Annotated in this window: 52 protein-coding genes, 1 tRNA gene, 1 pseudogene and 1 other annotated feature (1 of these 55 running past the window's edge); of the genes and pseudogenes, 13 read left to right on the forward strand and 41 right to left on the reverse strand. The window is 28.1% G+C overall.

Features of this window, described 5'->3' with window-relative positions:
- Positions 1–184, reverse strand: a 184-nt coding sequence (locus Q1K13_RS05630) for a rubredoxin-like domain-containing protein (RefSeq protein ID WP_366522616.1), incomplete at its 3' end; no start/stop codon positions are given.
- A gap of 280 nt (positions 185–464) precedes the next feature.
- Complete coding sequence (locus Q1K13_RS05635; RefSeq protein ID WP_300348463.1) at positions 465–827, reverse strand: YccF domain-containing protein; 363 nt, start codon at positions 825–827, stop codon at positions 465–467.
- Positions 828–1,006: 179 nt separating this feature from the next.
- Between Q1K13_RS05635 and Q1K13_RS05640 the strand changes: the two genes are divergently transcribed.
- Positions 1,007–1,095: transfer RNA gene (locus Q1K13_RS05640), tRNA-Leu, on the forward strand.
- Positions 1,096–1,406: 311 nt separating this feature from the next.
- Here the strand turns inward: Q1K13_RS05640 and purD are convergent.
- From purD to Q1K13_RS05705, 13 genes are all read right to left on the reverse strand, one after another.
- Positions 1,407–2,657 (reverse strand): phosphoribosylamine--glycine ligase, encoded by a 1,251-nt coding sequence (gene purD, locus Q1K13_RS05645; RefSeq protein WP_300348364.1) that lies wholly within the window; start codon positions 2,655–2,657, stop codon positions 1,407–1,409.
- Positions 2,658–3,012: 355 nt separating this feature from the next.
- Entirely contained in the window at positions 3,013–4,518 is a 1,506-nt protein-coding gene (purH, locus tag Q1K13_RS05650) for a bifunctional phosphoribosylaminoimidazolecarboxamide formyltransferase/IMP cyclohydrolase (protein ID WP_300348366.1), read from the reverse strand.
- A gap of 12 nt (positions 4,519–4,530) precedes the next feature.
- Positions 4,531–5,145 (reverse strand): phosphoribosylglycinamide formyltransferase, encoded by a 615-nt coding sequence (purN, locus tag Q1K13_RS05655; RefSeq protein ID WP_300348368.1) that lies wholly within the window; start codon positions 5,143–5,145, stop codon positions 4,531–4,533.
- Positions 5,133–6,134: a phosphoribosylformylglycinamidine cyclo-ligase gene (gene purM, locus Q1K13_RS05660; RefSeq protein WP_300348370.1), complete on the reverse strand. Its 1,002-nt coding sequence runs from the start codon at positions 6,132–6,134 to the stop codon at positions 5,133–5,135. Before purM ends, purN begins: the two co-directional genes overlap by 13 nt.
- Positions 6,135–7,580 carry an amidophosphoribosyltransferase gene (gene purF / locus Q1K13_RS05665; protein WP_300348372.1) on the reverse strand — a complete coding sequence of 482 codons (1,446 nt, stop codon included), beginning with the start codon at positions 7,578–7,580 and terminating at the stop codon, positions 6,135–6,137.
- Between the two features lie 98 nt (positions 7,581–7,678).
- Positions 7,679–8,386 (reverse strand): phosphoribosylaminoimidazolesuccinocarboxamide synthase, encoded by a 708-nt coding sequence (gene purC, locus Q1K13_RS05670; protein ID WP_300348374.1) that lies wholly within the window; start codon positions 8,384–8,386, stop codon positions 7,679–7,681.
- Complete coding sequence (gene purE / locus Q1K13_RS05675) at positions 8,386–8,865, reverse strand: 5-(carboxyamino)imidazole ribonucleotide mutase (protein WP_300348375.1); 480 nt, start codon at positions 8,863–8,865, stop codon at positions 8,386–8,388. The genes purC and purE overlap by 1 nt, the downstream gene beginning before the upstream one ends.
- 238 nt (positions 8,866–9,103) lie before the next feature.
- A complete protein-coding gene (locus tag Q1K13_RS05680) occupies positions 9,104–12,889 on the reverse strand; it encodes a phosphoribosylformylglycinamidine synthase (RefSeq protein ID WP_300348377.1) in 3,786 nt (1,261 codons plus the stop codon).
- Positions 12,890–13,263: 374 nt separating this feature from the next.
- Complete coding sequence (locus Q1K13_RS05685; protein ID WP_300348379.1) at positions 13,264–13,572, reverse strand: hypothetical protein; 309 nt, start codon at positions 13,570–13,572, stop codon at positions 13,264–13,266.
- Positions 13,573–13,788: 216 nt separating this feature from the next.
- On the reverse strand, positions 13,789–14,529 hold the full coding sequence (locus Q1K13_RS05690) for a DUF4184 family protein (protein WP_300348381.1): 741 nt from the start codon (positions 14,527–14,529) through the stop codon (positions 13,789–13,791).
- A gap of 70 nt (positions 14,530–14,599) precedes the next feature.
- A complete protein-coding gene (locus Q1K13_RS05695; protein WP_300348383.1) occupies positions 14,600–14,764 on the reverse strand; it encodes a hypothetical protein in 165 nt (54 codons plus the stop codon).
- Positions 14,765–14,818: 54 nt separating this feature from the next.
- Positions 14,819–15,796: a biotin--[acetyl-CoA-carboxylase] ligase gene (locus Q1K13_RS05700; RefSeq protein ID WP_300348385.1), complete on the reverse strand. Its 978-nt coding sequence runs from the start codon at positions 15,794–15,796 to the stop codon at positions 14,819–14,821.
- A 328-nt stretch (positions 15,797–16,124) separates the two neighbouring features.
- Positions 16,125–16,484, reverse strand: a complete 360-nt coding sequence (locus Q1K13_RS05705; RefSeq protein WP_300348387.1) for a hypothetical protein — start codon at positions 16,482–16,484, stop codon at positions 16,125–16,127.
- Between the two features lie 288 nt (positions 16,485–16,772).
- On the opposite strand from Q1K13_RS05705, the gene Q1K13_RS05710 reads away from it, so the two are divergent.
- On the forward strand, positions 16,773–17,333 hold the full coding sequence (locus tag Q1K13_RS05710) for an NUDIX hydrolase (RefSeq protein WP_300348389.1): 561 nt from the start codon (positions 16,773–16,775) through the stop codon (positions 17,331–17,333).
- A gap of 178 nt (positions 17,334–17,511) precedes the next feature.
- Positions 17,512–17,719 (forward strand) — a binding site (T-box leader).
- Positions 17,720–17,809: 90 nt separating this feature from the next.
- Complete coding sequence (gene leuS / locus Q1K13_RS05715) at positions 17,810–20,260, forward strand: leucine--tRNA ligase (RefSeq protein ID WP_300348391.1); 2,451 nt, start codon at positions 17,810–17,812, stop codon at positions 20,258–20,260.
- Between the two features lie 146 nt (positions 20,261–20,406).
- Here leuS and Q1K13_RS05720 read toward each other — a convergent pair whose 3' ends face one another.
- Positions 20,407–21,411 carry a hypothetical protein gene (locus tag Q1K13_RS05720; RefSeq protein WP_300348393.1) on the reverse strand — a complete coding sequence of 335 codons (1,005 nt, stop codon included), beginning with the start codon at positions 21,409–21,411 and terminating at the stop codon, positions 20,407–20,409.
- A gap of 362 nt (positions 21,412–21,773) precedes the next feature.
- Positions 21,774–22,505: a polyamine aminopropyltransferase gene (locus Q1K13_RS05725; protein ID WP_300348394.1), complete on the reverse strand. Its 732-nt coding sequence runs from the start codon at positions 22,503–22,505 to the stop codon at positions 21,774–21,776.
- A gap of 393 nt (positions 22,506–22,898) precedes the next feature.
- Here Q1K13_RS05725 and Q1K13_RS05730 point away from each other — a divergent pair, with 393 nt between their 5' ends.
- The 4 genes from Q1K13_RS05730 (at position 22,899) to Q1K13_RS05745 (ending at position 26,256) form a co-directional block, all read left to right on the forward strand.
- On the forward strand, positions 22,899–23,243 hold the full coding sequence (locus tag Q1K13_RS05730) for a HesB-like protein (RefSeq protein WP_300348397.1): 345 nt from the start codon (positions 22,899–22,901) through the stop codon (positions 23,241–23,243).
- Positions 23,244–23,349: 106 nt separating this feature from the next.
- Positions 23,350–23,676 carry a HesB-like protein gene (locus Q1K13_RS05735; protein ID WP_300348399.1) on the forward strand — a complete coding sequence of 109 codons (327 nt, stop codon included), beginning with the start codon at positions 23,350–23,352 and terminating at the stop codon, positions 23,674–23,676.
- Positions 23,677–23,812: 136 nt separating this feature from the next.
- Complete coding sequence (locus Q1K13_RS05740) at positions 23,813–25,123, forward strand: alpha-L-fucosidase (protein ID WP_300348400.1); 1,311 nt, start codon at positions 23,813–23,815, stop codon at positions 25,121–25,123.
- Positions 25,124–25,455: 332 nt separating this feature from the next.
- Positions 25,456–26,256 carry a tetratricopeptide repeat protein gene (locus Q1K13_RS05745; protein ID WP_300348402.1) on the forward strand — a complete coding sequence of 267 codons (801 nt, stop codon included), beginning with the start codon at positions 25,456–25,458 and terminating at the stop codon, positions 26,254–26,256.
- 147 nt (positions 26,257–26,403) lie between these two features.
- On the opposite strand, the gene Q1K13_RS05750 is transcribed toward Q1K13_RS05745, so the two are convergent.
- The 7 genes and pseudogenes from Q1K13_RS05750 to ulaG all read right to left on the reverse strand — a co-directional run bounded on the left by Q1K13_RS05750 (position 26,404) and on the right by ulaG (position 32,809).
- Positions 26,404–27,252 carry an L-ribulose-5-phosphate 3-epimerase gene (locus Q1K13_RS05750; protein ID WP_300348404.1) on the reverse strand — a complete coding sequence of 283 codons (849 nt, stop codon included), beginning with the start codon at positions 27,250–27,252 and terminating at the stop codon, positions 26,404–26,406.
- Positions 27,253–27,272: 20 nt separating this feature from the next.
- Positions 27,273–27,971, reverse strand: coding sequence for an L-ribulose-5-phosphate 4-epimerase (gene araD / locus Q1K13_RS05755; protein ID WP_300348406.1), 699 nt, complete (start codon positions 27,969–27,971; stop codon positions 27,273–27,275).
- A gap of 136 nt (positions 27,972–28,107) precedes the next feature.
- On the reverse strand, positions 28,108–29,142 hold the full coding sequence (locus Q1K13_RS05760; RefSeq protein WP_300348408.1) for a hypothetical protein: 1,035 nt from the start codon (positions 29,140–29,142) through the stop codon (positions 28,108–28,110).
- A gap of 99 nt (positions 29,143–29,241) precedes the next feature.
- Complete coding sequence (locus Q1K13_RS05765; RefSeq protein WP_300348409.1) at positions 29,242–29,532, reverse strand: PTS sugar transporter subunit IIB; 291 nt, start codon at positions 29,530–29,532, stop codon at positions 29,242–29,244.
- A gap of 94 nt (positions 29,533–29,626) precedes the next feature.
- Positions 29,627–31,095 (reverse strand): annotated as a pseudogene (gene ulaA / locus Q1K13_RS05770) (PTS ascorbate transporter subunit IIC).
- A 189-nt stretch (positions 31,096–31,284) separates the two neighbouring features.
- Positions 31,285–31,719 (reverse strand): PTS sugar transporter subunit IIA, encoded by a 435-nt coding sequence (locus Q1K13_RS05775; RefSeq protein WP_300348410.1) that lies wholly within the window; start codon positions 31,717–31,719, stop codon positions 31,285–31,287.
- A 25-nt stretch (positions 31,720–31,744) separates the two neighbouring features.
- A complete protein-coding gene (ulaG, locus tag Q1K13_RS05780; protein WP_300348411.1) occupies positions 31,745–32,809 on the reverse strand; it encodes an L-ascorbate 6-phosphate lactonase in 1,065 nt (354 codons plus the stop codon).
- 366 nt (positions 32,810–33,175) lie between these two features.
- On the opposite strand from ulaG, the gene Q1K13_RS05785 reads away from it, so the two are divergent.
- Positions 33,176–33,952: a DeoR/GlpR family DNA-binding transcription regulator gene (locus tag Q1K13_RS05785; protein ID WP_300348413.1), complete on the forward strand. Its 777-nt coding sequence runs from the start codon at positions 33,176–33,178 to the stop codon at positions 33,950–33,952.
- A gap of 97 nt (positions 33,953–34,049) precedes the next feature.
- Here Q1K13_RS05785 and Q1K13_RS05790 read toward each other — a convergent pair whose 3' ends face one another.
- From Q1K13_RS05790 to Q1K13_RS05845, 12 genes are all read right to left on the reverse strand, one after another.
- On the reverse strand, positions 34,050–34,871 hold the full coding sequence (locus Q1K13_RS05790; protein WP_300348414.1) for a YjjW family glycine radical enzyme activase: 822 nt from the start codon (positions 34,869–34,871) through the stop codon (positions 34,050–34,052).
- A gap of 8 nt (positions 34,872–34,879) precedes the next feature.
- Positions 34,880–36,373: a YjjI family glycine radical enzyme gene (locus tag Q1K13_RS05795; protein ID WP_300348416.1), complete on the reverse strand. Its 1,494-nt coding sequence runs from the start codon at positions 36,371–36,373 to the stop codon at positions 34,880–34,882.
- 181 nt (positions 36,374–36,554) lie between these two features.
- Complete coding sequence (locus Q1K13_RS05800; protein ID WP_300348417.1) at positions 36,555–37,940, reverse strand: DUF2334 domain-containing protein; 1,386 nt, start codon at positions 37,938–37,940, stop codon at positions 36,555–36,557.
- 97 nt (positions 37,941–38,037) lie between these two features.
- Complete coding sequence (locus Q1K13_RS05805) at positions 38,038–39,375, reverse strand: vWA domain-containing protein (RefSeq protein WP_300348419.1); 1,338 nt, start codon at positions 39,373–39,375, stop codon at positions 38,038–38,040.
- Positions 39,376–39,390: 15 nt separating this feature from the next.
- Positions 39,391–40,506 carry an AAA family ATPase gene (locus tag Q1K13_RS05810; RefSeq protein ID WP_300348420.1) on the reverse strand — a complete coding sequence of 372 codons (1,116 nt, stop codon included), beginning with the start codon at positions 40,504–40,506 and terminating at the stop codon, positions 39,391–39,393.
- Between the two features lie 27 nt (positions 40,507–40,533).
- Positions 40,534–41,322 (reverse strand): hypothetical protein, encoded by a 789-nt coding sequence (locus tag Q1K13_RS05815; protein ID WP_300348421.1) that lies wholly within the window; start codon positions 41,320–41,322, stop codon positions 40,534–40,536.
- 238 nt (positions 41,323–41,560) lie between these two features.
- Complete coding sequence (yjbM, locus tag Q1K13_RS05820) at positions 41,561–42,352, reverse strand: GTP diphosphokinase (RefSeq protein WP_300348423.1); 792 nt, start codon at positions 42,350–42,352, stop codon at positions 41,561–41,563.
- 102 nt (positions 42,353–42,454) lie between these two features.
- Complete coding sequence (locus Q1K13_RS05825; protein ID WP_300348425.1) at positions 42,455–43,147, reverse strand: metallophosphoesterase; 693 nt, start codon at positions 43,145–43,147, stop codon at positions 42,455–42,457.
- A gap of 550 nt (positions 43,148–43,697) precedes the next feature.
- Complete coding sequence (gene tyrS, locus Q1K13_RS05830) at positions 43,698–44,918, reverse strand: tyrosine--tRNA ligase (protein ID WP_300348427.1); 1,221 nt, start codon at positions 44,916–44,918, stop codon at positions 43,698–43,700.
- A gap of 255 nt (positions 44,919–45,173) precedes the next feature.
- Positions 45,174–45,587, reverse strand: coding sequence for a hypothetical protein (locus tag Q1K13_RS05835; RefSeq protein WP_300348429.1), 414 nt, complete (start codon positions 45,585–45,587; stop codon positions 45,174–45,176).
- Between the two features lie 179 nt (positions 45,588–45,766).
- Positions 45,767–46,891, reverse strand: a complete 1,125-nt coding sequence (locus tag Q1K13_RS05840; protein ID WP_300348431.1) for a Ger(x)C family spore germination protein — start codon at positions 46,889–46,891, stop codon at positions 45,767–45,769.
- A complete protein-coding gene (locus Q1K13_RS05845) occupies positions 46,866–48,287 on the reverse strand; it encodes a spore germination protein (protein ID WP_300348432.1) in 1,422 nt (473 codons plus the stop codon). Before Q1K13_RS05845 ends, Q1K13_RS05840 begins: the two co-directional genes overlap by 26 nt.
- A gap of 94 nt (positions 48,288–48,381) precedes the next feature.
- Between Q1K13_RS05845 and Q1K13_RS05850 the strand changes: the two genes are divergently transcribed.
- The 5 genes from Q1K13_RS05850 (at position 48,382) to Q1K13_RS05870 (ending at position 53,097) form a co-directional block, all read left to right on the forward strand.
- Positions 48,382–49,473, forward strand: coding sequence for a GerAB/ArcD/ProY family transporter (locus Q1K13_RS05850; RefSeq protein ID WP_300348433.1), 1,092 nt, complete (start codon positions 48,382–48,384; stop codon positions 49,471–49,473).
- Positions 49,474–49,619: 146 nt separating this feature from the next.
- Positions 49,620–49,775 (forward strand): zinc-ribbon domain-containing protein, encoded by a 156-nt coding sequence (locus Q1K13_RS05855; RefSeq protein WP_300348435.1) that lies wholly within the window; start codon positions 49,620–49,622, stop codon positions 49,773–49,775.
- Between the two features lie 318 nt (positions 49,776–50,093).
- A complete protein-coding gene (locus tag Q1K13_RS05860) occupies positions 50,094–51,752 on the forward strand; it encodes a glutamine--tRNA ligase/YqeY domain fusion protein (RefSeq protein WP_300348436.1) in 1,659 nt (552 codons plus the stop codon).
- A 249-nt stretch (positions 51,753–52,001) separates the two neighbouring features.
- Positions 52,002–52,418 carry a flavodoxin gene (locus tag Q1K13_RS05865; protein WP_300348438.1) on the forward strand — a complete coding sequence of 139 codons (417 nt, stop codon included), beginning with the start codon at positions 52,002–52,004 and terminating at the stop codon, positions 52,416–52,418.
- Positions 52,419–52,473: 55 nt separating this feature from the next.
- Positions 52,474–53,097, forward strand: coding sequence for a DUF3793 family protein (locus Q1K13_RS05870; protein ID WP_300348439.1), 624 nt, complete (start codon positions 52,474–52,476; stop codon positions 53,095–53,097).
- Positions 53,098–53,492: 395 nt separating this feature from the next.
- Here the strand turns inward: Q1K13_RS05870 and Q1K13_RS05875 are convergent, their stop codons facing one another.
- The 5 genes from Q1K13_RS05875 to pstC form a co-directional block, all read right to left on the reverse strand.
- On the reverse strand, positions 53,493–54,185 hold the full coding sequence (locus Q1K13_RS05875) for a response regulator transcription factor (protein WP_300348440.1): 693 nt from the start codon (positions 54,183–54,185) through the stop codon (positions 53,493–53,495).
- Between the two features lie 200 nt (positions 54,186–54,385).
- Positions 54,386–55,039: a phosphate signaling complex protein PhoU gene (gene phoU / locus Q1K13_RS05880; RefSeq protein ID WP_300348442.1), complete on the reverse strand. Its 654-nt coding sequence runs from the start codon at positions 55,037–55,039 to the stop codon at positions 54,386–54,388.
- A gap of 145 nt (positions 55,040–55,184) precedes the next feature.
- A complete protein-coding gene (gene pstB / locus Q1K13_RS05885; protein ID WP_300348444.1) occupies positions 55,185–55,946 on the reverse strand; it encodes a phosphate ABC transporter ATP-binding protein PstB in 762 nt (253 codons plus the stop codon).
- Positions 55,947–55,963: 17 nt separating this feature from the next.
- On the reverse strand, positions 55,964–56,785 hold the full coding sequence (gene pstA / locus Q1K13_RS05890; protein ID WP_300348445.1) for a phosphate ABC transporter permease PstA: 822 nt from the start codon (positions 56,783–56,785) through the stop codon (positions 55,964–55,966).
- Between the two features lie 2 nt (positions 56,786–56,787).
- On the reverse strand, positions 56,788–57,671 hold the 3' portion of the coding sequence (pstC, locus tag Q1K13_RS05895) for a phosphate ABC transporter permease subunit PstC (RefSeq protein WP_300348447.1). The gene runs 4 nt beyond the window's last position; only the last 884 of its 888 coding nucleotides appear in the window; the start codon falls outside the window, past its right edge — the gene reads right to left on this strand; its stop codon occupies positions 56,788–56,790.

Consider the following 57,671-nt stretch of genomic DNA (forward strand, 5'->3'; position numbering starts at 1 on the left):
GTAATCCTTCGATTATTCTCTCATCAACACCTTTAGCTACTCCGATTCTGTGCTCATCAGCAAAGTTTAATTCTCCGCTTTGCTCTATGAATTTATCAGCTCCAACACCACATACTGGGCATTTTTCTGGTGCTTTTTCTCCTTCATAAACATATCCACATACTGTACAAACAAATTTTTTCATAATAAATCCTCCTAAAATTTTATAACCATATTATATTTTTTTCCTTAGATTATTAAAGAAATATACTTAAACAACTTTCTTTTCAATCTAAATCCAGGTTTTTTTGTTAATATTTTCTTTACCTTGGTCTAATTATATGCTAATTACTATTACTTATCAACAGTTTTAAACTATTTATTTTTCTAACAAAAACCTTATTCTTGTTATGTCTTATATATTTTTTTATAAATAATTTTAATATTTTTAATAAAATCAATTATATTTTGACACTTTAATTTTATTATCTAACTTCTTTTCCAAATGGCATAAGTGATAATTTAGCTAATTTTAATGATTGTATTGCAAATGGAATCCCTACAATAGTGATAGCAAATAAAGCTGCACTTATTAAATTACCTAGTGCTAAAGTAAATCCACCAAATATTATCCATAATAAATTAAGTATAAAGCTACAAGTACCATCCTTAACAGTAATCACTTCTTTTCCAAAGGGAGCTAATTGTAATCCTGCTAATTTAAAACATTGTTTTCCTACTGGAATACCTACTATTGTTATACACCAAAATATTCCCCATAATACCCATCCTAAGGCATTAATAAATCCACCTAATAACATCCAAATTATATTTCCTAAACAACTAATAAAAATCAACTCCTCATATCTTCTTTATTACATTATATTAATTATCAATTAAAATTCAACTTATTTTGTTAACTAATATAATTTTTTATTTACTCTTTAAAATAACATTAAAAAATTTTTAAAAAATATGTTGACAATATTCTTTTAAGACTATATAATAAATATTGTCAACAGGACATGCCGAAGTGGCGGAACTGGCAGACGCACAGGACTTAAAATCCTGCGGTGCTAACACACCGTACCGGTTCGATTCCGGTCTTCGGCACCAAAACTCTTAAACCTAGTTTAAGAGTTTTTTTATTATTTATAAAATATTGTTTATAAAACTAATATGAGTCCAAACACGCTCTATATTAGAATTATTAATGTATTAGCTAAAGATTTAAAATAAATTACACTGCATTTATTTTCTTTCCCTAGCTAATACTTTTTTTATCATATATAAAAATTTTCTATTAAATAACTCCACAGTAATTTAAATATTAATTTCAAATTTTTTCACCATAAAAAAGTTAACTACTAAATAAAATTTACCTTATTCTACTTAACATAATAATTCTTTAAGAGTTATTATATATTTTACTTCGCACTTCCTATATCACTTCTAAAATACATACCTTCAAAATTAACTTTTTCAATATTTTTGTAAGCATTATTCTTAGCGGCCTCTAAGCTTTTTCCCTTACCTAAAATAGATAAAACTCTTCCTCCACTTGTTACTAAGTTTTCATTTTGAATTTTTGCTCCAGCTATAAAACAATTTCCATTTAAATCTTCAGATAAAGTTATTTCTTTTCCTTTTTCATAAGTATCTGGATATCCTTTTGATGATAATACAACATTAACACAATATCCATCTTCCCACTTAATATTAGTTTCATTTAAACTTTCATCTAAGGCAGCTTCTATTATATCAACTAAATCGCTCTCCATTAAAGCTAAAACACTCTGAGTTTCTGGATCCCCCATCCTAACATTATACTCTAAAAGCTTTGCTCCATCCTCTGTTATCATTATTCCAAAGAAAATTATTCCCTTAAAATCAAATCCTTCTTTTTTTATTCCTTCTAGAGTTTTATTTAATATATTCTCATAAAAATCCTTTTCTACCTTTTCAGTGACATAAGGATTAGGGCAAACTACCCCCATTCCTCCTGTATTCTTCCCTTTATTTCCATCAAATATTTGTTTATGATCCTTTGCTGATAAAAATGGCAATATTACCTTTCCATCAGTTATAGAAAGTATTGAAGCTTCAACACCCTTTAAAAACTCTTCCACCACAATTTTTTTTCCTGCCCCCTTAAAAACATCATGAATCATAAATAAATCTAAGGTTTTTAAGGCTTCTTCTTTGTTTTCACAAATAACAACCCCTTTTCCAGCCGCAAGTCCATCAGCTTTAATAACCCTAGGATAAGTACATCCTTCAATATATTTTTTAGCTTTCTCATAATCATAAAAAACTTCATAATCAGCAGTCTTAACCCCATACTTTTTCATGAAATTCTTAGAAAAAGACTTACTTCCTTCAAGCATGGCCCCCCTTTTATCTGGTCCAAAAATTTTTAAACCTTCTTTTTTAAAAGCATCAACAATTCCATTTATAAGAGGTTCTTCAGGCCCAACAAAAGTTAAATCCACCTCATTATTCTTAGCAAACTCCAATAATTCCTCTATATCCTTAATATCTATATTTTCACACTTACTTTCTTTATATGTTCCCCCATTACCAGGTGCAACAAATATCTTGCTAACCCTAGAACTTTTGCTAAGTTTCCACGCTAAAGCATGCTCTCTACCACCAGATCCAATCAAAAGTATCTTCATATATAAAAAGGTTATAAAGCTTACAAACTCTCTATTTAATCCATATAAGTTTCTAGACTAAATAAAACCCTTTAAACTCTACAACCTAATTCACCTCCCCAAATTCTATAATTAACTCTATTTCCTATTTTTTTATACAGTTAAATATAAACTTTAAAACACAATTATAAAAATCACTAAATAATTCAAACTAAATTTTTAATAACATAATAAAACTTATAAATAAATCACTCAAATGTAACTAAAGTTCCACTTGATAAGTTTAGGAATCAAAATTTAAAATTTAGACTTCCGCTTAAAATCCAATAATTCTTAGAATATAATTTATAAGTTTTATGTTTTTAATATTTAAAACCTAATGCTTAAAGTGTCTTATTCCTGTGAATACCATACTTATTCCATGTTCATCACAAGCCTTTATTGATTCTTCATCTCTTATTGAGCCTCCTGGTTGGATTATTGCCTTTATTCCATTTTTAAAAGCCTCATCAACACAATCTCTAAATGGGAAAAAAGCATCTGAAGCAAGTACAGATCCTCCCTGTCCTCTTTCTAAAGCCTCTTTAGTGGCCCAAATTCTATTAACTTGTCCACCACCAATTCCAGTGGCAACTCCATCTTTCACAACAACTATTGCATTGGATTTAACATATTTAACAACCTTCATTCCAAATATCATATCATCTAACTCTTTTTCTGTTGGTTGTTTTTTAGTTACAATACTATATTCACAGGAAAGTTTATTATCTTCTCCTTGAACTAATATTCCCCCATCTACTGTTACCATTCCCTTTTTGTCTTTAGGAGTATTATTACATTTTATTACCCTTAAATGCTTTTTACTTCTTAAAACTTCTAATGCCTCTTCATCAAATTCAGGTGCAGCCACAACTTCTAGGAATATTTTAACCATTTCCTCAGCTGTTTCCTTGTCAACCTTTCTATTTAATGCAACTATTCCTCCAAATATTGAAATTGGATCTGCCTCATAAGCTTTCATATAAACTTCCTTAGAATTTTCTCCAACAGCCACTCCACATGGTGTATTATGTTTCAAGGCACAACATGCTGTTTTTTCAAACTCACAAGCTACTTTCCAAGCTATATCTAAATCCTTTATGTTGTTATAAGATAAGGCTTTTCCATTTAATATTTCAAAACTGTTCATAGCTCCATGAAATTCTGTAGAACCATAATAAGCTGCTCCTTGATGTGGGTTTTCTCCATATCTAAGATCTTGTATCTTTTTATATGATACTGAAAGATATTCTGGATATTCTTCCTCTCCTTCTAATAAGAAATTAGAAATTGCAGCATCATAGGCACTCATTAAATTAAATACTTTTCCAGCTAAGATTTTTTTTAATTTAAAGGAAACTTCTCCCTCTTCCTTAATTTCATTTATTACTTTTTCATAATCTTTTTTATCTGAAAGAACTACCACATCTCTAAAATTCTTAGCTGCTGCTCTAAGCATTGTTGGGCCACCAATATCAATAAATTCAATCTTTTCTTCAAAACTTAAATCTTCTTTTACCTTCTCAAAAAAAGGATATAAATTAACAACCACATAATCTATAGTATTAATATCCCTTTCTTTTAAAGTTTTCATATGTTCCTCATTATCTCTTTTTGCCAATATTCCAGCATGAACTAAAGGATGCAAGGTTTTTACTCTTCCATCTAAGATCTCTTTAAAGTTTGTTATTTCACTAATTTCTTTAACTTCTATGTTATTTTCCCTTAAATATCTATACGTTCCACCACTAGATATTATTTCAATATCCATACTTATTAAAAATTCTGCAAGTTCTAAAATTCCATCTTTATCAAAAACACTTATTAAAGCTCTCTTTTTCATGAAAAACACTCCCTATTTTAATATTTTTACTCTTCCATTATGAAATTTTATCCTATCTTCACATAAGTACTTAACCACTCTTGGTAATAACACATGCTCTTTTTCTAAAATCTTTTTTTGAAGACTATAAGCTGTATCTTCAAAATCAACTTCAACAATTTCTTGGTCGATAATTGCTCCTCCATCAACCTCATCATTAACAAAGTGAACTGTACAACCTGAATATTTAACACCCTTTTCTATTGCAGCTTTATGTACATTGATTCCATACATTTTATTTCCACAGAATGAAGGAATAAGAGAAGGATGAATGTTTATTATCCTATCTCTATACTCCTCTAAAATCTTTCCACTTAATATGGAAAGATATCCTGCTAAAACTATAAAATCAATACTATTTTCCTTAGCTAATCTTAATATCTCATATGAGGTATTTTCTCCAAATTCTTTTTTTGAAACTACTACTGATTTAATTTTGTGATTTTTTGCTCTTTCTAAGGCATATATTCCCTCTTTGCTTCCTATTATTAAAGAAACTTCTCCCTTAATATTTCCATTTTCAATATTATCTAAAATAGATTGAAGATTAGAACCACTTCCAGAAGCTAATACTGCTATTTTATACAAACACCCTCACCTCCAGCCTCTATATATCCTATTTCAAAGGCTTTCTCTCCAAGATTTGAAAGTTCATTTAAAACATTAGAAACAATACTCTCTTCTACACATAAAACAAATCCAATTCCCATATTGAAGGTATTGTACATTTCTTCTTCTTTAACCCCAAGCTCCATAACCGTCTTAAATATATCTGGAATTTCATAACTTTCTTTATTTATAACAATGCTAAGCTCTTTTCCACTTAACATTCTTGGTAGGTTCTCATAGAATCCTCCCCCTGTTATATGAGCCATTCCTTTTATAGGGAATTTTTCTAAAAGCTTTAATACTGGTTTTACATATATTTTTGTTGGAGTTAATAATTCTTTCCAAACTTCTTCTCCATTAAATTCTTTTTCTAAGTCTTGAAAAACTTTTCTTATTAAAGAATATCCATTTGAATGTACTCCAGAAGAAGCAATTCCTATTATCTTGTCTCCAGATTTAATATCTTTTCCATTTATGATTTTATCCTTATCAACTATTCCAACAGCAAATCCTGCAATATCATAGTCTCCATCTTTATACATCCCTGGCATTTCAGCTGTTTCTCCTCCAACTAAAGAACATCCAGATTGTAGACATCCCTCTGCTACTCCCTTTACTAAATCAGAAGAAACATAAGATTCAAGCTTTCCACATGCTATATAATCTAAGAAAAATAGAGGCTTAGCTCCATGACATAAAATATCATTAACACACATTGCCACGCAGTCTATTCCAACAGTATCAAACTTTCTTTTTTTACAAGCTATATTAAGTTTTGTTCCCACTCCATCAGTCCCAGAAACTAAAACTGGTTTATTATATCCCTCTGGAAGTTCCACCATCCCAGCAAAAGAACCTAATCCATTTAAAACATATTCACTCATTGTTTTTTTAGCATATTCTTTTATAAGCTTTACTGATCTATATCCCTCTTCAATATTTACTCCTGATTCTTTGTAAGTTAACATCTAATTTTCCACCCTTTCAAGATTATCTTCTAAAGCTTCCATAGGAGCTGCCACTGGATATACTCCATTGAAACATCCTACACAGAAATTTCTTCTTCCTTCAAAACTTTCATACATTCCTTCTAAACTTAAATATCCTAAAAAATCGCATCCTATTATCTCTCTAATCTCCTCAACACTTCTTGAGGCTCCAATTAATTGACTTCTATATGGAGTATCAATTCCAAAATAACATGGATACTTAACAATTGGTGAAGCAACTAAAAAATGTACCTCCTTAGCCCCCGCTCTTCTTAAGGATTCAACTAAATGTTTAGATGTTGTTCCTCTTACAATAGAATCATCTATTAAAATTACTCTTTTCCCCTTTACATTGGCCTTAAGTGGATTAAGTTTTACAGCCACTGCCCTCTCTCTAATTTCTTGTGATGGTGATATGAAAGTTCTTCCTATGTATCTATTTTTAACAAATCCCACTTCATAAGGAATTCCTGAAGCCTTAGAATATCCCATGGCTGCTGGTATCCCAGAATCAGGAACTGCAATCACAATATCAGCCTCTACTTTATATTCCTTAAATAAAATTTCTCCTTGTTTTACTCTTGTTTTTTGAACATCTAAACCATCAATAACTGAATCTGGCCTTGCAAAATATATATATTCAAAGGAACATGTTTGACAAACTGTATTTTCTGAATACCTATAACTTTTAATTCCATCATCATCAATAACCACAATTTCTCCAGGTTTTATATCTCTCACAAGTTCTGCCCCGATTGTATCTAATGCACAACTTTCTGAAGTTAATATATATCCTTCTTCAAATTTTCCTAAACACAAAGGTCTAATTCCATTAGGATCTCTTATTCCAATTAACTTATCCTTACTCATTATTACCATAGCAAAAGAACCCTTCACGGCTGATATAGCATCTATCACTGCCCTCTCTATTCCAAAATCTGCCCTCTTTGCAATTAAACTTATTAAAACTTCAGAATCTACACTTGTGTGAAAGACTTGTCCTCCATCTTCTAAAAGACTTCTTATAACATCTGCATTTACTAAATTTCCATTATGAGCAGTAGATATAGGTCCAAGTTTAGTATTTCTAACTAAAGGTTGAGCATTTTCAACAGTTTTCGCACCCGCTGTAGAATATCTAACATGTCCTATTGATATATGACCATTTAACTCTCTTAAACCTTCTAAATCATCCTCATTAAAAGCCTCTGTTAAAACACCTAATCCTTTATGAACTTTTATATATTTTCCATTAGAAACTGAAATACCAGCACTTTCCTGACCTCTATGTTGAAGTGCAAAAAGTCCATAATAATTTATAGAAGCAACATCTATTTCTTTATTTGCAAAAACTCCAAAAACACCGCATTCATCCTTAAATTTATCATTCTGTGGATCCATAATATCAAAGTTTGGCTTAACCATATTTTCTACTCCTCTTACTAATTTACTTTAAGAAATTAATGCTTAATATATATTTTTTAGGTAGTTCTTGGAGTCTATCTAAAAAATATTTATATGCATTAAGCTCTTAATCTACTTAGAACCTCTCTATATCCCTTCATTACATTACCCATATCTCTTCTAAATCTATCTTTGTCCATTTTTTCTCCAGTTTTAGCATCCCAAAATCTACAAGTATCTGGTGAAATTTCATCTGCTAATAATATTTCTCCATCACATCTACCAAACTCTATTTTAAAATCTATCAAATCTATATTTTGTTTCTTAAATAATTCTTTCAAAATATCATTTATCTTAGCAGTCATTTCATAAATTTCATTTAATTCTTCAAAAGTTGTGGCCCCTATTGCAACTGCATGATAGTCATTTATTAATGGATCTCCTAATTCATCATTTTTGTATGATAATTCAAAAACAGTTGTTTTTAACTCTGTTCCCTCTTCTAATCCTAATCTTTTAGCCATACTACCTGCTGCCATATTTCTAACTATTACTTCTAATGGAACTATTTCAACCTTTTTGCATAACTGATCTCTATCATTTAACTTCTCAACAAAGTGAGTTTTGATACCTTCTTTATTTAGCATTTCAAAAATAAGACTAGTAATTTCATTGTTTAATATTCCTTTGCTTTCTAATTGAGCCTTCTTCTCTCCATTGAAAGCTGTCGCATCATCTTTGTAATGAATAATTACCATATCCTCTTTATCTGTTCTATAAATTTGTTTTGCTTTTCCTTCATATAACATTTCTAATTGATTAACCATTATAACTCAACTCCTTCTCCATTTTCCTCTATAAATTTGTATTTCATGTCAATTCTAAATTTAACTAACTTTTCTCTTAACTCTGGATATTTTAATGAAAGAATTTGAACAGCTAACATGCCTGCATTATAACTATTATTTATTCCAACAGTTGCTACTGGAATTGATTTAGGCATTTGTACAATTGATAATAATGCATCAATTCCTTCAACAGCCACTTTAACTGGAACTCCTATAACAGGAAGTATTGTGTGAGATGCTATGACTCCTGGAAGATGAGCTGCTAATCCAGCTCCAGCTATAATAACTTCACATCCTTCATTCTCTATATTTTCTAAAGTTTCAATAAGTTTTTCTGGGACTCTGTGTGCAGACAAAACATATGCCCTATAATCAATCCCAAAATCCTTCAAGGCATTGGCAGACCCTTTCATAACTTCTTTATCTGACTTACTTCCAAAGAATATTGCTACTTTCATTAAAATCTCCTCCTATATTTTTATTAAGTTAGTATTTATCTAGCTTTAAACACCTACCTTAATTTTTTTGCAAAGTATTTTCATAATATATCCTAAAACAATATCTAAAGCTTCAAAATTTTCTTTACTTAAACTATATAAGCTTCTTAACTGTATTTTTCCATGTATTGAAAATACTAATTGTTACTTAAGATTATCTTTCAAGTCTATTAAAAAATTAATTTAAAACCTAATAAATCTACTTTTTAAAATAATCTACACCTGCTTTGAAAAGTTTCTGATCGAATTGTCCTGGTATATTTTTATATAAGTTTTCTCCAACTCTTTCTGAATGCCCCATTTTTCCTAAAATTCTTCCATCTTTACTTATTATCCCCTCTATACCCATAGCTGAACCATTTGGATTATATGGCATATTCATAGATGCCTTCCCTTCTAAATCCACATATTTAGTTGCCACCTGATTATTTTTTATTAATTCTTTTAATAAACTTTCTGATGCAACAAATCTTCCCTCTCCGTGAGAAATTGGAATGTTATGAATTTCTCCAAGTTTAACTTCATTAAACCAAGGTGAATTTTTAGATGTTATTTTCGTTCTAATAATTGATGACATATGTCTGTTTATATTGTTATAAGTTAATGTTGCCATATCCTCTTCAATATCTAATATCTCTCCATATGGTAAAAGCCCTAATTTAATTAAGGCTTGGAAGCCATTACAAATTCCTAATATTAATCCATCCCTCTTATTTAAAAATTCCATAACTGAATTCTTTATTTTAGGATTTCTAAATATTGTTGCTATGAATTTTGCTGATCCATCTGGTTCATCTCCTGCTGAGAATCCCCCTGGCAACATTATAATTTGTGCCTTATCAATAGCTTTCTTTAATTCATCTATTGATTCAATTAATGCTTTCTTATTTAAATTCCTAATAACAACTTCATGAACATATGCACCTTCTTTTTCAAAGGCTTTTCTACAATCATATTCGCAATTTGTTCCTGGAAATACAGGAATAACCACTCTTGGTTTCTCAACTCTAGTTATTTTAGATTTTAATTTTTCTTCACATGTATAAGCTTCTTCTTTATTAGCCCCATTATTGCTTATTAAATCTAAAACGCATTCTTTTACTTTTTCTGTTTTTGACTTAAATATTTCCTCTAACTTTTCTTCATAAGCTTCTCTTACTTCTTCCAAAGAAAGTTTAAAGTTATATTCGTCACATTTTATAACCCTATCTTCTAAGGTTTTTCCTATAACTTTGTAATTAGTTCCAAAAAGCTCCTTTTGAATATTAACCCCATCTTTAATCTCCAAAATTAAACTTCCATAATTAAAGCCAAAAAGTTCTTCTTTAGAAAGTGATTTTATTTCTGCCCCTATTCCATTTCCTAAAGCCATCTTAGTAATTCCTTCTGAAACACCTCCAAACTTAAGTGAATAAGCTGAAATTACCTTTTCTTCTCCTATTAATTCATAAAGTCTTTCTAAATTTTTCTTAAATCCTTCTATTTCTAAGGTTCCATCTTCTAATTTTTCCCCTTTTAAAAGAACTAAATTTGAATTAACTTCCTTAAATTCTGGTGAAATTATTCTTGAAGCCTTCTCTAATCCTACTGCAAAAGAAATTAAAGTTGGTGGAACATTTAACTCACCAAAACTTCCTGACATTGAATCCTTACCCCCAATTGCAGGTAATCCTAAGTCCATTTGAGCCTTGTAGGCACCTAATAAAGCCGAGAAAGACTTGCCCCATTTTTCCTTATCCTTTGATAATTTCTCAAAATACTCTTGAAATGTTAATCTTACTTTTTTATAATCTCCACCCATGGCTGCAATCTTAGTTACAGACTCAATTACTGAATAAAATGCCATATGAAATGGACTCCATGTTCCTAAATAAGGATTAAACCCATAAGTCATTAAGGAAGCATCCTTACTCTCTCCCCCTAATACAGGAATTTTAGCTGCCATTCCTTCAGATGGAGTAAGTTGATACCTTCCTCCTAAAGGCATTAATACTGATCCACACCCTATTGTTGAATCAAATCTTTCTATTAAACCCTTTTGACTACAAACATTTAGATTTTTCAAAGAATTTATCCATGCATCTTTAACATTGCAATCTTCTATTTCATATGGATAAAATGATGGTGATTTAACTTTTAAAGAAACTTCTTGCTTAGCCCCATTTGTATCTAAAAAACTTCTTTTTATATTTACTATCTCCTCATTTTTCCAAATCATTCTTAATCTATCTTTAGTGGTAACCCTTGCTACAATTGAAGCTTCTAAATTTTCTTCTTCTGATAATTTAATAAACCTCTCTACATTCTCTTTTGAAATAACAACTGCCATTCTTTCTTGAGATTCTGAAATTGCAATTTCAGTTCCATCTAAACCCTCATATTTTTTAGGAACCTTATCTAAATCTATATCAATACCTCTGCATAATTCTCCAATTGCAACTGACACTCCCCCTGCACCAAAGTCATTACATCTTTTTATCATTTTAGCTACTTCTTTATTTCTAAATAATCTTTGAATCTTTCTCTCAGTTGGTGCATTTCCTTTTTGAACCTCAGCACCACATTTATTTATAGATTCTTCTGTATGTTCCTTTGATGAACCAGTGGCTCCTCCAATACCATCTCTTCCTGTTTTACCTCCAAGAAGAATTACTAAATCTCCTTCTGAAGGTTCTAATCTAACCACATTTTCTTTAGGTGTTGCCCCAATTACTGCCCCAACTTCCATTCTTTTAGCCACATAATTTGGATGATAAATCTCAGCTACTTGTCCTGTAGCTAGTCCTATCTGATTTCCATATGAACTATACCCATGAGCTGCCCCCAATGTTATTTTTCTTTGAGGAAGTTTTCCTTTTAAAGTTTCTTCAATACTTAATGTTGGATCTGATGCCCCTGTTACTCTCATTGCTTGATATACATAACTTCTTCCCGAAAGTGGATCTCTAATTGCACCCCCTAAACAAGTAGCAGCCCCTCCAAAAGGTTCTATTTCAGTTGGATGATTATGTGTTTCATTTTTAAACATTAAAAGGTATTCTTCTTCTCCATTTTCAGTTTCTATTTTAATATTTATTGAACAAGCATTTATTTCTTCAGAAACATCTAAATCATCAAGCTTTCCTCTTTTTCTAAATTCTTTCATCCCAATAGTTGCTAAATCCATAAGCTTAATATCTTTATTTTTTAAGTTTTCCCCATAAACATATTCTCTTGATTTTTTATAATTTTCATAAGCTTTCTTTATTGGTTCTGAATACTTCCCATCTTCAATTTCAACATCTTTTATTATTGTTTCAAAAGTAGTATGTCTACAGTGATCTGACCAATAAGTATCAATAACTTTAATTTCTGTTATTGTTGGATTCCTACCTTCCTCTTTAAAATAATTTCTTATCATAATAAGATCTTCTAAACTCATAGCTAATGAATTTTCCAAATGAAACTCTTTTAATTTCAAATTAGAAAAACCTATAAATCCATTTAAAACTTGAACTTTATTTGGTTCTTCTAATTTTTCTTCTAAAAGCTTTGAATACGGATTTACCTCTCTTGAATCCACTGGATTTATATAATAAGTTTTTATTTTTTCAATTTCATATTCACTTAAATTTCCTTTAAGGACTATTACCTTTGATGATTTAACAAGAACTCTTTCTCCCGTTAAAAGCATTATGCACTCTGAAGCTGAATCAGCTCTTTGATCATATTGCCCTGGTAAATATTCAACACAAAAAACATTCTCATCTTTTGATATTTCAAAACTCTCTTCATAAATCTTATCTACTGGAGCCTCTGATAATATTGTTTTTAAAGTATTTTTATATTGTTCCTCTTTTATATTTCCAAGTATATATTTATTTAATATTCTTACTTTTTCTAAATTCTCAATTCTTAGATTATCTTTTAAATCCTTAAATAATATCTGACTTTCTATATTAAAACCATCTTTTTTTTCAATAAATACCATTCTAATACCAGACATTTTTATCCCCCATTCAAACACGAATATTTATATATTAAAAATGTTAATAATTCGTTATAAACAGATTACTACTTTAAACACGAATTGTCAATAGTTAAAATTGTTTAATCATTCGTATTTCCTCTTATATATCTTAAAAACAAATGGTTAAACAATAAATATTTCGTGTTTTTAACTGTTATCTACTTTATTAGTTTTTAAGTAACCAATTTTTTCTAAATTATATACTATTTAAATTTATACATATTTTTTAAACTCTAAACTTCATAAAAAAAGCTTTAGAATAAGCAAAAATACTTATTCTAAAGCTTTTTCAATATACTAATATTAATAAAATTCATTCTTAATGAAAGTCATAAATCTTAGCTCTTAATTTATAAAATATTATGTCTATTAGAATTATACATACATATGCCAGCTACAAGGCCTATTAACACATTAATCAATAAATTTGGTATGGTAAAAACATAGGTTCCTAAATAATGAATTATTGCAATTAAAATCAATGCTATTATTATGTGAATAATCCATTCCCACTTATAAATTCCATTAAACACACTAAATATTTCCTTAGTAAAATGATATTTTTTATCTAATCCACCATATAAAAGAGCAAAAATTATAGATGATAAAACAAAAATAAATGCATCAAATATATTTTGTATTAATAAAACATTATCCATATTTATATTCCTCTCTATTCATGTCTATTGTTATAATTATATATCTCTTCCACTTATTTTTACAAGGAAATATTAAATTAATACTCCTATAAAATGATCTATTTTAAGTAAGTGTTAATTATATATCCATTAAAATAAACTTATTAAGCAATTTAAAATATAACAAAAAAGATGTAGTCAATAAATTTGAACTACACCTTAAAATTCTTTATATTTTTATCTCTCTTTAAAGAAACCTAAAATTAATACTCCTATGAAAAATCCATTTATGATTGATATAACTAATGTACCTATTCCATAAGTTATATTTAATTTTAGAAAAAGAAAATAACTTATTGCTATAGTGAAACCTATTACACCTAAAACTATTAAATCATAAATAAGTTTTTCATAAAACTTCTTGTGTCCCCATAGAATTCTCTTTCTCTTATCCCTAAGCATATATAATGCTATTAAAACTATAATTCCACCTATTATTGTACTTCCATGTTGTATAATCTTATAAACATACACTTCATGATTTCCCATAAGAAAAACTTTCCTACTTAAATAACTAATATTACTCACAAAAAATCCACTACTATGTGTAAATCCATCCCATAATATATGTGTAATCATTCCAAATAATGATGAATAAGTAAAAACCCAAACATCATTCCATGAATGAATCATAAATTTTTCTGTTCTTAAATAGCCATACCAACTATCAAAAGGTCTAGGTAGATGACTTATTAAATTACTCTTAATCACATTATGAAATAAGTATGCTAACAAAAAACATAAAGGTAAATTTAATAAAAACATTCCTAAAAATTCATGTCCAAAATGTCCATAAGGTCTAAAATTTATAAAATATAGAAAATCTGGTGCCATACTCCCTAAAATCAAAGCAGTAAAATTAAAACGTTTATTCTTTAAGTAGATAACAGCTGCTGGGTGTGCCAAAGTAAACGGCATACCTAATCCCCCTTCATTTATTATTATGACTTATTATAACATAGAATTTAAACTAAACCACAAAAATAAACTACTTTACTTCTCCTCTTTCATTATCTTTAAGTCTTAATTTTTTCCATAATAAACTTACAATTATAGCTAATATTAAAGCTCCTATTTTAACGAAAAAGTTTTCAAAAGAAATAATTATAATAAAAAGTACTACATCTAATGCCATGTAAATATAATTTTTCATTTCACCCTCCCAAAATCGTTCTCATTACATTCTACCATATTTGTCAATATTTTGTTAATATTTTTTTAATGATATTTCTCCGGAATTTAAATAATCAACTTCTCCATTTTCAAGCATTATAACTAAAGATCCATCATCTTTTATATCAACTGCTTTTCCCTTGTTTAATCTATTATTCTTTACATAACTAACATCTTTTCCAATAACAAAAGATAATTCTTTATATTCTTTCATTATATTTTCATCTTCTAAGTTCTCGCACATATCCAATAATTCATTTAATATTTCTCCAACTAATTGATTTCTTGTTATAGATATATTTTCATCTTTAAATAAAGCCCCTGCAATAGATTTTAATTCATCTGGAAAATCCCCATGTTTTTTAAAATTTATTCCTATTCCAACCACTACATTTTCAACATTTCCACTCTCAAAATTACCTGTGGCTTCTGTTAATATGCCACATATTTTTTTACCATCTAAAAATATATCATTAACCCATTTTATTTTAGGATATTTTTTAATTAATTTTTCTATTGCTCTGCAAACTGATACTGCTGATGCAGTTGTTATGTGTATTGCTTTTGAAAGTTCTATATTAGGTCTTAAAATTACACTCATATATATTCCTTTATTATTTGGAGAATAAAATTTTCTATTAAATCTTCCTTTTCCTTCTGTTTGTTCCTCAGAAATTAATACTGTTCCATGAGGAATATCATCATCCATAAGAACTTTTTTAGCCTCTTTATTTGTTGAATCTATTGTTTTATAAACTTTTATAATATTTTCTTTATATTCTTTTCTTAAATATAACCTTATTCCTTCTTGTGATAATAAATCATTATCATTAGTTAATTTGTATCCCTTATTAGTCCCTGAATTTATGTTATACCCTTCTTCTCTTAAGGATTTTATAGCCTTCCATACAGCAGCTCTAGAAACTCCTAATCCCTTAGCAATTTCTTCTCCTGATAAACTTACCTCTCTATTTTTTTCTAAAATTTTTAAAACCGACTCTTTTACAGTCATATTTATCCACTCCTTAAATATATATAATACGCTCTTAAAAAATCATGAAAATTTTTAATCTTTATTAAAACTTCTATTTATATAAACCAAACTTTATAAACCTAATAAAAAGAAAATTATCATTATATATAAATTTTAATAAATTCCCACTTATCAACTTGATTATATTTTTAATCCCATCCATTAGCAACCTTTTTATAACTTATAGTATACAATTTATCAATTAGACTGTAATTTAATTAGATTAATATTAAAACAGAGCCTAAAATAAAAAAAGCCAGAGCCTTTAAGACTCTGACCTCATTATAAAACGATTTAAATTTACTTGTTAAAATTCTATTGAAAGTATTAATTTAAGAGATTTATGTATATCGTCACTAGCAAAAATTGAAGCCTCTTCTAATACTGAATAAACATCTGATGCTTTGTTTATAACCTTTTCAATTTCTTCATTGCTTTCATACTTTCTATAAACTGCTATAAAATCAAATATTAATGCTGATGATCTTTTTAAATTGTCTTTTAAATTATCTTTATATCCTGGCATTTCTATTTCATATCCATTTGGAAATACCTTTGGTTCTTCTAAGTATATTGATAATTTCTCTTTTACTAATCCCATTGTATTTGAAAAATCATCTTTACAAGCATTTATTATACCTTCATTTACTATTATGTTTTGTTCCATAGAAATCCTCTCCTTATAACTTTTTTTCTTATAAACATTACTACTTATAAAGTTTTACTCTTTTTTTATAAATTTATTTTAAAATTCATTAATATTACTGTTAGTAATATGATTATATCTTACCAAAGGATAAAAGGAAATATTTATTTAAATTTTATTTAATTTTTCGTTAATTTATACAAAAAATTTTAAAATCAAATTCTCCCTAAAATTATTATATTTCTTGAATACATATATACTTATTCTAAGATATAATTTAGTTAATAATATTTTAATGAGGTGTTTTAAATGAATTATATTTATGATATAAAAAATTACCATCCATTTAATGAACAAGAAGAAAAAGACAAAGCATTATTTTTAAAATCTCTAGATAATTTTCATGAAATATTAACTAGAAAAAATACCATAGCTCACTTAACCAGCTCAGCCTTTGCAGTAAATAAAGAAAAAACTAAATTTTTAATGGTGTACCATAATATTTATGATTCTTGGGCTTGGAGTGGTGGCCATTCAGATGGAGATAAAGACCAACTAAAAGTCGCATTAAAAGAATTAAAAGAAGAAACTGGAGTCAAAAATCCTATTCCACTTTTAGAAGAAGCTTTTGCAATAGATGTTTTAACTGTAAATGGACATATGAAAAAAGGAGAATATGTATCCTCTCATCTTCACCTTAACCTTACATACTTAATAGAATGTTCTGAAGATGAAATTCTAAAGATTAAAGAAGATGAAAATAGTGGTGTTAAATGGATTCCTTTTGATGAAATAAAAGATTATTGCAGTGAACCACATATGATTTCAATTTATAATAAATTAATAAAAAAGCTAAAAACTTTATACTAATATTTATTTTTAAATTGGCTCAGTTTTAAACTAGTGTTAATTTTAAATAAAACTATAATTCCCTATTAATAGTCAGTTTAAAGTTTCATTAAATTAATATAGGATATATCAAAACTAATATTAAAATTTATTTGACTTATTTTAAAATTTTGATATATAATAGATAAAAACTGAATTATGAAAAGCATTGATTAGGAGTAGTAATATTACCTTATATCTTTCAGAGAATTGTGGGTTGCTGTGACACAATGATATAAAAATATGAACTTGCCTATGAGCATATGTGTGAAAAAAAGCACATACGGGAATTCCCCGTTATAAACCTGAGTGAGGAAAAGAAATTTTCCTAATAAGAGTGGTACCGCGAATATCCTTTCGTCTCTTAATTTTTAAGAGATGAAAGGTTTTTTTATTTGTTTTTTATTAAGATTCAGAAAATAATATTTAAATATATAAACTTAGAGGAGGATTAGTTAATGGGTAACTACAGTACTGCCATAGATAAAAAATGGCAAGACAAATGGGCTGAATCAAGCCTTTATAAATTTGATCCAAATAAAGAGGGAGAAAAACTTTATGTTTTAGAAATGTTCTCATACCCTTCAGGAAGCCAATTACATGCAGGACATTGGTTTAACTATGGACCTGTTGATTCATGGGCTAGATTTAAGAGAATGCAAGGATATAATGTATTCCAACCAATGGGATTTGATGCTTTTGGTTTACCAGCTGAAAACTTTGCTATAAAAACAGGAATACATCCTCAAGATTCAACAGTAAAAAACATAGCTAAAATGGAAGAACAATTAAAAGCTATGGGTGCTATGTTTAACTGGGATAACGAAGTTGTTACTTGTTCACCAGAATACTACAAATGGACTCAATGGTTATTCTTAAAATTATATGAAAAAGGATTAGCTTACAGAAAGAAAGCTCCTGTAAACTGGTGTCCTTCATGTCAAACAGTTCTTGCTAACGAGCAAGTTGTTGATGGTGCTTGTGAAAGATGTGGAACAGAGGTTACTAAGAAAGATCTTACTCAATGGTTCTTTAAAATAACTGAGTATGCTGATGAATTACTAGATAAATTAGATGGTTTAGATTGGCCAGAAAAGACTGTTGCTATGCAAAAACACTGGATTGGAAGATCAACTGGTGCTCAAGTTAATTTCAAAGTTAAAGATAGTGATTTAAACTTTGATGTATTCACAACAAGAGTTGATACTTTATGTGGAGTTAGCTATGTTGTTTTAGCTCCTGAAAATCCATTAGTTGATAAAATAGTAACAGATGATCAAAAAGAAGCTGTTGAATCTTACAAAGAAGAAGCTAAAAAGCAATCTGATATAGAAAGACAATCTATTTCAAGAGAAAAAACTGGTGTATTCACTGGTGCATATGCTATTCATCCAATCAATGGAAAAGAAGTTCCAATCTGGGTTGGAGATTATGTTTTATCAACTTATGGAACTGGGGCTGTTATGGCCGTTCCTGCTCACGATGAAAGAGACTTTGCTTTCGCTGAGAAATTTAATCTTCCAATAAATAGAGTTATAAAAGCTAAAGATGGTTTAGAAACTGAATTACCATTCTGTGAACATGGTATATTAGTTAATTCTGGTGAATTTGATGGATTAACTACCTCTGAAGCTAAAGAAAAAATAGTTGAAAAACTTGCTTCAATGAATCTTGGAGAGCAAAAAGTTAACTTTAGATTAAGAGACTGGTTAGTTTCAAGACAAAGATACTGGGGAGCTCCAATTCCTGTAGTTTACTGTGATGAGTGTGGTATAGTTCCTGTGCCTGAAAATCAATTACCAGTTGAATTACCATATGATGTTGAGTTTGCTCCAGACGGAAAATCTCCACTAGCTAAGAGTGAATCATTTGTTAATACAACTTGTCCTCACTGTGGAAAACCTGCTAAGAGAGAAACTGATACTTTAGATACTTTCGTATGTTCATCATGGTATTATTTAAGATATCCTGATAATAAAAATACAGAAGCTCCATTTAATCCTGAGCTAATCAATAAAATGTTACCTGTTGATAAATATGTTGGTGGCCCTGAGCATGCTTGTATGCACCTTCTTTATGCTAGATTCATAACTAAGGCATTAAGAGATATGGGATATCTAAACTTTGATGAACCATTTACTTCATTAACTCACCAAGGATTAATCTTAGGACCAGATGGATTAAAAATGAGTAAATCAAAAGGAAACACAATTTCTCCTGATGATTATATAAAAGAATATGGTGCAGATGTATTTAGAATGTACTTAATGTTTGGATTTGCTTACACTGAAGGTGGAGCTTGGAGTGATGATGGAATAAAATCTGTAAATAGATTCGTTGAAAGAATAGAAAGAGTTATAAATACTGCAAGAGATTCCATAAATAAAGGTGAAAATAATAAAACTACTATTGATAAAGCAGAAAAGGAACTTAATTTCTGGAGACATAATGCAATAAAATCTGTTACTGATGATACAGATAAACTTCAATTCAACACAGCAATAGCTAGAATGATGGAATTTATAAATGCATTATCAAAATACACTCAAGAAAAAGAAATAAACCTTTCTTTCTTAAAAGAAGTTGTTTCTGATTACCTAAGATTATTAGCCCCATTTGCTCCTCATTTCAGCGAAGAACAATGGAATTTACTTGGAAATGAATACTCAATCTTCAATGAAGCTTGGCCAAAATTTGATCCTAAAGCTTTAGTTAAAGATGAAGTTGAAATAGCTATCCAAGTTAACGGAAAAATCAAAAACAAAATAATGGTTTCTTCAGATTTAGATGAAGAAGGAATTAAGAATGCTGCTTTAGCTGATGAAAAAATAGTAGCTTCAACTGAAGGAAAAACAGTTGTAAAAGTTATAGTTATAAAAGGTAGACTTGTAAATATCGTTGTTAAGTAATATAATATTAACGTTACAAATTTTATTGATTGATTTAAATTACTAATTAACCTTAATAACTAATACTTTTAGCATTTAGCTATAATCTTTGCTAAAAAAGGTATATAAACGCTGAGATTTGACTCCGTTTATATACCTTTATTTTTTTACATACTTATATAATAATTATTTTTATCTATATTTTTTCCTTTTTCTAAAGCCTTATAATAATCTGACTCATTCCCTCTTAAATCAATATTATTAATAAGTTTTATGTTCTTAACTATGTTACTCTCTACGGCTTCTAGGAACTCTTTTTTATTTTTAACATTCTGACTTTCCTTTGCAACATCATAGTACGTATATCCAAAAACTCTTTTTTCATTAATTAATTGATTATTATCACAGTTTATTTTTCCACCATCTCTAAGTTGCGCTCTTATTTCAATAGGAGAATCAATTTTTATATCCCCCTTTAAATTTAACTTTGAATCTTTTCCAAGTACTTCTATTCCCAATCCATTTTTATTTTTTAAGGAAAGGTTGTTTAAAATAACCTGTGCATTCTCAACTTTTAAATTCCCCCCCTTTTTTTCTCTGTTCCTAACTTCAGTGTTATGAATAAGTACGTTTTTTCCATCTAAAACTTTCACAGCTGTACCACCATTAGAGTCTACAAAAACGTTTTCCAAAATTATATTATCCCCTAATATAGTTATAAGGTTGTTATTTTTATCCCCTTCGTTTTCCAATATTAAATTTATGTTCTTTAGTACAATCCCATCTCCTTGTAGTATAAAAAAATCTTTTTTTAGATTGTTAGTTAATTTAGGAATATAAAAATTATTTCCTTGCCCATCTATTATTATGTTTGAAGATTTAATTTCTATTCCTTTTGAGCTTACATCATCTAATTTAATATCTCTTGAAAGTTTTATACTTTCTAAATTTCTATCATTGATTAAGTCTATAAAATCTGTTGCATTTTCTGCTATTTTTTCTATTTTAAAAAAATTACTATATTTATTGCTTTCATTTAAACTTTGTTTTATTATTGCATTATCTTTTGCTTTATCTTTTAAATTAACTTCTTTACCTAATACTACACTACTAGAGAGGTTATTTACTACTATAGCAGTAGCTATTATTTTTGCTACCTTCTTATGTGCCATATAAATCACCTCTTCATTAATAATTATTTTTATTTTCTATTATGCACTAATTGTATCATTTTTTGTATAGGTTTTCAAAATATAAATTATAGATTTTTTTGACATATAATAGATTTTCTTTAACTTAACAAAAAACACATGAAGGAAACTTGTATTTTTCTCAATATGAGAATATTACAAAGTTAAAATAAAAAAGATTATAAATATTAAAATAATTGAATTTAATCCTTTATTTTAATATTTATAATCATAGAATACTCACTATTTGTTTTAATTTAGAAAATCTTCTTCAATATATACTTAAATTATTTAAAAAAACTCTACTAAAATTATTTATAAACAGTTAAACTATATTTTTAAAACTATAATACTTTGCCAAATTCTTTAAGGACAACTAAAACCTCATCTTCTTTTATTGGTGAAAAATCTTCTATATATTTACTGTGATTAAATCTAGTAAATAAGTCCTTAGCCATGTCCATCCATTCTTCTAGGATATAAACCCATATTATTTCACTAGTTGGACAGCTTAATATAAAATTCTCTACTCCAAAAAAGCTATATTCTTTTATATTATGTAAATTAGTTAATTTGACATAGTCTTCCACAACTTTTTTTGTAATTTTATACTCATATATATCTGAATAAAAGAAATCAAAACTTTCTTTTTTAGCTTTAAATCCATCACCTTTTATTATTTTAATTTTAGGATTTTCACCAAAGTTTTCAAGATAAAGATCTATTATTTCTTCACTTGTTTCATAAACTAGAACTTCTTCTACATTTTCTTTCTTACATATTTCTTGAACAAAATAGCCTAATCCTAATCCAAGAACTCCTACTCTGCCCTTTGCTCTCTTTATACTTTCATATGCCCCTTGAATTTCATGAGGTGATATTCTCATCCAAAGTTTATCTCCTTCAAATAATTCTATAGGAGCCTCAATTACTACTTCTTCATTTTCATAAAGATATCCATCAAAGTGTTTTTTATCACTATACTTTATGATAAAATCCCCTTTTTTATTTTCCTTAATTTTTTCTTTATATTCTTTTATTTTATCTTCACAATAATTTAGTGCATATGGTATCATATTTTTTCCTTTCCTAAAATATATAGCTAACTTTATGTTATTCTAAATGTTAATTTCTAAACACTTATAGAAATCCTTTCAATTACATCAAATTAGTTAAACTACCTATTTATATATAAAACTTTTATTATTCCTATTTTAATCAACTATTTTATTTTAATTTGATAATACTAAGTTAACAACATATTTTCAATAAAAATTCTCATATTATTACAAAAAGATTATACTTTTATATAAATTTTCTATACTTCATACTAATTTTATTCATCTTTTTTAAATTCCTAGTAAAATAGTCTTGATTTATTTTTCTTAAAATTATATAATTTAACCATAATCAATATTAATTATTAATTAACTAAATTAATAATTAATTTAATTAAGAAGGTGTATTAAATGAAAAAAGTAGCAATGAGCGAAGAAGCTTATGTTGAATTTAAAGAATTTTTAAAAACTAATAATATAGATAGTAACATAATTAGAATAAACTTTGGTGGATATGGCCCTGTTGGTCCTATGTTCTCAATAGTAGCAGGAGAAGAAGCTCCTAATGATGCAAAAGAAGTTATAAATGATTTAACTTTTGTTGTTGATTCTAATCTAATAGATATTTTCTTAGGTTTCTCAATCTTATCAGATGAAGAAAACCTTGGAAATGGGTTAACTTTAGAACCTTTAATGAGTGATTATGAAGGTGGCGGATGCAGTGGAAATTGCGGAAGCTGTGGAAGTTGTCACTAAAAAGTAACATAATATTTTTAATTTTGATTAATATTATTTATAAACATATTAATAATAAATATAGAAAGCTAAAAGGCTTTAAATTTAATTTTAGGAGGAAATAGATATGTCAGTTGTTAAAATGAGCAATGAAGCTTACACTGAATTCAAATCTTTTCTACAAGAAAACAACATAGAAAAATTTGATATAAGAATAAATCTAGCAGGAGTTGGCTGAGGAGGCCCAGTATTTAATATTGTTCTGGATGAACAATCAGAAAATGATGAAGTTGTAAAAATAGAAGATATAACTTTCTTCGTGGATAAAGAATTAGTTAATGACTTTGAAGGATTCGTTCTTCTTTCTTCTGAGGAAAATGGTGGTAGAGGATTATCACTTAAACCACTTAAAGAAAGCGAAGGCGGATGTTCTTCTTGCTCAAGCTGTCATTAATATTACATATAGAGATGGATTAATTCCATCTCTATTTTATTTTTTCAAATTTATCAATATTTTACATATTTTGGTTGTTATTTGCTTTTATGCGTATTATAATTTAATAAAAGCTTTATTTTAAGGAGGAGAGATAATGAATACAACCTTAATTAACCTAACTCCAACTAAAGAACAAAGAAAATACCAGGAAGATGAACTAATCGCTTTTATAGATCTTGGCTTAAATATATTTGTAGCTAATTGTAATAATAGTGATGAAGCTCCTTCTATATTAAAGGAATATACTTCATTCGACACAGATAACTGGGCAGAAAACCTATTTAAATTTGGCTTTAAAAAAGTTATTTTACCAGCTAAACTTAATAATGGTTTATGTCTATGGCATAGCAAATGTTCAAAAATTAATATAAATGACTCCTATCTAGAAAATTTTAATGGAGATTTAGTAAAAGAAGTTAGTAAATCATGTAAGAAATTTGGTCTTAAATTTGGAATACATCTTACATTAAAAGATTATCTCAATTTAAATTATACTCCTGAAGAATATGATAATTATTACTTAGCACAAATAAAGGAACTTATGAGTAATTATGCTCCTATATGTGAGATTATTATGGACAAGACTTCCATTGATGAATCATATGATGAGCTTAATTTCGAAAAATATTACAATCTTATTAAAGAAATAAATCCTAAATGTATGGTTTCTAGTAAAATAGGCCCTGATGTTAGATACACTTATTACTCTAATGTTGAAACTATTAAAAACTCTTTCTACTCTTCTATAGAATTAGACCTTTTAAAAGAAAATTCTTATGATGAAAATGTTAGAAATGGAAACATTAATGGTGACACTTGGATTGTAGGTGAAAGTATCTATTCTTTAGCAGATTGCATAAATAATAAAAAAGATTCTATTGAAATCTTAAAGCATGTTTATAGAAATTCTCTAGGAAGAAACACAAACTTAATTTTAGTTTTAACTCCAGATATTAATGGAATGCTTAGTAGTAATGATGTCTCAACCCTTTCTAAGTTTTCTAAATATATAAAAGATACATTCTCTGAAAACCTAATTAAAGGGGCTTCCATCTTAGCAACAAATTCATCCTGTAGTGATAGCTATAATCTTATTGATGATTATAAAAAATCTTATTGGATAGCCAATGAAAATGCTTTCAATCCATATATAGAAATAGACTTTAAGAAAACTACAGAATTTAATATTTTAGAAATAAGGGAATGGATTGCTGAAGGACAAAACGTAGAAGAGTTTAAAATATATGCTTATAATAATGGTTGGTATGAACTTTATAATGGTTCTTCTATAGGATATAGACATATAGCTAAACTTAATAAAATTAAAACAGATAAAATAAAAATATCATTTACTAAGTATAAAAAACCACCTATGATAAATCATATAGGTGCATATATAGGATAAAAATTTTTAAGGGTCTCTTTTAAAATATAATAAGGTTCTGTTTTAAGAGAGTATTGATTTTAGCTGTCCCATAAGACCTACTTAATTTTAAGTGAAAATCAAAATTCTAAATTTTGTATATTAAACTTATACTCTATAATCAACACTAGCTTAAAACAGAACCCAAATAAAAATTACAAACAATATGAAAAGCATATATAGATAAACCTTAGAATTAAAATTATTGCGTAGAAAAATTAAAGTGTATAAAGTTGTATTAAGAATAAAATTCCATTAAAATTAATCTTGTGATATAAATTAAAATACTTTTTAATTAATGGAGGAAAATTACAATGAATATAGCTTATGATTTTATTTTCACCCTATTACTTGCCTTTGTGTTTGTAATGATGAAAAAATACATAATAGCTCTTATTGTTGTGGCAATATATGCTTTTTATAAATACAATAAGAAAAAACCTTATCTTTTAGCTTATAAAGGTAACTTAGCTTTTAAAAATGGAGAAAGAGAACAAGCTTTAGAGCTTTATAAAAAATCTTGCTCATATAAAAATGTTAGCCCTAGCATTAGATTACAGTACGCTTATATTACTCTTTATTTAGGAAATCTTGAAGAAGCTTCTAAACTTTTAGAGGCTATAGGTTATGAAAAGCTACCTGAAAATTTAAGAGCATCTTATAAAATGACAGAATCACTTATAATTTGGAAAAAAGGTGACTTAAAGAAAGCTATAGAAAAGTTAAAAATTCTTCATACTGAATATGAAAATACTACTGTCTATGAAACATTAGGATACTTCTTAGTTTTAGATAAAGATTATGATGAAGCTTTAAAATATAATCTTTTAGCTTATGAATATGATGCTGATAACTCAGTTATTATAGATAACTTAGCTCAATCGTATTATTTTACAGGTGATAAATGTAAAGCAAAAGAGCTTTATGAAAAACTTTTTGATAGGGAGCCTAGTATGCCTGAACCATATTATTTTTACGGATTAATATTAAAAGATGAGGGTAATTTAGAAGGTGCCTTAGAATATCTAGACAAAGCACTAACAAAAAAAGAGTCTTATTTATCTGAATTAAAGAAAGACACTATAAGAGAAACAATAGCTAGTTTAAAGCTTTAAGTTAATAAAAATAGAGAATGTAGGGAAATTTGTTTTTACACAAATTTCCCTACATTCTCTTTAGAATTGATAAATTATACTAATAATTTTAGTTTATCAAATCATTTTTTATAGCATCTATAAGTTTTATTTGTTATTTTTATAATATTATTTATTTAGAGCTTTTTTAAATTTATCATCTATAAATTCTCTAGCTTCTTTAACATCTTTTCTATAATCTCCAGAACCTGTATACCAAAATTCTGTTACAAATCTTCTTACTCCCATATGAAAAGCTGTTTTTATGATCTTTTCAAAATTTACATGACCACTTCCAAATGGAATTTCTCTAAACTTACCTGGAACTGTTTCTTTAAGATGCACGGCCATTATATGCCCTTCACCCATTTTTAAATCTTCAATAGCATCCTTTTTATAACTCTTAGCTGCATTGGTTATATTTCCACAATCAGGATATACCCCTAAATATGGTGAATTTACCTTATTTACATAATTCATAGCTTTTTCTACAGTATTCATAAACTCTGTTTCCATTGTTTCAAAAGCTAATAATATTCCTGACCTTGCTGCCATCTCTGTAGCTTTTTTTAGGTTTTCGTAAAACAAAGCTCTTGTATTTTCATTTCCTTCATCATAATAAACATCATATCCAGCTAATTGAATTATTCTTATACCTAAATCATCTGCTAATTCAATAGCCTTTTCCATGATTTTCATACCACGATTTCTTGTAACTTCATCTTCACTTCCAAGAGGATATTTTCTATGACCACTTAAACACATAGTTCTTATTGGAACTCCAACCTCATACATAATATTAACAAGAACTTCTCTTTCTTCTTTAGTCATATCTAACCTTTTTAATTTTTCATCACTCTCATCTATACTAATCTCTACAAAATCAAAATTATTTTCCTTTGCACACTGAAGTTTTTCTCTCCATGTAAGTGTATTTGGCATAGCTTTTTCATATAATCCAACAAAATATTCCTTCATTTTATAATCAGCTCCTTTTCTTAAGCTCCTGTCTGTCCATAATAAGCATTAGGACCATGCTTTCTTGAAAAATGCTTATTTAACAAGTCCTCTGACATACTGTTTATATTTTGATTAGCCAATATTTCTGTATTGTATGCCATCATTGCAACTTCTTCTAATACAACAGCATTATGAACTGCTTCATGTGGATCTTTTCCCCAAGTAAATGGTCCATGATTTTTAACAAGTACTGCTGGTATACTATTTGGATTAATATCTTTAAACCTCTCAACTATTACCACCCCAGTATTATATTCATAATTTCCTTCAATCTCTTCTTTTGTCATATCCCTAGTGCAAGGTATTTCATCTGCAAAATAATCAGCCTGAGTTGTTCCATATGGTTTTATTCCTCTTCCTGCTTGTGCAAATATTGTTGCCCATCTTGAGTGAGTATGGACTATTCCCCCTATATTTTCAAAAGCTTTATAAAGTTTTAAGTGAGTATCTGTATCTGATGAAGGCTTGTACTTACCTTCAACTACATTCCCATCTAAATCAACTACAACCATATCTTCAGCTTTCATTAAATCATACTCCACTCCAGATGGTTTGATAACTACAAGTCCTTTTTCTCTATCTATACCTGAAACATTTCCCCAAGTAAAAGTTACTAAATTATATTTTGGCAAAAGCATATTAGCTTCATAAACTTCTTTTTTTAAGTTTTCTAACATAAATAAAAACCTCCTAAAAGCTATTAATTTAGTTGAGTATTGATTTATTTTTATCTTAAAATAACTCCCACTTAAAACAAATGCCTTCATTTTAAAAATTAATTAAATCAATACTCTTTAACACTCAAAATAACTATTAATCTGTTACTATGTATAAAGCTGCTTGTCCTAATTCTCTATTTGCAGATATTATAATATCTCTATCTTCTTCATTTATAACAGCCACATTACTTGGTCCAACACCAGACTCAATAACTACTGTATCAAACTTTAAATTTTCCTTGTCAGTACATTGAATATAAAATAAATCTTTATCACATCTTCTATATCCACCAATAATAGTTGGAACTCCTCTTAGCTTTCCACCCCAAACAACATGTCCAAAATCCATTTCTTTTGGATATTCATAAATAATCTTGTATTCATCTCCATACTTTTTACTTATTCTAAAATGCTTTCCATGGAATTCTTCAATTGTAACTAATTCATCTTCACCATCTTCATCTATATCAACAACAGCCACATCACTTGTTGGTCTATCCATTATTTTCTCAACTTTCCACTCTTCATTTTCATTTTGAGGTGGAATTACTCTAAATACACCTTCTTGTGAAGTTACTAATCCAATCATTTTTCCATCATATTCAGCTCTACAATATCCATGGTTTTTAGTTAATCCTTCTTTTATAACCTTAAGATTTATAGGTTCGTTTAAATCCTCTGGAATTTCTCCAACATAAATTTTACCTGGATCACTCCAATCCTCTTTAAACTTTTTACTATTACATAAAACAGCACCTAAGAAATATAATTTCCCATTTGCCTCTAATATGTCAAAACGATGTAAATATGGTAGTTTAAATAAAGTTTTAATTTTCCATTTTCCATCAACATATCTACCCCATACTATCTCAGCATCCTCTGATTGAAATGTTGGGAAAAATTTTTGGACTGCAAGGAAATCTCCATTTTTATTTGGTATAGGTATTATAGACATTGTTCCCCCTGGACCATCCCATACAGTTGACTGTTTAAAATTTTCTCCTTCATACATAAAACAAGGTCCTTCACCTTCTGTAGCTATAAGTATTTTTCTATCTCCATCAATTACTGTACTACTAGTTGCATAACATCTATGTAGATCTGTTAAAAATTTCTTTTCTATTTTCATCTTATTTTCCTCCACTCATAAATAAAAAATAAGTCCAATTTATAACATAGTACCTATCCCCTATAATAATAAGAGATAAGTACTACTTTAAATTTATATCTATTTGTTTACTATATTTTCAACAATTTTCTCTTCTATTTCTTTTTCTGATAAAAGATTCTTAAGACCTATAACTATAGTTCCTGAAGCCTTTGCTTTATCAAAATTTCCTTTTAATGCTTCTGAGCAAAATACTACATCATAACTTGAAGCCTCTGTTTTTGCTGCTCCTATACTTGTATGATGGATTGATACTGGGATATTTAGTTTTTTGAAAATTTTCTCTATTTTCATTTTTATAATTTGGCTTGATCCCATTCCATTTCCACATGCTGCTATTACTTTTAACATAAATATCTCCTCCTAAATTACACCAATTCTTTAATTTTATATTATTTAATTTTATCTAGTTTAAAATAAATTCTAACTAGATACTAATTTAAAACTAATTTTGAACTGCTTCTTTTTCTTTATCTTCTAGGTATCCTTCATAGTCTTCAACTAATTTAAAGTAACCTTTTTTATTTTTAAAATATTGAATTTGAGGTATTACAAGCATACCGATAATTGCTACTATTACTCCTATATAAGCTAATTTGTCCATTAAAACTCCAACTACTGGCCACAATGTATCCCAGTCAAAGTTTCCATGCCATCCTCCAAACTGAGCTAATCCAAAATAATAAGCTGCAAATGCTCCACCTAAAACCTGAATAATACCAGATATAAAAGGAATTATCATAGCTGCCTTTAATCCACCTTTTCTATTAGCAAATACAGCGAAAGTAGCATTATCAAAGAATAAAGGTACGAAGCCACTTATTATTAATACTGGACTTTGGAATACTACAAGTCCTATAATTGCTAAGAATTGTCCTAAAGCTCCAAATAAGAATCCAATTGTTACTGCGTTTGGGGATGTCCAAATCCATAAGTAGCTGCACAGTCTACAGCTGGAACTGAGCCTGGAAGTATTTTATTTGAAATACCTTGGAATGATTCAGTAAGTTCTGCAACGAACATTCTAACACCCATTTGTAATATGCTTAAATAAACTGCAAAATTAAGTGATTTTTCTAATATGTAAAATAAGAAATTTGTATTTTGATTAAATCCTTTATCAATTTTATGCATTAAATCTGGTCCAAGTATTCCCATAATTATTCCAAAGAATAAAGTCATTAATATACCAGTTGCCACAACGTTATCACTAAATATAGATAGGAATCCTGGAAGTTCTAAATCTTCAATACTTTTCTTACTATTTCCTACTTTTCCAGCAATCTTATCTGTTATCCAAACACCAAGCATTTGTTGATGTCCAATGGCAAATCCACCACCTTCGGTAAGATCTTGACATGGTTCAACAGTAAGATTTGAAAATACTGCCCAATATGTACCTAATAATAATCCTAACATTACTACTACTCCCATATTACTTAAATTTGGGAAGCAGTAAAATACTAACCATAAAGCTGTTGCTGATTGTTGTACCATTACGTGCCCAGTAATAAATACTGTACGAACTTTTGTAAATTTTCTAAGTAATACAAGTACTAAATTAAATAAAAATGCTATAAGTAAAACTACCATCATCATCGAAAACGATTTACCTATACTTCCTATAGCCTCCTGTGCTGCAGTTTGTCCAAAATAAGGATCTATAACTGCTGCTTGTAGATTAAATCTATCTTTAAGACCTGCAAGTATAGGGCGGAAGTTACTAACAAGCCCACCTGCTGCAACATTTAAAATTAAATAACCAACTGTTGCCTTTATAAATCCTGCTAATGCATCATAGAAAGGTCTTTTAAGTAATAAATAACCAATAAGAACTATAAATCCAATAAAAAATGCAGGTTTTGTTAGAATATTATTCTGGAAAAACTCCCAAATATAGATTATAAAATCCATAATATTTATCCTCCTATTATCTCTTTTATTATTCATTTTAAGAACTTATTAAAATTCAATTTATTATTACTATTTAATTTATAACTTTTACAAATTAAATTTTTCCAAAATTATTATATATTTATAGATTCTACAGTACTTTAATTATTCTTTACCTACTAAAGCACTGTAGAAACTTTAGTATATTATTTATACTAATTTTTTAAGATCCTCAACTGAATTAGCTTTTAAAAGTTTATCTACTGTCTCTTCATTAGAAATAAGTTCTACAAGTTTTGTAAGATTTTTCAAATGAATATCATTATCTACAGATGCTAAGATAAAGAATAATTGAGCATCATATTCTTCCCCTTCTCCAAAGCTAACAGGTGTATTCGTTTTCATAAAACATATAGCTGTTTCATTAACTCCATGTCCTTCTTGTGCATGTGGTATTGCTATTTTTGGAGCAATTACTATGTATGGACCATGTTTTTTTATACTTTTTATTATTAAATCTGCATATTCTTTTTCAATAACTTTTTCATTTTCTAAAGGAGCGCATGCAGCTTTCACTGCATCCTCCCAATTATCAAAACCTTCATGAAAAGAATATCTTCCTTTTTCTATTAATTCCTCTAACATGTCAATCCCCTCCATTCTTTTAATTCTATAAGAATGAATTATATGGTAAGTTTATATCTACTGAGAAACAATCATCAAATCCTCTTGGATAATGATATTCTCTCTTATCTTTATCTTCTGGGAATGTGAATTTTCCACCAACTTGCCATATAAATGGTTTGAATTTATATTGTAATCTATATTTTTTCATATCATATAATGCTAATATTTCATGTGTATCAGCTTGGAAATTTGACCATATATCATGATGGAATGGTATAATAACTTGTGTATTTAAAGCTTCTGCCATTCTTAAAATATCAACTGATGTCATTTTATCTGTAATTCCTCTTGGATTTTCTCCATATGAACCTAAAGCAACATCTATCTTATAATCATTTCCATGTTTAGCATAGTAATTTGAATAATGTGAGTCTCCACTATGATATAAGTTTCCACCAGGAGTTTGGATTAAATAGTTAACTGCTTTATAATTCATATCTACTGGCATTTTTCCTCTTAAATCTCCTTCAGGAGGTGCTGTTATTAATGCTGTTCTATCAAAAGACTCTAAAGCATGTAACTCTATATCTTTTATTTTTATTACGTCACCAGGTTTAACAACTATACATCTTTCTTTTGGCACTCCCCATCCTATCCATTTATCTACACAAGCCTGAGGTCCTATAAATGGAACATCTTGTGAACAATTCTTAAGAACTGCGGCAGCAACATTTATATCCATATGATCGTTGTGATCATGTGTTGATATTATTGCATCTACGTTTTTTATAGCAAATGGATCTAAAACAAATGGTGCTACTCTTAAATTAGGTTGTAATTTCTTACCTCCACACATTCTTGCCATTTGATGCTCTGGATTTATGTATGGATTTTTTTTAGTCTTTTTACCACTTCCACACCAAAAATCTATACAAATATTAGTATTTCCTTGAGTTTTTAACCAAATCCCTGTACATCCTAGCCACCACATAGAAAATGTTCCCGGTTTAACAACTTCATTTTCTATTTCTTCATTTAACCAAGTTCCCCATTCTGGAAATGTATTTAATATCCATGATTCTCTTGTTATTTCATTTACTGTACTCATTACCTACCCCTCCATTATGATCGTTTTGAACGTTTTTTTATTTTAATAATCACTTTATGATTCAATTATATATTGTAATTGTTTTCTTTTCAAGTGTTTTTTGTTTAAAATATCAAAAAAACACATTTTAAATGTTCTTTTTCTAGTTTATTGTTCTTTTATTGTTCTTTCAATGTTTTTTTATAGTTATTTGATTGATTTACAAACATTTTTTCTGTACAATTATTATAAAAAGAGATTTATATTTTATAATATAATTTTAAAAATTCTAATTTTTTACACAATTTATAATTTTAGATTTATAATAATCATCAAGATATATAAATTAAGTATTATTAATTATCAAAATTTTAAGGAGAACTTATAATGAAAAATGCAAAAGGATTTGTTTTTAAAAGACAACAAGCAATTTTAAAGTATCTAAATGAAAATAAATTTGCTAGAACAGAAGATTTGGCTAAATTATTAGATACATCAAATATTACTATAAGAAGAGATTTTAAAAATCTCGAAAAAGAAGGAGTTATAAGAAGAAAATACGGTGGAGCAGAACTTATAGATGGTGCTTTAAATGAAGATCCTTATTTTAAAGAAAATAATGAAGAAATAACTAAAATCAAATCATCAATAGCAAAAAAGGCTTCAGAATTTATAGAAGATGGAGATAGTATTTTTATAAACTCTAGTTCCACAGCTATAAAAATTTTAGAATATATAGAGGATAAACGAGTTTTAGTAATAACAAACAACGGAAAAGTTTTAGGTATGAATTTATCTCCAAAAGTTGAGGTAATACTTACTGGTGGAGAAGTTTACGGAAGAAAACAGTCAATGGTAGGTGATATAGCTGTTCAAATAATTTCAAAAATAACTGCAACAAAATGTTTTATGGGTGTTAGTGGCATAAATGTTAACACTGGTATAAGCACATCAGTTTTACAAGAAACAGCTATTAATATGAAAATGTTAGAAAACTGTAATGGCCCAACATTCATCTTAGCCGACAGTTCAAAAGTTGGAATACATCATAATTTTTCTAGTGGAGATATTTCAAAAGTTAACTATTTAATAACAAATAAATCTTCTAAGGAAAAAGAAATAAAAGAACTTGAAGATGTTGGTGTTAAAACAATATTTGCTTAATATAAACTCTATATTTAATAGAAATAAAAAATATTACTGGAAAACTTTTAAAATCAAATGCGATTTTAAATTTCCAGTAATATTTTTATTCTTAATTCTAAGTTATTATGGTATCTAAACACCCATTTTTAATTGAAATTTCTTTTAATTTATTCATATATTCATCATCTAGGCTTTTTCTACTAAAAACTTCAATACCTTCGTCTCTAACTCCAAACTGTCTATATTTTATAAGCTTATACCTACATTTATCCTTAATTATGTTAGATATTTCTTTTACTATTTTTTCACTATCTAACATGGGGGCTACAACAGTTCTAACTTCGTACATTTTATTTAAGCTTAATATTTTTTCTAAATTTTCTAAAACTAGTTTATTTGATTCTCCCGTTAGCCATATACTCTCTTCCTCATCAATAGACTTAATATCAAGCATAAACTTATCTGTTAAATCTATAAGTTTATCATTTAACTTAGTACTACCATTTGTATCTACAAAGCATGTTAAGCCCATTTTTTTAACCTCTTTAAAAAGTTCTATTAAAAAATCAGAATTCAATGTACATTCTCCACCACTTACAGTTATTCCTCTTATAAAAAATCTATCTTTTTCTATCTTTTTTACAAGCTCTTCAATAGAATAATCCTTTGTTTTAGGTGATGATAAGTTTTCACAAATTTTTATACACTTATCACAATTTATGCATTCTTCATCATCCCAAATAACTTTTCCATTCTTTATTGATAAGGCGCCTACTTCACAATTTTCAACACACTTTCCACAATTTAAACACATATTTATTGTTTCAGGATTATGGCAATAAAGACATTTAAAATTACATCCTTGAAAAAATATAACCATCCTATTTCCTGGTCCATCAACACAAGAAAATGGAATTATTTTATTTACTAAAGCCATAATATCACTTACCTTCTAATCTTTCTTTCAAAAGCATGGCAGTTATTTTTTGCCCCCATAGCAAAGATATCTGTATTGTTTAAAACAGCTTCTCCCCTTTCAAGCTTTTCAACTTCTGAACGTTTTGCTAAATATCCTGTGACCCTTACAACATCTGCTCCACTTCCATAAACTGATATATATCTTATTCCAGTATTAAATGCCCCTTTAACTATATCAACTAAAGCTTCTGGATGCTCATTATACGTATCCTCAAAAACAAATATATCTCCAATTCCATTGTAAAAATATTTATGAAATGGTGCTGACTGAACTATATGATTAAATATTTCTGGCTCTTCTCCCACAGGTATTCTACATCCTGGAGATACCATTTGATCTAAATCTATTCCAACTTGAGCATGAAGAACATGGTGTCCTCCAAAACAATCAACATATTTAGCCTTATGATTAGTTACAACTTCATTTAATTTCTCTATTATTTTTAAACCTAATTTATTAGCTTCCTCTGAATATCCAAATCTTTCATTTTGCTTTTCTGCTTTAAGTAATTTATTTACAGCCTCAGCAAGTCCAACTACACCAAACATTCCTGTAAATAATTCCTTTCTAATAAATCCTTCTTTCACTAAAAAATTAGAAGTGAAAAACTGAGTTTCCTCAACTAAAAATCTTACTCTCTCATCAATATATGAAAGCATCTTTCTACTTACATATGGTAATACATTGTTTAAGAAATCATCTACTGATTCTGCCTTATTAGCTGCTTCATTTAATTTTATTCTCACAAGGGTGTATCCACCCCCTCCAATATAAAAACCATTATAACAACTTGCTATGGCATATCTATCAGTGCCAAAACTTTCAACATCCATTTTATGATTTGCAAAACTTGGCTTAGCTGTGCTTAAAGCAACCTTTGCACAAAGATTTATAAAATCTTCTAAAGTATTTTCCATATCATATTTCATAGTTAAATTAGGTACAGCACACTGAAGTTCATCCATAGATTCTAATATTAATCTTCCTGCCACTGTTTCTCTTGGTCCTATATTAGCATGGACAAAAGAATCAGTTAGCGTCCTATCTATATGTTGCAAAAATAACTTAATAGCTTTTTTAGCCTCATTCTCATCTTCTATAAATGGATCTAAAAGTTCATCTAAGTTTCCTAAGTAAACAGGAAATGATGTTATAGAAGGTACATGCTTATAAAAAATCAATAAATTGTTTGTTGCTTCCCATATATCCTCTGGAACTGAAAGATTTAGAAAATCACATCCTTCTCTCATAAGCAAGGAATAATCAGGAATTATGTATCTTGGTCTAAATGGTGCATTTCCCTCAAATAATGTACATATGACTCCATCTTCTATTAGTTTTTTTGTCTCCTCATCAACATTTAAAACCTCAATTGTATTCTCTGCATAAGCAGCTAGACTTTTAACTTGTTGATGATATGTCAATGAATTATCTTTTAATATCTCTAAGACTCTATCCATATTTTTCCCTCCCATTAAAACATATATACAAGCTAATTATATGCTCTTTTCGAAATCGTGTACATATATATTTATACAAAATTTAGTCACCTAAAAACAATTATTACATTAATAATTTTAAAATACCTATTAAAAACAAGAAAAAGCTATTAATATAAGAAAATATCAATAGCTTTTTAATTTATTTAATTTGATTATTTAATTCATCAACAGTTATGGTTTTACATCCTCTTTCTTTTAATGCTGAAAGGACTTTAGTTATAGGGGAATTCTCTGAAATCTCAAAAATTTCATCGTTATTTTTATCTTTATTTTTATCTTTTATACTTCCTAAAAATTTATATGGATGTATAAAAAAGGCTGTAAGAAGTAAATCGCTTGAAGATTTTATCCTACTTGCAACAGCTTGTCCATCATCTTTCACATACCCTAAAGGAGCAGGAATATATAAAGTTGATTTATTACTTAAACTAACTAAAGGATTTAGATTCCAATACCCTGCATAAGGTTCAAACATTACTGGAAAATAATTTTCTATTATTTTTTGTTGTTTTCTATCAGCCTTATAGTGAGGACTTTCAAAAAATCCTATAGGTATATTTAAAGTATTTGCTGTTTTTAAAGCTGAATCAATAATATTTTCAACATCTTTTTTATTATTATTAACATTCCACTTTAACTCTACACCAATTCCACTTATTTCATTATTATGTTGGTGAGTATATCCATGTAATCCAATTACTGCCCCTCTATTTATTAAATAATCTAGCATATTTATAAAATGAACATTTTCAAAATCATTATTTTTAAGTAAATCATTATCAATATTCTTTTCAGGATTTATATATCTAGGTATCCAAGCTATATGAGAAACAATATTATTAGCTTTAAAATAATCTCCTATATACTTCATTTTTTCCATGTTATTATCATCAGAAAATACTCCACCTGCAGATACATCCTCAAATCTTATTAAAGCTGCTTTTCCATTATTGACTTTATATAATGGTCTTATATTATCCTCATCATTCTTATTAAATAAATATATTGACTTACTTTCTTTGTACCAATCATCTTTCAAATCTAATAGTTCATTCATATCATTTAATGATATGTAATCTTCATGATTTATATTTAATATTTCTCCCCTAAGCTTTAATATATCATTACCCTTATGAATTTCATTATTGGACAAATCTATATAACTTCCATTGTATTCATTAAATAATTTGTTATCTTTTTTAATAACTTTTCCTATTTTTTTCACATCTTCTAATGAAATATAATATCTTAAGTTTTTTTCATAAAGTTTATTTTTTAAATTTATCTTTTTATCATTTATAAAAATATTTACCCCACTTACTTTAATTACTGGTCTATTTTTTTCACCTTCTACAAGAACATATTTTCTTTCTTTTCTTTCAATATTAGAATCATAACTTAGTTTATTATTATTAACCTCTATATGAGTAATAGCATATTTTCTAAACTTAATTATTTTAAATGCTATACCTAGAATAATAACTAATAAAATAATGCCAATTATTGAAAATATCTTCTTTTTCACTTTTCTACCTCCTTTAATATAAAATATATAAAATTTATCACTTAAAAATAATAATAGCACATATTGATTATTAAAAAAAATCAATACATGCTATTTTTTATCTTGCCCAATCATTAAGATTATCTTTCATTTCTTGTAAACTATCCATTAATGTATATCCATCACTATCATTTTTAGCTATATGCTTAACAATTCCAAAGGGTCTTTGTAAGCTTAATTTTTCATCTCCTGTAATAACCCAAAGAGTTCTATAGTTTATAGGTTTAACCTCTAATTCCTTTTCTCCCACACCGTCTGTAAAATAAACTAATATATGATTTCTCATATTATTTTCCTTAATATATCTAAATACTGGGGAGAATTTTGTTGATCCATTCTTTTTACTTCTTGGTTTTATATCCTTTATTCCTTTAAGATTATAAACTCTTCTTATCTCATCATCACATTCAATAACTTTTATTTCAGCACTTTTATTTTTAACTATACCTAAAACTTCAACTATTATATTTTCAAATTCCTTATCAGAAATTGATGCTGAAACATCTATTGCTATTAGTATTTTTGGAATAGAGCTTGGAAGCTTTCCTCTTAAATCTAATCTTTCTGGAAATCTTCTATCTTTTCTTGTAATAGTTTTTCTATAACTTCCTCTAGTTGTAGGAAGTATCTTTTTTAAAAATTCACTCCATTTAATTTCTGGTTTCTCTTTCATAAGAAGTATAATTTTCTCTAAATCTTTAGGTGCCTTACCTTTATAAGCATTTATTGCTGTTTTTTTAGTTAATCCTTCAAGACTATCTAAGCTTAAGGAAACCTCTTCCCAAACCTCATGAGACTCCCCTTGATCTACTAATCCATTAGCTTCTCCATCTTTATCTACTATTCCATACTTCTTTCTTCTTTCTATAGCTTTTTGTATTTCCTCAGCATACTTTTCCATTGGCATATCTTGTTTTAAGTCTATATTATATTCTAAGTTAACATAGTCTAACCTCTTACTATATGAAGGTAAGTTTTTAATATACTGGTTTATGGCTATATCCATAGCTATGCTTACTGCAAGCTTAGAATATTTTCTACTTAAAGCTTTTTCTCTATCATAATGAGACATCATTATATGATATACTTCATGCTTTAAAAGAGCCTGCATTTCCTTTAAATCACACTCAAGTATTATTCTTGGATTAAAGGCCATAGTAAAGTGACCAACCTCCGGTTTAGTTGCTATAGGCCACTTTATATCTTTTCTTATTATTCTTTTAACATGAATAAGAAACTGACCAAAAAATGAATTTTCTTTATCATATAAAGAAATTATAACTTTCTCTATAAGATTCCAAAATTCTCTATTAAAATCTTCAGTTAACTCTTTATTTTCTTCCTCAGCATCTATTGCTATGTTAAGAAGTTTTCTTCTAGTTCTCTCAAAATCCATAAGATTTTTCACCACCTAGCTATATATATCAAAGAATGCCTCTAAGAACTTATCTTCCTGTAATAATTTATTGTAAAGCTCTCTTGAATGATCACTTTTGATCTCTTTCATTATTCCAAGTCTTAAATCCTTTGGATAGCAACTTAATAAATCTGAAAATACTCCAAGTTCTTCCTCATATTCCTCTAAAGACTCAAGGTAGTTAAGTGCACTCTTTGCTATAATATACATTCTTGAGTGATTTTCACTCATTATTCTTTCTCTTACATTAAATCCTAAAACCTTACTTTCAAATATTTCTTCATTTGAAATAATAGGTTTATTTAAAGTATTTATATATGCCATAAATTCTTGTGCTATAGTTTGACCTACGTTGCCTTTTAAAGCTCCATAAAGTATTTCTTTTGAAAATGTCTTTTTATTTTCTAAATAAACTTTATAAGCCTTAGAAACCCTCTCCCAACTTCTTGGAGTGGCTTTTATAGTTTCTAAGGAATTTGGAGTATGGAAGTATTCTGGGAAAGTTGATAAGAATTCAATTATATGCTCATGTATATTACCTTTTCCCATAGCCCAACTCATCCACTCTTTCAAATTAGAACTTATATCTATCCAAACAAATCTATCTTCCTGTGCTGGGTCCATATCAATAACTTGATAATCACTATCTTCATAGTTATCATACTTATTTGATGGATTCATAGCTGCAAGTATATAAACATCTTTATCTAAATTATAACCATTTATTTCTCTATTTAAGATAAGATTCATAAGTTCTTGTTGAACTGTATGTTCACATCTATTTAACTCGTCTATGAATAATAAAACTCTTTCTTCATTTTTTATATAATTATCTATTTCCATAAGTTTAACATGTGTTGCATATTTTGTTATGCTTTTTTCTTCTTTTCGTCCATTAGAAATAAAAGCTTTTTTTTCAACTACTGGTAATCCACCAATCTCCCCTTCTTTAAGAAGACTTCCATCTATAGTTACTAAATGATAATTATTTATTTTACAAAGCTCTCTTGCTAGAGAAGTTTTACCTATACCACTTTCCCCTATTAAAAGAGGTACTTCCCCTGTCATAAGAACTAAATTAACTGTACTTAACGCCTCTTTAAAATCCATCTTAGTCTTACCTTCTTTCTCTCTAGTTTATATTGATAACATACTGTCTACTAATATTACTTTTGCTTGTTTACTTCCGTGCTCTTTAATAAACTCCACTTTATTCATTTCTAAAACTTCTAAATCTAAAAAATCTAAAAGATATTTTTCATCAACATCCTCCTCATTTACCTTTTTCATTAAGATATCAATAACCATATCAATATCTAAACTTTCATAAAGATATTTAACTACATTTATGTTATCTCCTATAAAAATCTCTAAATCCTCATATGTATAATTAGGCAAGAAATTTATGGCCTCTGCATCTTCCTTAACAGCCTCTCTCATAGCTTCTAAAGTTGGCTCCTTAACAAATTTTATTGCTGTCCAATGATTTTTTACTGCTATAAGCTGAACCTCTGCTGAGGGCTCTTCTATGTACTTTATAGAATCATAATCTCTTTCAACAGCCATCTTCTTTAATTTCTCTGAAGGATTTTTAACAAATTGAATTGCCCATCCTTTTGTTTTTATAGCTTCTTCTTTAACTTTTTCTGTTGGTTCCTTAATAAGTTTTAATGAATTCCATAAGGATTTAACAGCTAATATACATATTTCCTCTGATGGTTCCTTAACATATTCTATAGTTCCAGGATTTCTTCTAACAGCCTCTTCCTTAACTTTTTCATATTGATTTTCAATATATTGAATTGTAAAAGGATTTTTCTTAACTGCTTCTAACTGAATCTCCTCTGAAGGATTTTTAATTTCTCTTATATATAAAGGATTTTCCTTAACCTTTTTCTTTAGTTCTAAATTATCTATATTACTCATAATACACATCCTTAATTTTAATTTATATATTTAAGTATCAGCTTTAGACTCTCTAATAATATTACAAATTAAAGCTTTTATTAATTTCTGCATTTATGTAACAATTATCTAAAATATGTTTTATAAAATATGATTTTATAATATTTATTATATAATAATTATTATTAATAATAAACCCCTTTTATACATAAAAATACCGCCTTAAATTCAAAGGCGGTATTTTAAATATTTAAAACTATTAAATATTAAATTTATCTATATCTCTTTGAACTGCCTGTAAAAGGTTGTTAAGTTCCCAAACTTCTCCTTCTTCTATAAGTTTATTTAAACTTATTTGATATCTTGAAGCCTCTGCAACCTTACCTATAGAAATAAGAGTTAGTATGCTGTTCATTATGTTTGTTATAACGTCTGACTTAATCTTAAATAAAGTTTGAGCATCCTTTATCTCGTCCTTTATCTCAATCATTTCTTCATCTAGCATAAAAGCTGCATCTGCTGCTCTTTTTAGCTTAAATTGTATATCCTTTGGCAGATTTTTTTTATATTTATAATTTAGAGAGTGTTCAATTGTAGCCCAGAAATTCATGGCTAAAGTTCTTATTTGAAACTCAGCTAATATATCTTTCTGCCCCTCTGCCATATTTATAGGATATCGTATAACCACATGATAACTTCTATAACCACTTGGTTTAACATTACTCACATAATCCTTCTCATAAAGAACTTGCATATCTTTTCTATTTCTTATTAGTTTAACAACAGTATCTATGTCATCAACAAACTGACACATTATTCTTATACCTGCTATATCCTCCATCTCATACTGAATTCTATCAACAGGAATACTATATTTGTTAGCCTTTTCTAATATACTTGAAACCTCTTTTACCCTTCCAGTTACAAATTCTATTGGAGAATATTCATTTTTTCTTCTAAATTCTTTCCTAATACTTCTCAACTTTACCTTAAGTTCACTTACTGCCTGGTCATAAGGAGTTAAAAAGTCTTTCCAATTTTGTATAGCCATAGAATCACCTATCTCCCTAACTCTCTTAGAGAATTTTTAACAAACTCTCCTCGATAATTATAACAAAAAAAGTATAAAAACTAAATATTTGAAAATTTATTTTTAATCTAATATTTTTATAGGATCAAACTCTATGTAATCACAGCTTGTTAACTTATAATCTATTCCATCTCTCTCTTCATTTAAAATTTTTCCTCTAAGAGCCATTCCATGAAGGTGACCATATATAACTATGTCTACTCCAAACTCTTTAAAAAGCTCTATAAAAGCTGAATCCTCAAATTTTTCATTTGTAGGTGGATAGTGAACCATACAAATTATGTTCTCATAACCAGCCTTCTTAGCTTCTTCTAAAGAAAGTCTTAGCCTAATTTGTTCTCTATCATAAATCTTTCTATCTTTTTGAGTGAATTTATCAGAACCTTCACAAATCCATCCTCTACTTCCACATATTGCCCAATCTTTATATGTAAAAAAGTTATTTTGTATAAACTTAGTATTCTCATACATATTATTTAATTTTGTTATACTTCCCCACCAATAATCATGATTTCCTTTTATTATTATCTTTTTTCCAGGAAGTTCATTTATCCAATCTAAGTCATCCTTACTCTCATCAGCTTTCATTGACCAAGAAATATCCCCTGCTATTAAAACAGTATCTTCCTCTGTTATTTTATTTTCCCAATTTTCCTTTATCTTTTCATGATGGTTTATCCACTTATCACCAAAGATATCCATAGGCTTATCAGTATTAAGTGCTAAATGCAAATCTGAAATAGCATATAACGCCATATTTCATCACCTTTCATCTTCTATTTTGTCAGTACTTTATTATACACTTTTATTAATTATATACACAAGTTTTCTAACTAAAGTGATAAACTCTAAAGCCTAATTTCAACTTTATGTATTCCTATAAATATATCTCTTAATAAAACTTCTTAAAAATTAATTTAACTCTAAAAAATTATATGAAAACACCTCAAACTTTTTCTTTAAAATTTAATAAGTTCTTTATTTTTTTCTCAAAAAAAATTACTCCGTTAAGTAGATTTTACACAGTCTTTTATACCGTGTCTACTTAACGGAGTGTATCTCAAAGTATGAATGATAAAACTTACAAATAATATGAAGAGAATATATAGATAAGCTTTAGAATTTAAATTATTACGTAGAAAATATCACCTTAAAAAGCTTAGATTATTTGAAGGGTATCAAGTTTCTAAGCTTTAGTGATATTTTCTTAGTAATGATTATAAACCCTTAGCAAAATCAGTTTTTCTTGGAATATATTTGTAAGTTTTATAAAAAGTCATTTTGATAAATACCCTTTTTATTAAGATTAAGCTAAAACTATCTTATTGTAGTTTTTCTTACCTCTTTTTATTAAGGCTTCTCCATTTTCAAAATCTGACTCTTCTAAAGTCTTTTTGAAATCTTGAACCTTTTCACCATTTAATGATAATCCTCCTTGTTTAACAAGTCTCTTACCTTCTGCCTTTGATGGCATGATTCCAGCTTCAACTAAAACATCTAAAAGTTCAGTTCCAAGCTTATCTTTTCCCATTTCGTAAGTTGGAACATTACTCATGTCTCCACCTTTTCCAAATAAAGCTTCTGCAGCCTGAGACGCCTTAGTAGCTTCCTCTTCACCATGTATAAGTTTAGTTACCTCAAAGGCTAAAACCTTCTTAGCTTCATTTATTTGAGCTCCCTCTAAACTTGAAAGTCTTCTAACCTCATCCATTGGAACGAATGTTAATAATTTTAAGCATTTTTCAACGTCTGCATCATTAACATTTCTCCAGTATTGATAGAATTCGTATGGAGAAGTTTTCTCTGGATCTAACCATAATGCCCCATTAACTGTTTTACCCATTTTTTGTCCTTCTGAGTTAGTTAATAATGTACAAGTCATAGCGAAAGCACTTTCCTGTGATTTCTTTCTAACAAGCTCAACACCAGCTATCATATTTGACCACTGATCATCTCCACCTAATTCCATTTTACAATTATATTTTTTATTTAAAACGTAAAAATCATATCCTTGCATTAACATGTAGTTAAATTCTAAGAATGAAAGTCCTCTTTCAAGTCTTTGTTTGAAACATTCAGCTGAAAGCATTCTGTTTACTGAAAAATGAACCCCTACCTCTCTTAAGAATTCAACATAGTTTTGATTTAATAACCAATCTGCATTATTAACAAGTATAGCTTTATCATCTGAGAAATCTATGAATTTCTCCATTTGCTTTTTAATACAAGCAACATTGTGAGCTATAGTCTCATTAGTCATCATTTTTCTCATGTCAGTTTTTCCACTTGGATCTCCAATTGTAGCTGTACCACCACCTATTAAAGCTATTGGTCTATGCCCAGCTTTTTGCATATGTGCCATGAACATCATTGCTATGAAGTGACCCACATGTAAACTGTCTGCTGTTGGATCAAATCCTATATAAAAAGTAACTTTTTCCTTTTCTAAAAGTTCTCTTGTTTCAGCTTCATGAGTAAACTGTTTTATGTACCCACGTTCCATTAACGTATCTAATACATTAGCCATTTGTTATCCCTCCAAAAAAATTAAATCCAGCCTAATTACTGGTATTGCTTTTTAGCATATCATATATCATATAGTATATCCTTTATTAAAATAATTCTCAATTGATTTGTAAAAAAAATAAGGGTCTATATCAAAATATAATAATAAAACTTTATTTTGATACACGCCCTTATTCTATGCATAGTATTTAATATTACCAAAATACTATGACTATTATCTATATTAATAAATTTGTTTTCTCTTTAAATTTTAAATTTATGCTACATATTTTTTTATATCATCTGGTATACTCTCTTTCTCTCCATGAATTGTTAAAAATACGTTTACATTAAACTTTCTACTCAAACATTCTATTTTTTCTAAATAATAACTAAATTCCTTTATATTTATTTCCATTAGTATATCTGCCATACTATCAATATATATACTTTCAACATCATAATCTCTTGATACTATTCCTTGTAGAAAACCATAAAACTCTTCACAATTTTTAATACAATAATTATTCATGGATATTAATCTAACTTTTTTATTAAGTTGAAGCATTCTTTTGTTATTATCATCAATAAATATAACACTTCCCTTTGCTTTTTCACTCTCTTCATTAGCTAAATTAACTAAGTTCTTGCTTTTCCCAGTACCTCTTTGGTTAAAGAATAATCGAATCATCTTTACCACCCCTTATTGATGTTTTTATCAGGTAAAAACTTCCTTTTATATATATTATTCACTAACTATTAAAATTATTAATTTATTAAATATAAATTTAGATAAAACAAATAATAGAAAGCCTATAAAATATTATAGGCCATAGACTTTCATTATTTACATTTAAATTTAAAATAATACTAAAGAGTATTTCCTGTAATTGTTGTTCCATCTATTTCAACTTTTACATTCACTTTTAGATTAGTTATTTCTATAGGTTCTTTAAGTAATATTTCATTTGGATATTTCCTATAAAATAAGTTATTGGCATTAACAATATCTAAATCATCTTTTTTAAAACTTTCAAATAACATTTCTAAATGTTGTTTTATAGTATTTTCCTCTTCAGCCTGAAGAAGATTTAATAATTTTTCATCAACTATAAGTCTTGACTGCGACTCCCCTATAGAACAATTTATTTTTATATCTTTATATAAAGTTATCTCCTCTCCATTATAGCTTATGGATGTTTTTGTTTTTGCATTAGATATATCTAAGGTAACAAAAGTATTAGGATCCTGTGGATTCATGGCTTCTAAAGTTCCTTTTTTTAGTTTTCCGATTAAAAGATTATAACTTAACCCTTCATCTGCACTTATTCTTCTAACAAGTGCTTCATTCTTAAATAAAGCTCCTCCACTTAATTCTAATCTCTTTTCTTCCATATCATCTCTTATGCTAAGGGCACCTAAAACCATTAGATTTCCATAATTAGTTCTGCTTTCTAAGTAATCATTGGCATCTATAGCTATTATTCTAGGATTTTTCTTCATTCTATGAACTAAGTCATCAATGAATACACCTAAATATTCCTCATCAACAGTTACATCATTTAATAATTCCTCTGGAGAGCCAAATAAAACAAACATATACGGTCTAATCATAAACTCTTGATTTTTATCTATTATATCTATATATTTTTTTATTCCATTTTTAGCTGCTTTTTCAGTAAATATATATCCCTTACATTGTGTAAAATCAAGCTTACTGCTTGAATACATATTTATTTCTGTTATAGCTTCTAAAACGGTTTTCCCAGTTCCTTTATAAAGTACTCTTCTCCCCTTATCAGAGCTATCATTTGAACTTCTATAAGGTTTAACGCAATCTAAGTAAATATCAATATTTCCCACATCATTTTCATCAAATACCATGCTTGTTACAAAAGTAACCTTATTTATATCTTTGTAATTATAACATCCCATAAATAAGGTTCCAGCAATAATTAATACTAATAAACTAATTATAACTTTCTTTAGGTTCATTTCTACCATCCTTGCTAACTATGTTTTTTGATATTTCATCAAGTTTTCCCCTAATTATAATATCTTTGAATTTATATCTATTTAATGTTCCTAATGGGAATAAGTATTGATATTTACAACTTCTTAAATGAGCTAAGTGAGATAATAAAACAGCGCCTATTAATACAAAGCCAGGTATTCCAAAAAATGATGAAATTATAACAATTATAATACTCCATATAGATACTGCTCCATAAAGTTTAGGGATTAGAAAATAGCAAACTGCACCAAGTGCCACCACAACAATGGTTATTCTTGAAGCTATTCCAGCCCCCACTGCTGCATCACCTAAAATTAATCCAGCAACTAAACTCATGGAAGTTCCTATTGGTTGAGGAAGCCTTAAACCTGCCTCCTTTATAATTTGGAATAAAAGCATCATTATTATTACCTCTGCTACAATTGGAAATGGCACCCCAGCCCTTGCAACAGCTAACCTAAAAACAAACATACTAGGCAATACTGAAAAATGATGAGTAACCAAGGCAACATACATTCCTGGTAAAAACATTGCAATAAAAAAAGCAATCCACCTTAAAATTCTAGTAAAGCTAGTAAAATACCTATTTAAATAATAATCATCAGGCGTTTGAAAATTCTCTATAAAAAAGAAGGGAACTGTGATAACAAAAGGTGTTCCATCAACTATTATTGCCACTCTTCCTTCTAATAATTTTGCTGCAACTTCATCTGCCTTCTCTGTATATCCTACAGTATCAAATAATGTTTTATCTTCTCTTAATTTAGCCTCTATATAATTAGTGTCTAAAATAAACTTATAATCTAAATTTTTTATTTTTTCTCTAATCTCATCTACTAAATCTTTAGGTGCTTTATTTTTTATGTATGATATGCAAACAACTGTCTGAGTTTCTTCTCCTACATACAAAGGTTCAAACTTCAAATTATAATTTTTTATTCTTCTTCTAAGCAAGGTAACATTATCAACAAAAGCTTCATTAAACCCCTCTCTAGGCCCTTTTAAAACTGCTTCTGTTACAGGAATTCCAACACCTCTTCTCGTATATCCTTTTGTTTCACAATAAATTACCTTCTCATGATTTTTAAAGATTATTATTACATCTCCAGATAAAACATGTAATAATGTGTCATTATTATCTTTAGACCAATTTGTTATGTTTATGTCTATAACCTTAGTCATAATATCATACTCATCCTTAACCCCATCTTTTACTAAAGTTAATGGCTTTACTATGTATTCACTTATAAATTGGGTAGAACATAAAACATCCATAAAAACTATGGTAGCTGGTCCTAATGCTGTTTCCACCTCCCTATACTTAACATCAAAACTGTCTTTTAATTTTTCTTTTAAGAATTCTAATTGCTTTTGCATTTTATTTATCACCCAAAAATATTATCCGCTATTGTTATGTTTAATATTCATTATTTTGAGAATACTAAACTTTGAAAATTATAAAAGAAATGAGGTGATTTATTTGGGAAAACTGACAGCAAGACATTTTATATTTTTTATAATTGCTGCAATAAGTACATCTTTAGTGAATTATACATCCCTATTCATAAAGCTTGGGGGGAGGGATTCTTGGATTTTCACCATATTATCAGGAGTTATTTTCTTTTTTATAAGCTCCTATATATTTAGTGTAATATCAAAAATAAATTATTATGATTTTAAAGAAACTTGTTACATAGTTTTAGGTAAAGCATTAGGAAACTTTTATATTTTAATATTCTCATTAACCTTAATTTTAGTATGTATAGAGTCTGCTTCTTTATCTTCTTCATCAATTAACGTGAATATTTTTTCAGAAACACCAATTTGGTATTGTTTATTATTTTTCATGATTACAGTATTTTTAATTGGTAAAAACAGATTCAATAGCCTTCTTATAATATGTATTGTTTCTATGAGTGTTGTTGTTTTAGTAAATATATTGCTATTACTATTAAATATTCAGTATATTGACTATACATTGTTAACACCAATATTTAAGGATAGAAGAATTTCAGAATATGTTCTTTGTGCATTAATTCAATTAGGTTCTTTATCAACCTTAGCAATTGTACTTCCTATAATTCCGAGGATAGATGATAAAAAAAATCTAAAGAAAATTTCAATAAACTCAATTTTATTAACATCTATTTGTATTGCAATATTTGTTATTATACTTATTTCTACTCTAGGTTCATTAAGAAGTGAGAATATTTTCTATCCTCAGTTTATTCAAGCTCAAAGAATATACTTTGGAGGATTTGTTGAAAATGGTGATATTTTTGTTATGATATCTTCTTTACTTTCATGGGTTGTTAAATATATAATTACAACATTTTCACTATACACAATTTGGAAAGATAGAATAGGTCATAAAAGTAATTTTATAGCCTTAATTTCAATTATTGTTTATGCTTTCTCTTATTTAGCTGCTAAGAATGTTTATACTCTTTTTATACTACTTAAATACTATCAATACATACTGTTAGTAGTATTTTTAATTTGTCCTTTAATCATTTATATAATTGCTAGTTTAAAAATTAACAAATTTAAATATTTGAAATAAAAAAGTATTGTATTCTTTTTTCTATATGATATAATCTACTTATAAAATAAAATTTAGTAGATATTTAATTATTTCTGTCCTGTAAAATTCGATTTTATAGTATGGTTAATAAAAGGGTCTAGTAAATTTTACAGGAGGTAAAAGAAATGGAAGATAAGAATTTAGTATGTAAAGACTGTGGAAAAGATTTCGTATTCACTGTAGGAGAGCAAGAGTTCTTCAAAGAAAAAGGATTCGAAAACGATCCAGTTAGATGCCCAGCTTGCAGAAAAGCAAGAAAAGCTCAAAAAATGAATAGATAATTGATAATTAACGAAAGTTTATTCATAAATTAAAAGTTCTGCATTTTGCAGAACTTTTTTCGTTGTTCTTTCATAAAACCATTCTAATTTGGAAATATTATATAAAGCAATTTCCAAATTACTCTACCGAAATTTCTATCAAATTTTCCATATGAAGTATATTATTGCTTTATTTTAACAATATTTAAGTTTTAAATTTAATTATAAATATATTTATTGAAAAGTACATACTCAAATTTGTAATATATTATAGATAGATTTAGCTTTTTATGGTATATTTATGAGTATATAAAAATGCGAGAAAAGGGATGATAAACAATGTCAAACGCTGAAAACTCATCAAATTTTATAAGAAACATAATAATAGATGATTTAAATAGCAAAAAACATGATACTATAATAACTCGTTTTCCACCAGAACCTAATGGATACTTACATATAGGTCATGCAAAATCAATAGTTTTAAACTTTGAATTAGGAAAAGAGTTCAATGGAAGAACTAACTTAAGATTCGATGATACTAATCCAACTAAAGAGGATACAGAATATGTTGAATCAATTAAAGAAGATGTTAATTGGTTAGGATATAACTGGAGCGAGCTACATTTTGCATCAAACTACTTTGATGAAATGTATAAAAGGGCTATTCTTTTAATAAAAAAAGGGAAAGCTTATGTTTGCGATTTAACAGCTGAAGAAATTAAAGAATATAGAGGAACACTTACTGAGCCTGGTAAAGAAAGTCCTTATAGAAATAGATCAATTGAAGAAAACTTAGATTTATTTGAAAGAATGAGAAAAGGTGAATTTGAAGATGGAACTAAGGTTTTAAGAGCCAAGATAGATATGAGCTCTCCAAACATTAATTTCAGAGATCCTATAATCTATAGAATAGCACATGCTAGCCACCATAACACAGGGGATAAGTGGTGCATCTACCCTATGTATGACTTTGCTCATCCACTAGAAGATGCTATAGAAGGAATAACTCATTCAATATGTACTTTAGAATTTGCAGATCACAGACCTCTTTACGATTGGTTCGTTAAAGAATGTGAAATGGAAAGTGTTCCAAGACAAATAGAATTTGCAAGACTTAATATCACTAATACTGTTATGAGTAAAAGAAAACTTAAGCAATTAGTTGATGAAGGTATAGTTGATGGATGGGATGATCCTAGAATGCCTACAGTTGCTGGTCTTAGAAGAAGAGGATACACTCCTAAGTCAATAAGAAATTTCTGTAAAGCTATAGGTGTTGCTAAGGCTGATTCAACTGTTGATTCTCAAATGCTTGAGCACTTCATAAGAGAAGATTTACAAGAAACTGCCCCAAGAGCCATGGCAGTTATAAATCCACTTAAATTAGTTATAACTAACTATCCTGAGGGAGAATCAGAAATACTTGAAATAGAAAATAATCCTAAGGATGAATCAGCAGGTAAAAGAGCTGTTACATTCTCAAGAGAACTTTATATAGAGAGGGAAGACTTCATGGAAAATCCTCCAAAGAAATACTTTAGATTATTCCCAGGAAACGAAGTAAGATTAAAAGGTGCTTACTTTGTAAAATGTAACGAAGTTATCAAAGATGAAAATGGTGAAGTTAAAGAAATCCACTGTACTTACGATGTAGAGACTAAGAGTGGATCTGGATTTACAGGAAGAAAAGTTAAAGGAACAATCCACTGGGTTGATGCTAACAATTGTATTCCTGCTGAATTTAGATTATATGAACCACTAATCTTAGATGACTGTGAAGAAAATGAAGGAAAACACTTCCTTGAGCAAATAAATCCAAACTCATTAACTATATGCAATGGATTTATTGAGCCAAATGCTAAAGATGCTAAAATCCAAGATAAATATCAATTATTTAGACATGGATACTTTAATGTTGATCCTAAGTTTACTAGTGATGATAACTTAGTATTCAACAGAATAGTTTCATTAAAAAGTTCATTCAAAGTTAAATAATATAAAAAGACCAGGTAACCTGGTCTTTTTTTGTTTAATCTAAAAACTTTAGCTACATTCTAAATTACCCTACTCATAAAATTCATATAAATTTCAATAAAACTTAAAACTTAATATAATTTTATTGAAAATAATTATCATTAACTATTGACACATTTGATTAATTATTATATTATAATATCAACAAGTAATTGAAATTGATTTTCATTTATGATTAAAAATAGATTTAAATATTATGAGGTGATATATATGAAAAAATTAAACATTATTTTTTGGTCAGGAACAGGTAACACAGAATCTATGGCTGAATTAATATCAGAAGGTGCAAAAGAAAAAGGCTTAGAAGTTAAATTAATTAACGTTTCAGATGCAAGTACTAATGATATTGATGAATGCGATATATTAGCATTAGGTTCACCAGCTATGGGCTGTGAAACAATAGAAGAAGGAGAAATGGATCCATTTGTTGAAGAAATTTCAGGATTAGTTTCAGGAAAACCTACTCTATTATTTGGTTCATATGACTGGGGAACTGGTGAATGGATGGATAACTGGAAAGATAGAATGGAAGGCTACGGTGCAAATGTAGTTGATACATTAATAGTTAACAACGCTCCTGAAGGAGAAGATATAGAAAAATGTAAAGAAGCAGGAAAAGCTCTTTAATTTTAAATTTACTTATAAAAAAATATTGATTTGAAAGAAAGGTGGAAGCAAGTAAATGAATAATAATTTCCTTAATCTCTTAGAAACTCTTAACAACGAAAAATACATGAGAACTTTTATATCATATTTAATTTCTCCAGTAATAACAGGGATTAAGCCTTCTTCTACCCTTACTCTTTCAAAGCAAGGTCAAAATTTATTTAGCCTTTGGAATATGTACGGTGATACTTTTCTAAAAGATTTAGACCTAAAACATATTATTCTTAGAGAAACAAGTACTTCTAAGGTTATCCTTATATATAATGAGGTTAATCTAATGAATGCAATCTATAAAAGAAATTCAATAGAATTTCTTGAAAAACTAGGCTATAGTTTAGAAATGAATCTAGATGAAATATTAAGTCATCTAGTAAATAGATACTCTGATTTTCATTGTCCACATGAACTTGGAATTTTCTTAGGAATTCCAGTTAGTGATGTTAAATGTTTTATGGAATGCACTGAAAGTAAATGTTTGCTTTGCGGATATTGGAAAGTTTATGAGGAAGAAAAAAAAGCTAAAAAGATTTTTGAACTTTATGATAGTTCAAAAGAAATTGTAATGAATCATTTGCTTATAGGCAAGGATTTAAAAGAAGTATATAACTTAACAAATAATGTATATAAATTTAATATTTAAAATTAAACTCTCATTGCCAATAACCACTTAGATTTTGCCATTTCTAAGTGGTTATTTATTTAGTATATTTTAAAATAAATCTCTCTTTTAAAATAAATAAATTTCTCTTTTAAACTAATATTGATTTTATATATACCTTTTTGGGGATCATCTTTATAAATAGTTTAGAGTTTCATTGAATATGGAAAAATAATAGCCTTAAGAAGCTAAGTTGTTTGACCAAAAGGAGTTTCTTCACTATAGCTACTATTCTGGAATATTCAATAGAAACTCTCTGCGTAATTAAGTAGTTCTGAAGGAATAGCTAAAATCAACACTCTCTTAAGACAGATCCTAAAATAAAAAAGCCTTAAATCTTTTTTTTATTTAAAGAATTTAAAAACTTTTGTTATTTATTAATTGCTTGTGAATTTATATCCTACTCCTCTTATTGTTTGAATATATTGAGGATTTTTATCATCACTTTCAACTTTCTTGCGTAAATGTCTTATATGAACATCCACAGTCCTTGTTTCACCTATGTATTCGTAGCCCCATATTTTATCCAAAAGAAGTTCTCTTGTTAAAATATTTCCTTTATTTTGTATAAGAAGTTTTAATAATTCAAATTCTTTTAATGTAAGTTCTATATTCTTTGAATTCTTAGTTACTTCCCTTGTTTTAAAGTTTACTGTTACATCACCAAACTTTATTATATTTTCTTCTTTTTTTACATTACTTCTTCTTAATAGAGCTTTTATTCTAGCCATAAGCTCCCTTATTGAAAAAGGTTTTGTTATATAATCATCGGCCCCTAATTCTAAGCCTAAAACTTTATCAAACTCTTCTCCCTTTGCTGTAATAATCATCACTGGTATATCTTCAGTTTCTTCATTTTTTCTTATTTCTTTACAAACTTCTAATCCATCAATTTCTGGTATCATTAAATCTAGAAGTATTAAATCAAATTTATTTTCATTTATTTTTTCTAAAGCTTCTCTTCCATTTACAGCAACTTCTGTTTCGTACCCATCTTTCTTTAGGTTAAATTTTATAAGTTCTCTAATATGTTCTTCATCATCAACTATTAGAACCTTTTTATTTGACATAATTTGTCCCTCCTTTTACCTAAAAACACTCACCTATTCTATAGCTTATCACAATATTTAAAACAAAAAAAGATATACCTTTGATTGATATATCTTTTCTGCTTTAATTTATAACTTTTATAAAGATTAATTTTAAAATAAAACTTATTTAAATTACTGTTGTGATTTATTTAAAGTATTATTCCATAAGACATAAACAATTAACCTAATTCAGTCATATCTCCTTTTATGGCATAAACTATATTCTCACATACATTTGTGATATGATCACCTATTCGCTCTAAATATCTTGCAACAAATATTAATTTAACACCTTGATTTATATTATTTGGATCCTTATGCATTGCACCTAGTATATTAACATATATATCATTGTATAAATCATCAACTATATCATCTTCTAAGGCTGCATCATAAGCAAGCTTAGTTTCGCTACTATCTAAGGAATTTTTAGCTGATTTTATCATACTTAGACATACTGATTTCATCTTTGGAATTCCAGTCATTCCTGTTATATGCTCATCATCATCTATTTTTATGGTTTCCATAGCTATATTAACGGAATAATCCCCTATTCTCTCTAGCTCAGTTGCTATTGTTGATAATGCATATATATATCTTAAATCCTTTGCCATAGGCTGTTTAAGAGCTGTAAGTTCTATTGTCTTATCTATTATTTTATGTCTTAATCTATCTATTTCATCATCCATCTTAATTACTTCTCTTGCTAATTTAACATCCTTATTAATTACAGAATCTACAGACTTACAAATAGCAATCTCACATAATTCTATCATGTTTTTAGTTTCAACTTTTAAATCTTTAATGCTTTTTCTTAAATCATCCATGCTCATATTTTCACCCTTTACTAATTTTATTTTTTATTTGGTTATATCTTTAGCCTAATATGATTTTAACTATTTATTAAAACTCAATACTCTATAAAAGCATAGCCCCTCTTTATTCTACTTAAATATCTAAAATAATGACTTTTAATTTTTAACCGAATCTTCCTGTTATATAATCTTCTGTTCTTTTATCTCTTGGGTTTGTGAATATGGTATTAGTTTCTCCAAACTCAACTAACTCTCCACTTAAGAAGAATGCTGTTTTATCAGATATTCTAGCTGCCTGTTGCATGTTATGAGTTACTATTACTATAGTATATTTATCCTCTAATTTTCTAATAAGTTCTTCTACTTTCAATGTTGAAATTGGGTCTAAAGCTGATGTTGGTTCATCCATAAGTATTATTTCTGGGTTCATTGCAATAGCTCTCGCTATACAAATTCTTTGTTGTTGTCCTCCTGATAATCCTAATGCAGATGATTTTAGTCTATTTTTAACCTCATCCCAAATTGCAGCATCCCTTAAACTTTCTTCAACGATTTTATCTAAAACCTTTTTATCCTTTATACCATGTATTCTTGGTCCATAAGCAACATTATCATATATGCTCATAGGAAAAAGATTAGGCTTTTGGAATACCATTCCCACCTTAGTTCTAAGCCCTATAACATCATCATCTTTATAGATATCATTTCCATCTATTTTTATTTCTCCCTCTATTCTTACTATTGGAATTAAATCATTCATTCTGTTTAGTGTTCTTAAGAATGTTGATTTACCACATCCTGAAGGGCCTATTAATGCCGTTACTTCATTTTCTTTTATATCTATGTTAATCTTTTTTAATGCCTGATTACTTGCATAAAACAAATCTAAATCTATAACTTCTATTTTTGTATTTTTTTCCTTCATCTTAATATCACCTCAAATTAATAGTTTGCCTTATTGAATTTCTTAGCTATTAACTTAGCTGAAATATTTAATGCTAATATTATTATTATAAGCACTATTCCAACTGCAGCCGCAGTTTCTATATCTCCCTTTTCCTTTGTTACAAGGTATGCTTCCACAGTAAGTGTTCTTGCACTTGAAAAAATTCCTCTTGGCATTTGTGCAACGGTTCCAGCAGTAAGTAATATTGCGGCTGACTCTCCAATTATACGTCCTATTGATAATATTATTCCAGAAAGTATTCCTGGCATTGCACTTGGTAATATTACCTTATATAATGTTTGGAACTTTGTAGCCCCTAATCCTAATGAGGCTTCTCTATATAAATGAGGCACTGTTTTTAAGGCCTCTTCTGTTGTTCTTATTATTACAGGTAAAATTATGATTGATACAGTCAATGAGCCTGCTAGTATTGAATATCCCATTTTTAACGCCACTACAAAGAATATTCCTCCAAATAATCCATATACGATTGATGGAATTCCTGCTAAGCTTTCAGTAGCAAATCTTATGAATTTAACCATTTTTCCTTGCTTAGCATACTCTTGTAAATAAACTGCTGCCAATACTCCAATTGGTGTTGCAACTGCCAATGAAAGAACAACAGTCCATAATGATGTCACTATCATAGGTAGTATTCCGCCACCTTTTGAAGAATAATCACTTACTAAGAATGAAAGATTTATCTTTCCAATTCCTTTTACAAATATAAATCCTAATATTATTGCTAGAATTCCTATTGTAAATAAAGCTGATCCCCAAACTAATATATTTAAAATATTATCTTTAACTTTTCTCATATTTATTTACCACCTTTATTTGAAATTTTACTTAGAACTAAGTTTAGTATTAATATGAATGTGAATAATACTATCCCCGTTGCAAATAACATCTCTTGGTGTGTTCCAAAGGCATATCCCATTTCTAATGCTATATTAGTTGTAAGTGGTCTTACACTGTCCATAATTGAATCTGGGATTACTGGTGTATTTCCAGCTACTAATATAACTGCCATTGTTTCTCCAATTGCCCTTCCTACTCCTAAAACAACCCCAGTCATTATTCCTGACTTAGCTGCAGGTACAACAACCTTAAATATTGTTTCTGTTTTTGAGGCACCAAGTGCTAAAGATCCCTCTTTATAAGCTTTTGGAACTGCTCTGATTGCAGTTTCTGACACTGTTATTACCGTTGGCAACATCATTATTGCTAATACTATTATTACTGCTAATAAACTCTGTCCTTTTGGTAAATCAAATAAATTTTGTATTGTTGGTACTATTACTGCCAATCCAAAAATACCATATAATACTGATGGTATTCCTGCTAAAAGTTCTACAGCACCTGACATGAATTTAGCTAATCCTTTTGGTGCTATCTCAACTATAAATATGGCAGTTAGTATTCCTATTGGAACCCCTATTAAAAGAGAACCAAATGTAGCTCCCAATGAAGCTATTATCATTGGTAATATTCCATATTTATTTACACTTGGAATCCATTCAGTTCCAAATAAAAAATCAAAAAATGAATATCCTTCAACTATAAAAGGTCTTAACCCCTTATAAAAGACAAACCCTATTATTAAAAGTAAACTTATTACAGCTACTGAGGCACTTACTAAAAATATTTTTTCTGTTAAGCTCTCTAAAAAGTATTTATTTCTATTATTTTGATTTTTAGCTT

The organism is Clostridium sp. (assembly GCF_029267215.1).
Lineage (GTDB): Bacteria > Bacillota > Clostridia > Clostridiales > Clostridiaceae > Sarcina.

Coding starts and splice junctions, on each gene's coding strand:
- Q1K13_RS05775 (WP_300348410.1), bottom strand. CDS start 31,719: ATGTTAGAGGAATTAATAGAAAAAGGAAGATATTCTTTTCATGAAGGT.
- Q1K13_RS05705 (WP_300348387.1), bottom strand. CDS start 16,484: ATGGAACAAAACATAATAGTAAATGAAGGTATAATAAATGCTTGTAAA.
- Q1K13_RS05685 (WP_300348379.1), bottom strand. CDS start 13,572: ATGGATAATGTTTTATTAATACAAAATATATTTGATGCATTTATTTTT.
- phoU (WP_300348442.1), bottom strand. CDS start 55,039: ATGAGCATGGATGATTTAAGAAAAAGCATTAAAGATTTAAAAGTTGAA.
- Q1K13_RS05695 (WP_300348383.1), bottom strand. CDS start 14,764: ATGAAAAATTATATTTACATGGCATTAGATGTAGTACTTTTTATTATA.
- Q1K13_RS05680 (WP_300348377.1), bottom strand. CDS start 12,889: ATGTCTGGTATTAGAATGGTATTTATTGAAAAAAAAGATGGTTTTAAT.
- purD (WP_300348364.1), bottom strand. CDS start 2,657: ATGAAGATACTTTTGATTGGATCTGGTGGTAGAGAGCATGCTTTAGCG.
- ulaG (WP_300348411.1), bottom strand. CDS start 32,809: ATGAGTACAGTAAATGAAATAACAAGAGAATCATGGATATTAAATACA.
- Q1K13_RS05875 (WP_300348440.1), bottom strand. CDS start 54,185: ATGTCAAATAAAAAGGTTCTAATAGTTGATGATGAAGAACATATTAGA.
- purM (WP_300348370.1), bottom strand. CDS start 6,134: ATGTTAACTTACAAAGAATCAGGAGTAAATATTGAAGAGGGATATAGA.
- Q1K13_RS05865 (WP_300348438.1), top strand. CDS start 52,002: ATGAAAAAATTAAACATTATTTTTTGGTCAGGAACAGGTAACACAGAA.
- purH (WP_300348366.1), bottom strand. CDS start 4,518: ATGAAAAAGAGAGCTTTAATAAGTGTTTTTGATAAAGATGGAATTTTA.
- araD (WP_300348406.1), bottom strand. CDS start 27,971: ATGTTAGAAAACTTAAAAAAAGAAGTTTATGAAGCTAATATGCTTTTG.
- Q1K13_RS05760 (WP_300348408.1), bottom strand. CDS start 29,142: ATGAAAATAGAAAAGAAATTTTTAACAGATCTACATAGATGTTATGCA.
- Q1K13_RS05795 (WP_300348416.1), bottom strand. CDS start 36,373: ATGGATAGAGTCTTAGAGATATTAAAAGATAATTCATTGACATATCAT.
- pstA (WP_300348445.1), bottom strand. CDS start 56,785: ATGAGAAAAGTTAAAGATAATATTTTAAATATATTAGTTTGGGGATCA.
- Q1K13_RS05725 (WP_300348394.1), bottom strand. CDS start 22,505: ATGATACCATATGCACTAAATTATTGTGAAGATAAAATAAAAGAATAT.
- purC (WP_300348374.1), bottom strand. CDS start 8,386: ATGGTTAATCAATTAGAAATGTTATATGAAGGAAAAGCAAAACAAATT.
- Q1K13_RS05840 (WP_300348431.1), bottom strand. CDS start 46,891: ATGAACCTAAAGAAAGTTATAATTAGTTTATTAGTATTAATTATTGCT.
- Q1K13_RS05720 (WP_300348393.1), bottom strand. CDS start 21,411: ATGGCACATAAGAAGGTAGCAAAAATAATAGCTACTGCTATAGTAGTA.
- Q1K13_RS05805 (WP_300348419.1), bottom strand. CDS start 39,375: ATGGATTTTGAGAGAACTAGAAGAAAACTTCTTAACATAGCAATAGAT.
- Q1K13_RS05750 (WP_300348404.1), bottom strand. CDS start 27,252: ATGAAGGAATATTTTGTTGGATTATATGAAAAAGCTATGCCAAATACA.
- Q1K13_RS05730 (WP_300348397.1), top strand. CDS start 22,899: ATGAAAAAAGTAGCAATGAGCGAAGAAGCTTATGTTGAATTTAAAGAA.
- Q1K13_RS05710 (WP_300348389.1), top strand. CDS start 16,773: ATGAATTATATTTATGATATAAAAAATTACCATCCATTTAATGAACAA.
- yjbM (WP_300348423.1), bottom strand. CDS start 42,352: ATGGCTATACAAAATTGGAAAGACTTTTTAACTCCTTATGACCAGGCA.
- Q1K13_RS05765 (WP_300348409.1), bottom strand. CDS start 29,532: ATGTTAAAAGTAATAGCAGCATGTGGAAATGGAATGGGATCAAGCCAA.
- Q1K13_RS05745 (WP_300348402.1), top strand. CDS start 25,456: ATGAATATAGCTTATGATTTTATTTTCACCCTATTACTTGCCTTTGTG.
- Q1K13_RS05855 (WP_300348435.1), top strand. CDS start 49,620: ATGGAAGATAAGAATTTAGTATGTAAAGACTGTGGAAAAGATTTCGTA.
- Q1K13_RS05870 (WP_300348439.1), top strand. CDS start 52,474: ATGAATAATAATTTCCTTAATCTCTTAGAAACTCTTAACAACGAAAAA.
- Q1K13_RS05845 (WP_300348432.1), bottom strand. CDS start 48,287: ATGCAAAAGCAATTAGAATTCTTAAAAGAAAAATTAAAAGACAGTTTT.
- Q1K13_RS05825 (WP_300348425.1), bottom strand. CDS start 43,147: ATGGCGTTATATGCTATTTCAGATTTGCATTTAGCACTTAATACTGAT.
- Q1K13_RS05790 (WP_300348414.1), bottom strand. CDS start 34,871: ATGGCTTTAGTAAATAAAATAATTCCATTTTCTTGTGTTGATGGACCA.
- purE (WP_300348375.1), bottom strand. CDS start 8,865: ATGAAAGTAGCAATATTCTTTGGAAGTAAGTCAGATAAAGAAGTTATG.
- Q1K13_RS05785 (WP_300348413.1), top strand. CDS start 33,176: ATGAAAAATGCAAAAGGATTTGTTTTTAAAAGACAACAAGCAATTTTA.
- leuS (WP_300348391.1), top strand. CDS start 17,810: ATGGGTAACTACAGTACTGCCATAGATAAAAAATGGCAAGACAAATGG.
- Q1K13_RS05810 (WP_300348420.1), bottom strand. CDS start 40,506: ATGGATTTTAAAGAGGCGTTAAGTACAGTTAATTTAGTTCTTATGACA.
- Q1K13_RS05815 (WP_300348421.1), bottom strand. CDS start 41,322: ATGAGTAATATAGATAATTTAGAACTAAAGAAAAAGGTTAAGGAAAAT.
- Q1K13_RS05860 (WP_300348436.1), top strand. CDS start 50,094: ATGTCAAACGCTGAAAACTCATCAAATTTTATAAGAAACATAATAATA.
- pstB (WP_300348444.1), bottom strand. CDS start 55,946: ATGAAGGAAAAAAATACAAAAATAGAAGTTATAGATTTAGATTTGTTT.
- Q1K13_RS05835 (WP_300348429.1), bottom strand. CDS start 45,587: ATGATTCGATTATTCTTTAACCAAAGAGGTACTGGGAAAAGCAAGAAC.
- purF (WP_300348372.1), bottom strand. CDS start 7,580: ATGGTTAAGCCAAACTTTGATATTATGGATCCACAGAATGATAAATTT.
- Q1K13_RS05690 (WP_300348381.1), bottom strand. CDS start 14,529: ATGCCGTTTACTTTGGCACACCCAGCAGCTGTTATCTACTTAAAGAAT.
- Q1K13_RS05740 (WP_300348400.1), top strand. CDS start 23,813: ATGAATACAACCTTAATTAACCTAACTCCAACTAAAGAACAAAGAAAA.
- Q1K13_RS05700 (WP_300348385.1), bottom strand. CDS start 15,796: ATGACTGTAAAAGAGTCGGTTTTAAAAATTTTAGAAAAAAATAGAGAG.
- tyrS (WP_300348427.1), bottom strand. CDS start 44,918: ATGGCTAATGTATTAGATACGTTAATGGAACGTGGGTACATAAAACAG.